The following is a 57671-nucleotide window of genomic DNA, read 5'->3' as shown; positions in this document are numbered from 1 at the left end:
GTCATGCGCGAGGCAGGCCAGACGAGAGAAACAGGGGCAACCGGCCAGTGGGCATAGCTCACCTGTTTGCCGTCAAAATTCATGTTCAGCTGCGTAATGGCCGGATCCAAATAAGGCACCGCAATGTCGAAGGTGAGGGAAAGTTTGCGCCCGCCTTCAGACTGGAAGAACGCGTCGCGAATCTCAGCGGCCTGCTCAAACACCTCCAGAGTGTCTTCGTTACCCTCGACGTCACCCTTAAAGCGCCACGGATGCGAAGAGGTATCCACCTTGTCCGCCAGGTTCTTTTTGAAGTACTCATCCACCAGGCCACCCGCGGCAAAGAAGCGTTCGAAATCAGACGGTTTTACGTCACGCTGGCTCCAGGCAAACGGGTAACGCCCCTGCAAAGTTGCGCGGCAAACGCGCCCCAGGTTTTCATCTATCCCTTCGCTGCTTTTGGCGATGGCTTCCTGGTTGGCCCGCGTCCATGCCCCGTCCAGCAGAGGGGCAATCACATTCGGTAACGGATCGGGCCAGGTTTGCGACTCTGCGCCAATTTTTCTGGCCGTGCCGGATAACGCCACGGCATTACCGTTCTTAAGCGCATCATCGTAAATAACGAACAGCGTGTACTGCTCGCTTAACGCGCCAAGCAGCTTGCTCAGCTCCGCCCCCGGCCCCGCGTTACGCTCTCCTTCAGCCGGTTCACGGCTGCCGGTCACAAACTCGCGTAGTGGAGAAAAGTGGTCATCCACCCGCTCCCGCAGCAGCTTTTTTTCCATCGCGGCATAGGCCAGGCTGACCTTAGCGGCGGCATTCAGGATCCGTCCTTTATTCGGGACGTTATCGAGCAGCGATTTATCCTCTTTCCCGACCAGCGTCGTTTCCCGCACCGCCCGGGTCACCAGGCTTGCCAGCGGAGAATCAGAGGCGCTCAGCGCCCGCAGCATATAAATATCTGCCGCCACTCCCGCGCTGCCGTAGCCCAGCGGCAGTACGTCCGTTTTGATACGAATATTGCTGAGAAAATCCTGCCAGTGCCGCGTGTACTCATCGAGATAGAGCGCCAGAACCTGCTGCTGTATGGGATTAACCAGCACGCCGTTGCCGGCCATTTTTACCTGCGGCTTTGCCTCCTGGCTGCCCTGATCTTCCCCATTCCCGGACACCCAGGCATCCTCACGCTCCAGCCACATCAGGCCTGGATCCATTTTTTTTTTAAACACGTCGTAGTAACCCGAACGGGTAAATAGACCGGGAATGGCGATTTCAGCGTGTTCATCAATCACGGAGAAAAGCTCACCGCTGCGTGACTTCGCCATGTCACTGAGCGTTAAATCAGCAGGCGCATCCTGAGCGGCGGCGTCTTTGAGACGCTCATACAGCCGACTGGCCAGGTCCTGACGCTGCAGTATGGCGCGCGCATATTTCACCAGCCCGTCGTCAGCGGGCTGGCCATAGCGGCGCCACTCTGGAGAAGAAAGCAGATTTCTCAGATGGGAAACAAAGATCTGGCGCTCCTCGTAAGGCTGAAGCTTGCCGCGAGCCTCCCACAGGTTAGTGATGCTCTCCGTCAGAGACTGACGATCGAATTTGCCCTGTCCAAAAACCTGCAGATACAGCTTCAGCTGGTCATAGATACGTTCAGGTTTTCCGCCATCAACCGCTTCCTGTAACGCCAGCGTGGCCTGCTGTTCAATCTGCGGCAGCAGCAGACGCTGCAGGAAATACTGGTACAGCGAACCCGAGGCCTCAACCACATCCGTGCCGGTGTACAAGCCATAGCGCCAGTCGAGGGTCGGGTTAAAGACGTCGAGAGAGCCATACTCCGGCAAAGACTGCGCCAGCATTAAGGTACGCGGCAGCAAATTATCGTTTGCCGAACTGACGAATCGATTGACCTCGCCGCCCAAAACGGCAACCCGGGTCTTCACCTCGGCGAGATATTCGCTGTTGTTCCCGTAGCTGTTGTAGAAGCCATTCAGCAGAATAAAGGCGATAACAACGCTAAGCGTGTGGCCCAGCAAACGCTGTAAACGGAACTTCGATTCATTCGCCAGGTTATGGCGCGCCAGGTCTTTGTCTTTGACGATCACGTCACTGAACAACTGCTTAAGGAAGTACTGACGCCCGTATGAAACGTCGCTTATCAGGAAGTCCCTGTCTTTTGGCTGCGCAATCAGGGTGGCCATCACCGGCGGCGTTTTATGCTCCACGTAGTTGAACCACTTGCGCATGATGCTTTGGTTATTCACCAGGCTAAAGTCGACCGGCTGATGGCTGCTACAGAAATAGATCCCGCGCAGCAGGGTATAGCTCTGCGACTCGTTATAGCGGGAGGCAAAGAAGATGTTATGCACCACATCCGCCACCAGGCCGGAGAGCAGATGGAAGTCCTGCGGCAGGGCATACATTTTTTTGCGATCGCGGTTGTCGTACTCTTCCTGCTGACGAACGATCATGTCACGCTCGATCCTCTCTTCCAGCAGGGCCAGTTCGTCTCTGATTTGCCCGCTCAGCTCGGATACAGGCTCGGTGCGCGCCTCGCCGTAAGGGAAAGTCACGCCCCAGACCTGCTCACGCTCCTGCTCGGTCAGGATCCTGAAATACTCGGCAAAACCGGGAAGCTGATCGAGTTTGGTGACGAGGACATAAACCGGGAAACGCACGCCCAGCGTCTGGCGCAGATCCTCAATTCGGGCACGCAGGCTCGCCGCCAGCTCAAAAAGTTCGGCGGTGCTTCGCCCCAGGAGATCGGCGGCGGAAAAAGTGACGACGGCGCCATTCAGCGCTTTGACCGGCCTGTGTTTTTTTAACGCTTTGAGTATGGCCCGCCACTCACTAAGGCTTTGCTCAGGGTCACTGACGTACTTGCCTGCGGTATCCACATAGATGGCGTCATTGGCGAACCAGCATTTGCAGTTACGCGTCTGCACGGCGGATTTGCCCACTTGATTAAGCTGCTCCGGCACCGGGAAGTTCTGTCCGGAAGCCAGAATCGCCGAAGTTTTCCCGGCATCATCAGTGCCGAGCACCATGTACCACGGCAGCAGATCGAGCGGCTTACGCGCTAAAATCACACGCTGGAAAAAAGAGAGCGTACTGCGATTTTTGTTCACATAGTCGACGGCGTTGCCAATGGCGGCAGCCGCTTCTGACGTATCATTTTCAACCGTAGACGTCTTGCCGCGGGTGAGTTTATCCAGCAGTTTTGGGTTGTCTTTCAGCGCCAGCAGCAGCAACCACAGGCCGTAAAGCAGCGCCAAAAACAGCATAACTGCAATGACCATCAGCCTGATGCTCACCGGCTCCAGCGGATGTTTTTCGCCCACCAGGAGGAACGGCCCCAGCACCCAGACCACCACGCAAAGTGCCGCAATCACCATGATGAAGACCGGCCAGCGTAGCCAGATCCCGGCGAGGCAAAATGCCGCCAGCAGGATAAAAATAATGCGTGACTCAACGCTAAGCAGCGGGCGCGACTCGCCAAACCCAAAGAACGGCCCCAGGAACCAGATAGCGGCAACCAATAGCCCGATACAGCACATAATCAGCAGCGTCTTCAAAAACCGCGCCGCGAAGACTCTATTCAAATAAGACATTGTCGCTCTCGTTAATACGTGACAAAAAACTCTACGCGGCGATTCTTCGCCCGTCCCTGAGCGGTAGCATCAGAGGCCACCGGCTGGCTGCTGCCCACCCCTTCGACTTTCACTTTGCTCTCCGGCACGCCCGCCTCAATAAAGTAGCGGGCCACTTCGGCGGCTCGTTTTTCTGAAAGTACTACGTTGTTGGGTAAGCCCGGCCGGCTGATCGGCGTGGCGTCGGTGTGGCCGACAATCACCAGATCGCCGTTAACGCGACGGACTTCACGGGCCACGCGTTCAATCACGTTGATCATCTCAGGCTGGACTTTGGTTGAGCCGGATAAGAACAGGGAATCGCCCTTCAACACGACTTTGCTTTGCTTTTGCGTTTCATCGACGCTAAGCAGCTGCCGTTGAATTTCATTGCGGAGCAAAACGCTCAGCCTGAGCCGCATTTTCACCGGCGGCGCGCTGACCTTAATATTCTTCATCGCATTGATATCACTGATGATTCTCGTGCTATTCACCAGCAACGAGTACTTACACCAGATAAAGGCCGAGGCCACCAGAATGCCCGCGCAAAGCGCGGTCAGCCGGACAGGTACAATCAGCCTTTCCCGCCGGGCCGGGCCATGAGGCTGAAGTCCGTGCGGTGACAATGCAGGCGGCGTGGTGTTGCGCGTGCTTTGTACCAGGGTCAACAGGCGCTGGCGGATCTTGGTGAGCTGGCGATCCCCGTCCTCAATGATGCTGTATCGGCCCTCGAAGCCGAGGCCAAGGATGCGCAGCAGGACCTCAAGGACGTCAGCAAACTCGGTCGGGTTCATCGACAGGCGACCGATGAGCAGGAAGAACTTGTTCCCGCCATCGTTATCCCCTTCAAAGTGGTTGAGCAGGTTGCTCTGAGACCAGCCCGCCTCGAGCCCCCACGGCGCGGTGTGTGCCGCTTCATCCAGCGCGGTGCACAGGCAATAGCGAACTATCGCCATTTTTTTCCACGGGATGTTCACTTCATCGCAGACGATGCCGAAGAGATTAATCTGGCTCTTAAGCGTATTTTTCAGGATCTCAACGTGCGTTAAATCGCCAATCTGCTCCGGCATATCGCTCAGCGCACGCAGCAGCGGCTGAGCGGCTTCAAGCAGCGGATTCTCAGCGGCGCTGACCTTGATCATGCGCTGCTGAACGCTTTCGCTTCTTAACGCCCGGTCATCGCCTGTCCTGGTCTCGCTATTTTCCCCGGCGCGGCCCTGAGCCGTCGGCGTGGCTTCCGGCTCCTGGATCCAGTCCCCCTGCTCATCAAGAAGAAAACGGCCCAGCGCCTGAGGAGAGGTATCGTCATCCTGCATGCCCCCCGGCGTTGGCGTAGCGTGCTGATTAATCTCGTCTTTCATCAGGTCCGGATTCCCCAAAGTTCCATTTTCAGGCCAGGGAACTCACCGGCAACGTGCAGCGCCAGCGCGCCGGTTGCCGAGATTTTTTCCCAGAAAGGTCCGTTTTTAAGCAACTCGAAATACACGTACCCGGTGCTGTAGGGAATCTGCCGCGGCGGTACCGGCAGCCCCTGCAGAACCAGCCCCGGCAGGTGGGAGCGCACCAGCTCGTGCAGCTGCTGTGGCGCGCTGATTTTGGCCTGGGCCTGGAACTGCTGATGCAGCACATCCATCGGCAGCTGCGCGTGAACGGCCAGCACCAGGTTAGAGAAGGAACGCAGCTCGTTCGGCAGCACGGAAGCCGCCCACACGCCGTTGCCTTTCGCCTGCAGGTCAATGAGCTGGCCCGCACGAACCAGAATCTGGTTCAGCAAATCGTGTACATCATCGACCAGAGGACGGATCGAAGGATAAAGCCGCGCATGATCGTATCCCGGCGCAGGTTTTGGCCGACGCTTTTTGGTTCGAACAAAGGTCGAAAGCTCCCCTGCCAGCTTGGCCAGCTCTTCGTAAAGCACAATGGGCGGTAGCTCGGGTATGTGGCGTAAATGGTCGAGAATCGGCTCGTACTTGTTGAAGATCTGCAGCAGCAGGTAATCAACAATTTCGGCGCTGGCGCTGGCTTTGCCGTCAGAGGAGGAGAGGCGATTAGCCAGCATGCCGGCACGCATTTTTACCAGACCATTAAGGTGCGTCAGCCATTCACCCAGCAAAGGATTCGCCGCATAGCCGGTCACCGGCGGGATGTAGTCATCCGTGTGAAGCAGCACGCTCCCGTCTGGCTGAATCGCTTTCACCCGCGTCAGCGGAAGACCAATCCAGGATTCGGTCATTTCAGTTTCAGAGACCAGCTTGAGCCTCAGTTGGGCAATCTGTACGGGTTTTGGCCCCTGGCGAATGGCGTTGGTATCGCAGAGCTCGGCTTCCTGAGCGCGGAAACGCGCCAGCGAGCTGGCGTCATGCTGGCTGAAGATCGTTTCATCGCTGTTATCCAGACGCAGCGGCACCGCCAGATAGATCATTTTGCCCAGATGTTCAGGCAGGATCGTCAGCGGCTCAGGCAAATCGGCATGATCGGGGACATCGAACGGCGTGCCGTCGGGCAGGACGCCGCGCGCGGCGCGCAGCACCAGTTTGCCGTATGACAATGCCTCACGATCGATTTCGTACTGCGAGAACCCCCAAAAGAAAGGGCTGAGCGTCGACGCTCTTTTGTGGGCAAAATATTCAAAGTAGCGTTCTTGCTGTTGAAAAAGCTGCGGGCGCAAAAACAGCCCTTCACTCCAGACGACTTTATTTGTTCTCATGGTTTAATCCATTTTTTTAATTGTAATTGCTGTTTTTTGGAAATGTGCCTGCAGGGTCAGCGAGTCGTCGCTGAACATGTTCCGCCACCACGATGTTTCCTTTTCCGGTCGCGTCCATGTCGCCAGCCAGATAGCATTATTTAGGTCACGATAAGCACCAATAAACCCCAGGGTTCTGCCGTCACCATCAGGCTTAATTGTGACGCTACGCGACTCACCCGGCTGAAGGATGGCCTCGTACTCTTTTGATATAGCGGTTTGCAGGGTTTTATTATTTCCTTCTACAATTTCAAAAAAATCGGCATTGGTGAAAACATCCCGCTCTTTGACGTTATAAATAAATATATTGAGCGGTGCCGGATGGCCGCCATCGTTAGGATTAATATCTTTGTCTGCAATCAGATTAATTTTTATTTCACTGCCAGCAGGCTGCTTATCGTTACTGCTGCTGCAGGAAAATAACAAAGTCCCCAGCCCAATAATCAGCAGACACTTCACAAGCGCTACCCGGCAATTCTTTCTTTCTGTTTTGCAAAACATATCCCTATCCACGCACTTTATTTCCTGAACGATGTGTATCGAATTAACGCGCGACCCGCGCAGGGAGCGAAATATCCCGCTCCCCCGCCTGGAGAAAGTTTTGCCGCCGAAGCGGCAAAACCTTTGATAACCCCGCAGTATTAGCTGCGCAGGTTAGCTTTAACGTCGTAGCTGGTAGAAATAACGCCGGATTTAGCGCCTTCTGCATTCTGCATCACGTAGTCCTGAGTGAGTTTGGTGAAGGCGAAGGTCACCTTCTCACGTGGACGCGTTTCGTCTTCGCTGGAGCCCGCAGTTTCAACGTGAGTAATAATCACATCGGTGAATTTCAGCGTCAGGTATTCCAGCGGATCGCCACCGGCTTTACGAATAACAAACTGAATGTCTTTGATGTGCTTACCGGACAGGCAGTAGCTCAGCAGGTTGGTGCTGGCCTTGTCGACATAGTGCTCGAAGCAGAAATCGTCCACCGTAGCTTTACCGGAACCGCCGCCGGAGCCGCTGTGCATATTTGAGTGCTGTGAGCTGGCCCAACGCCATGCGAGCACTTCAATTTCATTTTTATGGGTAGCATCCAGAGACTCGCCTTCGATGCCATCAATTTTAATAAACATATCCTGAGCCATAATATTTCCTTTTCAGCTCTCATTTAAGAGTGTCACACAGTGTGCAACGTTAAAATTAAGTCGTAGAAGCAATTTCATTATGATGAAAATTCTCTACAACATTTTCGGCGCGCAAGAATCCCCGGCGCGGCCGCACCTTTAAAGAATAATGAAGTGATTATTCTTTATTTAAATTGCCTGAATCAGACAACCATTTTTGAATTGCCTTATCAGGCAACGTCTTTCAGCGAAGGTAATTTGGCTACCATACGCAGTGACACCGTCAAACCTTCCAGCTGGAAGTGTGGACGGAGGAAGAACTTCGCCTGGTAATAACCCGGGTTGCCTTCAACATCCTCAACCACCACTTCGGCCGCGGCCAGAGGGCGGCGAGCTTTCGTTTCCTGAGAAGAGTTTGCCGGGTCACCGTCCACATAGTTCATTACCCAGTTGTTCAACCAGCGCTGCATATCTTCACGCTCTTTGAAGGAGCCGATCTTGTCGCGCACGATACACTTCAGGTAATGCGCAAAACGCGAGCAGGCGAACAGGTAAGGCAGACGTGCGGACAAATTGGCGTTCGCCGTTGCGTCCGGATCGTAATATTCGGAAGGTTTCTGCAGCGACTGGGCGCCAATAAAGGCCGCATAGTCAGTATTTTTACGATGCACCAGCGGAATAAAACCGTTTTTGGCCAGCTCGGCCTCACGGCGGTCAGAGATAGCAATTTCGGTTGGGCACTTCATGTCCACGCCGCCATCATCGGTCGGGAAGGTGTGGCACGGAAGATCCTCCACCACGCCGCCGCTTTCTACGCCGCGGATCATGGTGCACCAGCCGTAATGTTTGAATGAACGGTTGATGTTCACCGCCATCGCATAAGCGGCGTTAGACCACACATATTTGCCGTGATCGGCCCCGTCGGTGGTTTCTTCGAAGTTAAAATCATCCACCGGATTGGTATTGATGCCGTAAGGCAAACGCGCCAGGAAGCGCGGCATCGCCAGGCCAATGTAACGAGAATCTTCCGACTGGCGCAGCGAGTTCCAGGCCGCATATTCCAGGTTTTGGGTGAAGATTTTCGTCAGATCGCGCGGGTTAGCCAGTTCCTGCCAGGAATCCATCTGCATAACGGACGGCGCCGCGCCGGTAATAAATGGCATATGGGCGGAAGCCGCCACTTTACCGATGGACGAGAGCAGATCTACGTCCGGCGCGCTGTGGTCGAAATGGTAATCCGCCACCAGGCAGCCGTAGGGCTCGCCGCCAAGCTGGCCATACTCTTCTTCGTAAATTTGCTTGAACAGCGGGCTCTGATCCCAGGCAATCCCTTTGTAACGCTTCATGTTGCGGCGCAGATCGTTTTTAGAGATGTCCATAAAGCGCAGCTTCAGCTTTTCATCCGTCTCCGTGTTGTAGACGAGATAATGCAAACCGCGCCATGCGCTTTCGAGGCGCTGAAACTCTTCGTGATGCAGGATCAGGTTGATCTGCTCGGAGAGTTTCATGTCGATCTCGGCGATGATCGCGGCAATGTTTTTATAGGCGTCATCGGCCATGGTGATCGAGGTGCTTAGCGCCTGCTCTGCCAGGGTTTTTACGGCAATTTCGACCGCGGTTTTCGCCTGATCGGACTTTGGCTTAAATTCACGGGTCAGCAAAGCGTTAAAGTCGCTTTGGGTGGCGGCCTGCGGGGCTGCCTGTTTATTTGTTTCTGCTTGAGTAGCCATTATTATCTCTCTTCATCACTTTTGGGACGCGGCTTCATCAGCCTGTTTTGGCTTTGGCGACGAAGCCAGCGTGTTCAGCAGCGACTTATCGTTCAACACTTTCATGACCAGGCTTTCCGCCCCGGCTTTACCGTCCATATAGGTTTGCAGGTTGGCAAGCTGGGTTCTGGCTTCAAGCAGCTGGGATAACGAATCGACTTTGCGTGCAATGGCGTCGGGGGCAAAATCGTCCATGCTGTCAAAGGTCATATCAACCATCAGCTGCCCTTCGCCCGTCAGGGTATTCGGGACTGCAAACGCCACGCGAGGGCGCATAGCCTTCATACGCTCGTCAAAGTTATCGATGTCGATGCTGAGGAACTTTCTGTCGGCGACCGGGGGAAGCGGCTCAAGTGGCTTGCCGGACAAGTCCGCCAGAACGCCCATAACAAACGGCAGTTCAATCTTCTTTTCACTGCCATAAATTTCCACGTCGTACTCAATCTGTACGCGCGGAGCACGGTTTCGTGCGATGAATTTTTGCGAGTTGCTTTTGCTCATAGTAGTCAATACTCTTTAATAACCGTTTATGGATAAACCGTCGCTTGTCGGATGGTCAACGTTCAAATAATCAGCAAGCCTCCCTGTTATTTATAAACAAGCTCGACCCCCGCCACGGCGTGAACCTGGCCCGCGGTGACGGTCGAGTTCCCTTTTGCGTAATAGCTCGCTGTAAATCTGTGGCTCAATGGTTCGGCCGTGGCGGAAATAACGTAATCCTGCCCTGAATCAGCACTATCAATAATGACCTGCGAACTATTTTCTTTACGCAATCTAATTTGAACGCCGCGGCTTAAGTCCGTTCCGCTGCTATTCACTAAGTTTCCCGTTTCGGTATCAGCTGCAGAAATGGTGCTATTAAAAAATACCGTTATCGTTCTGCTGGCCGGGCAATCCTTGAGCGTAATATCGAACGGAACGCTGCCGGCCTCATTGCCGTCGCGGCTAAGCGAGGCCACGGCGACACGTGGGAGCGTCACAATTTCATTGCTGCTGGCGTTATTGATCGCCACACTGCAGGTTTCATCGGTGTAATTACCGGTAAAGAAAACATCTATCGAACAATTCGTTGAGCAGGCGTTCGCCGCGGCGAAAAACTGAGCGCCCACCAGGGCCGCATAGCACAGGCCACGGAAAGTGCCTCGCCCGCCGGCAAGAGTATTCATCAATGACATAAGACCTCTACCTGAGTAATAGAGCCACGCGCGCCCTTCATTTTATTTGCAATATTGCTATCGGAATAAATAGTGCAAAGTCGCTGACCGGAAGCACTTTTTAAATACAGATTATTTTTCTCAGCCTGCCAGCCACGAATAAAGGCCATGCCTCCCTGACCAATAATACCGAGGCTGGCGTCACGCTCATCGTAAACATCCATCCCGATTGGCAGCGGCTCACCCTTGCTATCTTTCACAATCAATACAACCGGCTCACCGACGAGCGTTTTCACATTCACTTTTACCGCTGCACCCATGCGCGGGATGACCGTGCTCTCGCTTTCCAGGACGTCTACCGTGTCCGGCAGGCCGCGGGTATTCACCGCCACAATATTTTCCCGGTAAGGCGTCAGCGAAGGCACAATGGCGAACCCATTGCCATCAATTTGCGACCCATAGCCATTCAGCATTCTCGCGCCTTTGGCGCCTTCCGCCTCAACGAGGGCAAACGGATAGTCGCCCAGGCGAGGCCCGGCAGTGATCCCGCCCTGGTGCGCCACCAGGCTGCCGTTGGCCGAGAACGAGAGCTGGTTCGATTTATTCCCGACGGAGGCCGTTGATCCGAACTGGCCAAACGGCGAGTTGTAGTTCACGTTGCCGTTGAACGCGCTGCGCGTCCCCGCGTTTCTCGCTTTGTTAACGGAAGTCCCGACGCCGTAGCTCAGTTCGTTTTGCTCGCCCTGGCTGCCAATGGCGTTCATCTGTACCGCACTGCCGCCCTGGTTATCGTGGCTGACCGAGGAATAAAGTGAGTTAAACAGCGGTTTGCTGGTCATGCTCGCTCGGCCCAGCGGCACGCTGACGGACAGCATCACGCTATCGATATTCTCCCCGTCGCTGTTATAGGCCCGGGACGCAGACACCGCCCAGGAGAAATAGCGCTCGGATTTGTTGTACGACAGCATGTACTGGCTGGTGGAAGACCTGTCGTCCCAGTAGCTATAGAAGTTGCCGGACAAATTCAGCCTGGCGCCATTCCACAGCGGCTGCCCGACGTTCACGGTAAAGCGCTCTTTGGTCCGGTAATCGACGATAAAATTATCGCTTTTGGCCCCATAGCGATCTAACGCCGCGTCCCTCAGGCTATAGAACCCTTTCGAAGAGTAGCGGTAAGCCGCAAGCGTAACGTCGGTAGACGTCGTATCCAGATATTTACTGAAGCCAACGTTATAGCTATTCCCGGTGGAGACTCTGCCATTACCAAGCTCACTGCGTGCGCGGGTAATATCCATTGAAACCCCGCCCAGCGGCGTGTTGAAGGCATGACCAATCCCCAGTGCGCTGTAGTTATCGGCCAACTGCCCGCCGCCGTATAACGTGTACATGTTGCCGATGCCGTACTGGTAAAATCCCTGCGCCAGCCCCGGCTCTTCTTTCAGCGAGTCATCCTTCAATTTGCCCACGGTGACGTCGAAGCGTGATACGCCATCGTGAAGCAGCATCGGCGGTGAGGAAAACGGTACGAGCTGGGTTCTCTGGCGCCCGTCAGCCTCGGTCACGGTAACCTGCAGATCGCCGCCATAGCCCATAGCCCCGATATCGCTCAGTTCAAACGCGCCAGGTGGCACGGTCGTTTCATACAGGACCTGCCCTCGCTGCCTGACCTGAACTTTGGCGTTGGTCTCCGCAAAGCCACGCACCAGCGGGGTGTAATAGCGAAGCCCATCCGGCAGCATACGATCGTCGGACTGGAGCTGGACGCCTCTCACCGTCATGCTGTCAAACAGATCGCCGCTGGTTGTGCTGTCGCCCAGCGTGAGCTGGCTTTTTAACACCGGGATATCGCGCTGAAGATACGTAAACAGGGACTGGCTGTGGGACGATTGATCGTTGCTCCAGCTGGTATTGAACCGTTTACGCAGCCGCCAGTCGAAAAAGTTAAGTCCCGCCAGCATGCCAAGATTACCGCTTACGGAATGCCCGTCTTTGCTGTCAAACCGATTGTTAGTCTGCTGCACATAGACGTTGGAGTTGTAATCCAACAATCCAATGGGTACGCCAGAATCCCACGTATTGGGGTCGGTATAGCCCCTTGGGTACTGAACCGTGGAGGCCTGAGGAACCGTCAAATCGAGATAGAAGTCGCCGGGCTGATAGCTGGCGCTGGCTCCGTCAACCCAGCGGTCAAGCGTGGCGCACTGTTTGTCTCCGTCATCTCCGGCGGTATGCGCCGCGCCGTCGAGCGGGTTATGTGACACTTTAATGCCCATTCGACCCAGCTGCTCCTGGCTAAAACAGGGCACAGCCCCGACGCTGCCGTTTACGTCCTTGAACAGAACCTTGTACTGGCCCCGCCCTTCTCCATTGACCGCAACCTGTACGCTGTATTCTCCGGCTGGAGCAGGGTTTCCTTCAAAATACCGAGAGACATCAACGCTCTGCCCATGGATAAAGGCGCTGTTAAATTTCACGCTTTCCGGGCGAGAACTCTGTTCATTTCTGGTCGGCAGGCTGGCGGTATTTCCCTGAGCCAGTACGGAAAAGCTAGCTCCTAAAGAAGCCATAAGGATATGGCGAACAGCAAACGCGACTTTCGATTCGCGCGTGACTCGTCGTGCATATTTCTTGCTTTCTTTTAGTCTCACGTCCCTGACTCCCTGACCACAAAGCGTGGCTATCCGGCCTTAAATAAAAAGCATTTCTGGCTCAGTTGAAAAACCGATGAAATTTATTGCAACTTTCTTTCTATTGTTAAGGTATTTCCCGAGGCGGGAATTAAGCGATATTCAATTACGCTGCCATAATCATTAATGACACGAACGACTGCACCGCTAATAGCACCCGATACAGAACCTTTATTTTCTGGTAAAAACACTTTGCTGCTAAAGGGCGCGATCATATCCACTGCCAATGGCTGCTTTACCGTCCCGGACATCAGCGATGCGCTATCAAAAGAGAAATGGTAAGGCGTAGGATTGTTCACTTTTATGCCTTTTCCTGCCCCCAGATTTTCCCAGGTCAGTTTACCAATCTCCTGAGAGCTGCTGCTCTTCAAGACCGACGGACGGTAAAATATTTTAATTCGGGTGCGGAAGGCCAGCTCCAGATGATCCGTTTCTTTGGCCCCCTCTTTCATTGGTGGGATCTCTAACATATTGAACCAAAATACAGATTCTCGATCCTGAGGCAGATTCATGCCATTGTATATCAGACGGATACTTTGCCCTTTGCCCGGATCAACACGATACACGGGCGGCGTAGTGGTAAAAGGAACTTTTATCTTATTAATGTCGTCATTTTTACCACCATCATCGACCCAAACCTGTACCAGCAAAGGCGACGGGCCTTTATTTGTCGTACGCACCGTCTGCTCTCTTTCACCGCCGGGAAATATAATCCGGGTACCGGATATCGTCATCCCAGAAAACGCCGACTGGGAGACGGCCAGCAGGAGAATAAATAAAGCTGTCAGTTTTGAGAATATTGCATATTGATATTTCATAGCACGGCCCTGCGCGTATAACATCTACCTGATAATGAAAGCAGGTTTTAAGAATGGGGCGATTGCTCGCCCCGCACTTCATTTAGAAGCAAACCTGTTATGGGTATGCCAGGGTGTAGCTAGCTTTCGCCTGAACCAAACCTGCGGTAGTGGCATCGGTCGCATAGTAACCACCGTAGTAACGCATAGTCGCTTTACCGCCAGTTACAGGGGCCGGAGCACCGGTTTCGCCCAGTTTCAGCTGCTGCTCGTCGGAGTTGTACAGACGAACTTCAACTTTGGTTGCGGCACCGGTGGTCGCGCTGTTGGTCAGGTTACCGGTCTGGCTGTTTACGCCGCTGCTGCCGACGGCTTCGAAGTGCGCAGCCACCTGAGTGATGCCGGTAGGGCAGTTTTCAACGTTCAGATCAAAACCTTTAGAACCCGCGGTTGTGCCGGAGGCATTCAGGGTCTGGATAGACACCTTTGGCAGCTGAACCTGGCGATCGACAGAATCGCTGGCGATGGTGCAAGTTTCGGCAATCAGTTGACCGTTGAAGGTGACGGTGCCCTGCGTTTCATCCGCCGCCAGGGCAGAAGTTGATACCGCAGCCAAAGCCATGGCGCACAGCGTCATTTTAAAATTGCGCATGATATAATTCCCTATATTTCAGTAAGTAAAAACTTTATAAACAGTAGATACATAATTCCTGGTGCAACTTTCTTAAATTACGTCGTCGGCAATTCCTCCGTTTGATGGATAAGTTCAATGCCTTTCTCATGTGAATAAGCCACACGCATGGCCACATTTTTATTTTGTGTAGCAGCTGCGCCAGTCGAATTTAAGATAGCTACGCCAACTTTCGGCAAAATGTTTTTCTCAATAAAGCGGATTAGCATCCTTGCCCCGGTTTCCGCCACCGGGCACTGCTCCACAACGTGCTGCACCAGTTCTTCGCTGAAGCTTAATTCAAGGTCATAATTCGCCTTAGCACGTTCGGCAATACGATTAAGATGAATATTAACAATGCGCTGGAGTGAAGACGTTGCCAGCGGTAAATAAGGTATTACGGTAACTCGACCTAAAAATGCTGCCGGGAAGACTTTCAGCAAAGCAGGCTGAATAACCTTCAGCAAACTTTCTTCGCCCGGCAGGGTTTCAGGATCCGCACAAGCACTGCTAATAATGTCGCTCCCCGTATTACTTGTTAGCAATATAATGGTATTACGGAAGTCGATTTGCCGCCCTTCACCGTCTTCCATCGATCCTTTATCAAAGACCTGGAAAAACAATTCGTGCACGTCTGAGTGCGCCTTTTCCACTTCATCCAGCAGAATGACGCTGTAGGGTTTACGCCTGACGGCCTCGGTTAATACGCCCCCCTCGCCGTAGCCCACGTAGCCCGGAGGTGAGCCCTTCAGGGAAGAGACGGTATGGGCTTCCTGGTATTCGCTCATGTTAATGGTGATAAGGTTTTGCTCACCGCCATACAGCTGGCTGGCAATGGCCAAAGCCGTTTCGGTTTTCCCCACCCCGGAAGGCCCCACCAGCATAAAGACGCCAAACGGTTTTTTCGGATCCGCCAGTCCTGCGCGAGCGGTCTGAATGCTCTGGCTCAGGCAGTCCAGCGCGTACTGCTGCCCGATAACGCGCTCGGCCAAACGCTGCGGCAGCTCCATCACCGCGCTGACGTCATCTTTAAGCACCTGCCCGACTGGGATCCCCGTCCAGTTCGCCACAATCGAAGCCACCACGTCGGCATTCACTTCGGCCTGCACCAGCGGCTGCTCGCCGCGAATTTCGCTCAGCGTGGTTTCAAGCTCTCCTAAACGCTGCTGCAGATAGGACACCTTTTCCGTTTCTGATACTTCGGTATCTTCAACCGTGGCCGCAAGAAGCTGCTGACGCGTGTCGATAATGCTGGAGACTAACTCGCATTCCTGGCTCCAGCGGCTGTCCAGAACCTTAGCGTTTTCGGCATGTTCAGAAATCGCGTTCTGGATAGGCTCTCTGCGCTTATCGTCCTCTTTGCCAAAGCCGATGGCTTTTTCCAGCAGCGACAGCTCGGCCTGGGCCGACTCGCTGTGGAACTTCAGCATCTGCAGCTCGGCCGGCGGCGCGTGCTGTGCCACGGCAACCCTGGCACAGGCGGTATCCAGCAGGCTAATCGCTTTATCTGGCAGCTGGCGGGCCGGAATATACCGATGTGAGAGCCTGACGGCGGCGCGAATAGCTTCATCCATGATCCACACGCCGTGATGCTTCTCCAGCACCGGCAGCAGGCCTCGCACCATCGCAATCGCCAGCGCTTCTGACGGTTCTTCAACCTGCAGAACCTGGAAGCGGCGCGTCAGCGCAGGATCTTTCTCAATATGACGCTTGAATTCGCTCCAGGTCGTCGCGCCAATAGTGCGCAGCTGACCACGGGCCAGCATCGGCTTCATCAGGTTCGCGGCGTCGCCGGTTCCGGCGTTACCGCCAGCCCCCACCAGCGTATGAACTTCGTCAATAAACAGGATGACGGGCTCAGCCGAATTGACCGCTTCTTCCAGCACCGCTTTCAGGCGAGCTTCAAACTCACCTTTCATGCTGGCGCCTGCGGAAAGGGCAACCACATCCAGCGTAAGCAGGCGAACTTTTTGCAGGGAAGGCGGCACATCCCCGGCCGCAATCGCCAGAGCAAGCCCCTCCACAACCGCCGTTTTACCTACCCCGGCCTCACCGGTGAGCAGCGGGTTATTCTGGCGACGGCGCAGCAGGATATCGACCATGGTGTTGATCTCTTTATCGCGCCCCAGCACAGGATCAATTTTTCCTTCCCGCGCCAGCGCCGTCAGATCGGTAGAATACTGCGCCAGCCCACCGCCCTGAGCGCTGGCCATTGCGTGGCTGGCTTCGCCAGGCACCCCGGCCCCGTCGGACACCGCTGCGCCACCGGCTAAATCATTTTGTTCCGCCGACTCACGGGTGATGTACCCGAGATCCTTACTTAAATGTTCGAGAGGGATTTTTTCAAACGCCGGAGAGATAGCGAACAGCGCGCGGCGCAGCTCCATCGTCGTCAGCAGGGCAATCAGCAAATGGCCGCTGCGGATGCAAGTGTTATGGCATTCCAGGCTGGCAAATACCCACGAGCGCTCAATGGCCAGCTCAATGTGATAGGAGAAATCAGAGATAGCGCTGGCCCCGGCAGGCAGGCGAGTCAGCGCCTGAGAAAAATCACGCTCCAGCATTTCCGCATCAAGCTCGAAGTGCCGAATGATGTGCCGAATATCGCTATCCTGCTGCTGATATATCTGATTTAACCAGTGCACCAGTTCAACATAAGGGTTACCGCGTAATTTACACAGCGTTGTGGCGCTCTCTACGCCTTTAAACAAGATGGTATTTAGCTTACCGAATAGGTTTTTTCTGGTTATCGCCACGATAAAACTCGCCCTGTTTTAATTCGATTATTCGATTGTTTTATTCATCCACTTATCCACGTGGATCAGAGAGCCGAAACAACGCATTAAGCGCATCACGGAACGTTACCTGGAGGGCATAGTAATTAACAAAAATTGAAATAAAAACCCTTGCTGGCCGACATCACGGGTTTTAAGAATTACGCCCGGAAGTCATTCTTAAATTCTCTAAAACGCATGATGCAGGCATACGAAAATTTAACGTTTACTTTTAGAATCGGGTTCATAAACAGAAGAACGCCTCCGACAAAAAAGATTTTTTCTGTCTTCAAATATTTATCTCCAGCATGGCAAAAACATATTTGCTGTAATAATTGACAGGGTGACAAGTGGAACACAACTTTCTGGATTACTACAACCGGGAGCTAACTTTCGTCAGAGAAATGGCGCAAGAGTTCGCCGAACGTCATCCCAAGATTGCCGGGCGCCTGGGGATGAACGGCATTGAGATTGCCGATCCTTACGTTGAGCGTTTAATCGAGGCGTTTTGCTTCTTATCCGCCAGAACGCAGATAAAGCTGGACGCTGAGTTTCCCAAATTTACCCAGCGCCTGCTGGACATTGTCTATCCGAACTATAACTCCCCAACCCCCTCGATGGGGGTGGTGCAGCTGGAGCCTAACCTCAGCGAAGGCGATCTCACCCAGGGCTACAGGATCCCAAAACAAAGCGCCTTTTATAGCCGCATTTTGCCCGGTGAGATGACCCGCTGCGAGTTCAGAAATAACCAGGATGTGACGCTTTGGCCGCTGGAAATTGCCGAGGTACGCCTGACCTCAATCCCCCCGGATATCCCTAACCTTGAACATTACCGCATTAAGCATCATCAATTAAAAGGTGCTTTGCGAATTAAACTAAAGCTGCAAGGAGAGCTGGTCTTTTCTGAACTGAAGGGGCTGAATGAACTGCCGATATATATCCAGGGCGATGAGCGTATCGTCTCTCATACGTTCGAACTGCTTCACGGCAGTCACGTTGCGATGGTGGTACGCAGCGGAGAACGGGAAAAAAACCGTTATCATGTCATCAATGAACAGCCGCTGAAATTTGAAGGCATGGCGCCAGATCAGAGCTTATTGCCGCTACAGTGGAATATGTTTCATGGCCATACGCTGATTCAGGAATATATTTCCTGCCGTGAAAGATTTTATTTTTTCTCACTCACGCAGCTGGCTGAATCCTTCGCGGATAATAACACCAATGAAGTAGAGATAATTATCCTGTTAAATAAGTTACCGCAGGATTTAGTCGCCCACCTGGACGCATCGCGCTTTCTGCTGTTCTGCACGCCCGTCATTAACCTTTTCCCTAAACGTGTGGACAGGATTGAGGTCAACCGGGCGCTCAATAACTTTCATATCGTGCCGGACCGCAGCCGTCCTCTCGACTATGAGGTGTTCTCGGTCAATAAAGTGTTTGGTCTGCAGGCCGAAACCAGCGAAGAGCTGACCTTTAACCCGCTCTATCAGACCCGCCATAGCGATACCGGCAACTTTGGCCGCTATTTTTCCGTCAACCGCACGGTGAGAACCAAAGAGTCCAGCAGCCGAAAATACGATACCCGCACGCCCTACAGCGGGACTGAAATCTTTATCTCGCTGGTTGATCAGCAAGAAGCACCTTACGGCGAGCATATTCGCTATCTGCTGGTCGATGCGATGGTCACCAATCGTGATTTGCCCCGCCTGCTGACCAGCAGCGGCAGCCTCGATCTGACAATGTCGGACTCGGTTCCCATTCACGGCGCGCGCTTTGTCAGTTCGCCCAGCGCGCCCCGCTCACCGTTTGCTCTCGGTGAAACGGCCTGGCGCCTGATTCGTCAGCTGAGCTTCAACTATCTGCCGCTGTCGGATATGGACCATGCTCAAGGGGGCGAGGCGCTGCGTAATATGCTGCGGCTGTTCACTACCGCCTCCGATCTGGAGTCCATGGCGCAAATTAACAGTCTCGTGGGCTGCCAGACCCGCCCGGTGGTTCGCCGCCTCTCGGATGAGGGCTTGCTGGTTTACGGGCGCGGCGTGAACTGTAGCCTGACGGTTGACGAAGAAGGGTTCTCCGGGGTCAGCCCTTATCTGTTTGGGCTGATTATGGAGAACTATTTGTCGCGGCATGCCGCCATCAATATTTTTACCGAAACTGAGCTGCACTCGATGCAGCGAGGCCTTGTCGCACGCTGGAAAGCGCGCCCGGGCAGGCGAGGCGCGCTATGACCCTCCCAAAGTTGCCACAGGCCTCGTCATTACCGCCAGGGCTGGAAAACTGGTTCGATCCCAGCGCCCCCTGGGATGCGGGATTTATCAGCATTATGCGGGCTATTGCCGCCCGCACGCCGTCCCTGCCGCCGCCGGGTAAGGCCGCTCTCCCCTCTCAGGAGCGATTCAGGCTCGGCCAGATCTCCAGCATGGCCTTCTCCCCTCGAGAGATAGCGGCCATCCATCAGCAGGACGACAAAATCAAACTGCAGCTTTTTGGGCTGGGGATCTGGGGCGCTCAGGGGGCAATGCCGCTGCACCTCTCTGAGCTGGCTTATTCCCGCTACGAACAGCACGACCCGACGCTGATTGATTTCGTGGATATCTTCCACCACCGGGCGCTGAGCCAGTTTTATCGGGCCTGGTTCTTATCGCAGGACACCGCCTCGCTCGATCGTAAAGAAGACGAGCGTTTTTCATTTTACGTGGGCAGCCTGGTGGGGCTGGATCCCTCCGAGCTCGATCCCGCCCCGCTGCCGATTCACGCCCGCCTGGCGTCATCCGCACACCTGATTCGAGAAGCACGTAACCCTGATGGCCTGCTAGGCGCCATGGAGTACTACTTCCAGGTTCCGGTGCAGATGGAAGAGTTTGAGCTGCAGTGGATTTTCCTTGAGGGAAAAGATCAAACCGCTTTGGGCGACGACCGCTACGCCGCGCTGCTGGGCGACGGGGCCATCCTCGGGAATACCGTCCTCGACCGGCAGCATAAATTCAAGCTGATGATGGGCCCGCTCACGCTGGCTCAGTACATGCTGTTCAGCCCCTGGGGCAGCGATATGGCGGTGCTGCGAGAGCTGGTTCGAAGTTTTATCGGCTTTGAGTATGCCTGGGATGTGCAGCTGGTGCTTGCCGCCGATCAGGTGCCCCGGGCCACGTTAGACGGCAGCCACCAGCTAGGTTATGCGAGCTGGCTGGAAAGAGAGGCCAGCGAAACCCCCGTTTTCGGGATGAGCTTTGAGCCCGAGATGTACCGCCGGTAGCCCTTCGCCTGGAAGAGAACGTAACCATGGATGAAAAGACACGCACATGAATCAATACGAAAGCCTGACCTGCTCGGACTATTACCAGTCATTGATGCAGCCCTTTCCGGGCGACTCGCCCTGCGGAGAAGCGCTCGATTACGATCCTGCTTTTATCATGCTGCAGTCGCGCCTGCAGCCAAAGCTTGGGGCCGAATACGGCGACTTCGTTGAAGCCGCTGAGCCGGTGAACTGGACGGAAACCGAACGCGACTGCCAGGCCCTGCTGCAAAAAAGCAAAGATGTTCGCCTGGTGGTTATTTTGATGCGCTGCCGCCTGCGTAAGCGCGGGCTGTCTGCGCTGGCCGAAGGCGCGGAGGCGCTGCTTGCCCTGCTGCAAAGCTGGCCGGATGACCTTCATCCACAGCTGCTTGACGAAGGGGAGTTCGAGCCAATGCTGCGGGCAAACGCCTTCGCCGAGCTGGAGGATATTGGTGGTCTGCTGACGGATCTGCGCAACCAACCGCTGCCCAAAGCTTCCGGGCTGCAAATTACCGTTAAAGAATTTGAAAAAGCCCATCAGCTGCCGAGAGAAGAAGGTGCGCTGTCGGACGAGGCCGTCGCCGCCATCATTCGCGAATGGCACACCAGCGCACGAGAAGAGATTCGCCCGCTCACGCAGGCCCATTACTTTGTGCAGCAGATAAAACAGATCCTGGCGGAGACGCTGGGACACGAGGCACCTGAGCTGCCGCTGTTGTCCGGCATTCTTGGCATGTTTAGCCGCGAGTTTGGCAGCGAAATGCCCGCCAGAGATCTCCCTTTGGAAAAAGCCCCCGAAAGCGTGCCGGAGCCTGTGCCCACGCAGCCCCCTGGTCAGGTAGCCGCCCCGGCTGACGAAGCGGCCTGGCAGCCTCCTGTCCCGGTGCCTCGTCCTGCGCGGCATGAACCGCAAAAAGGGGTTAATACGCGCGCGCAAGCGCTCCAGCGCCTGCAGGAAATCCGCAGTTGGTTTGCCGTGGCAGAGCCAAGCAGCCCGCTGGTGCCGGTGCTGAAATACGCGGAGGAAAGCATAGGCAAGAGCTTCGCCGAGCTGCAAAAAATGTATCCCCCAGAAGTTATCGCAATGCTGAACCAGGAAAAGGAATAAACAATGTTAAGGATGCTCACCCTTCTGATTTCCGGGCTGCTGATGTCGCCTGGCGCATGGGCCGTTTGTACGCTGGCGCGCGGGACCCCCACGCCGCTCACCATTGACGCTAAGACAATCATTATTTCCGCTGATGCGCCGGTGAGTACTTCTACGCCAATAGCCCAATATGACAGCCCGACGGTGGGCGGCGCTGGCGTAGGTTATGACGACTGTATTAAGGGAACAGAGTACGGCAAACGCGCCGTGTCGCTGTCCGGGCAGGATACATCCACAAAAATTTATGCGACCAACATTCCGGGCATTGGCATCAAAATGCTGGCGAGCAACGGCTCGGCGTTTGGTAATTTCCCGTCGACCAGTTATCTGACTTTCTCAAATGGCAGCTCGGTTGGTTCACTCGATATTCCACCGCAGTCTTTTTATCGAATTGAGTTTTATAAACTCAGCAATAACCTGCGCCTGGCCAATGCCGCGACGGGGGATACCATCCTGCCCGCCGGACAAATTGGCTACAACTATATCCTGTCAGATAACCCCGCGTCGTTCACCCATAGCCTCTCTATCGGGGAAATGAAAATTATCAGTACCCCGGCCTGCACTGCGGATAACGCTAAAACTATCGACTTTAACGACGTGACGCCCACGCTGCTAAAAGCCGGGGTTACCCGCAGCCTGGACTTCGCCATCGTCTGTAAGAGTGACTATGGATCCTACTCGGCCTCCGCGTCGATGATTACCGATACCCCTACGGCAGACGGCGGTTTTATTCGTATCAAAGACTCTGACGGCAATATGGATCGCTTGAAAATCCGCATCACCGACGGCGACAACAAAACCATGAAAGTCGATGGATCCACCTCTGAATCCTCACGGGTTATCACCAGCCAGGGTCCGGCTGAATTTGCCTGGAAAGCGACGCTGCTCCAGGGCAACGGTACGGCACCTGCCGGTGGCCTGTTCACGGCAAAAGCAGAAATTATTTTTAGTATTCAGTAAGCCAGGGAATAAGGAAATATGGGCAACCCCGCAACAATTTTTATCAGCATTGCCAGCTATCGGGATCCGCAGCTGATCCCGACGCTTCAGGATATGCTGCGCCACGCCAGCCAGCCTGAAAGGCTGCACATTGCCGTGTGCTGGCAGGACGATGAGGATCTCAGCCTCTTTACGCGACACGGCTTCGTCCCCATGGGCAGCCGGCATGTTGCCGGACACGAGGCGTTTATTTTCAGTTTCCAGCAGGCCCGAATCGAACTCATCAGCGTGCACTACTATGCCAGCCAGGGGGCCTGCTGGGCGCGGAGCCTCGCGGAATCGCTATTTGAGGCAGCAGACTATTTTCTGCAAATTGATTCCCACTGCCGGTTTATCCCCGGCTGGGATAACGAAATGATAACCACGCTGCGCCAGCTAGCGGCGACATCTCCCCGGCCAGTGCTCTCCTCCTACCCGCCTGCGTTTGTTCCCGGAGAAGACGAAGAAGCCAGTAAAAAAAGTTATGTGAGCCGCTTAATCTTCCGGGAGTTCAACCCGCAGGGGCTCCCGATGTTCAGCTCCACGCCTTTTGAATCTCCCGAGCCCGTCAGGGGCAGCTACCTGGCCGGAGGATTTATTTTTACCCGCGGGGACTTCGTAAAAGAGATCCCCAACGACCCACAGATTTTCTTCGCCGGTGAGGAAATAGCCATGGCCGTGCGCGCGTTTAGCCACGGCTACGATATCTACCATCCCCATAAGCCTCTGCTGTGGCACTACTATCAGCGCAAAGAGCACAGCAAAGTCTGGGGCGACCACACGAATCAGGCCAAAGAACAGGGCTCCGTTGAGAAGGCCTGGTGGGAGCGCGATGCCGCGTCGAAAAAGCGAGTCAGAACCGTGCTGGGTCTGGAGAGCGAGCCCGAAGGCGGCCTGGCCCCCTATGGGCTGGGAAAGATCAGAACGCTGGAACAGTTTGAATATCAGGCAGGTATTTGCCTGAAAAACGGCACAGTTTTACCGGAAGTCATGGCCGTGGATAAAGTGAATTTCTTCTCCGACCCGCCCGCCGACCATGCCGAATGGCTACGTCGGCAATATGCCTGGCATAAGAAGACCCTTACGCTGAGCAAGACTGATTATGAGGCAGACAACGGCGACGTAAGCGCACTGCATATCAGCGTCTATACCCAACAGAACGAGTTGTTCCACAGGCAAACGCTCACCCGCAGCGAACTGCATGAACTACGCCAAAAAACGTCCTCGGAAGAGATCTCGCTTCCGGTGGAATTTAAAACCACCAGCCTAAGTAAACCAGGCTCGATCAGGCTGTGCACTTGGTCAGACAGCCTGGGCTGGGGCACCGTCACGGAGAAGACATGGTGAAAAGTGAAGCCCTTTTTTGTCGATTAGTCAGCGTGGATACCCTGTTTTCTTTTGACGGCATTATTCCCTCTGCGCCGGACTTTCAGCTCAGGCTGATCTCGCTGATTGAGCAGTTCAACAAGGCGCTGCTGGTGGAAAACCAGGCGCCTGAAGAAAGCGAGGCGCTGTGCCGGGCGCTGTGTGATTATTTTGATAAGCGCTTGAGCAGCAATGCCCAAAACAACTCTCTGTCCTGGCAACGCTACTCGCTGGTGCAGTATTTCTATGGCTTTGTTGACAGCGAGGAAGCGCTCCCCCTTTCCGCCCGGCTGGATGCCCTGCTCAACGCCGACAGCGAGATCATTTTTCGCTACGCCTGGAAGTTGCTGACGCTGGTGATGCAAATTGAAGGCAGTACCGATGCCCTGGTCTCGCTGCGGGCGGCTAAACGCGCCCGCTATTTTTCACGCGCCCGGGCAGAGACGCCTCCTTCGGAACACGCAACGGCATCCTGGGTGAGCCCGCGGGCCGGGGCGGCAGGATCCCCGCGCTTGATGATCTTCGTCATCGGGCCCTTTGCTGGAAAATGGTTCAGCCAGTCAAACCTGTCATCCGGCAGCGAGCATGGGATCCTGTGGGTGATTGAGGAGAACGCCAACGGCCTGGCCAAACGGATGGCGTATTTAAAGAAAAATAACATCGCCCTTGCTACGATGGCTTATTTCCCGCTGCTTGCCGACGGCTTTGAAAGCAGTAGCATCATGATCGAGCAAATTACCGCCTGGCAATACGCCTTTTCATCCATCCGCCTTTCTGAGCCTTTACCCTGCATGCTGGGGCTCTACACCCGGCTCAGCCAGCAGCGCTCCGCCCACGATCCGGATCGGGCTATCTGGACCGGCGGGCTTGCCGAGCCGCCTTACGGCCACCTCAAGCTTGAGCATCAGTGGGCGAGCCTGCTGGCCGAGCTGGAAGCTAATGACGACGGGAAAGATCTCTACGCCATTCAGCGCCACGCGGTAGCCAGCACGCTGCTTTCCTGGCTGGCTGAAAGCCGTATCATGAACGTGTTACAAACCCTGTTTGACAGCACCCAGCTCGACTTTGCCGGCATTACTCTCGCCGATCACGGCCAGGGATTCACCCGGCATGGGGCCTGGTCCCTGTGGCTTTCAGAGCGATACGGTATTTTGCCAGGCCTGTCGGCTTCTATCGCCCTGCCTCCGCTGCCGGAGATTCCCCTGCCGCCGGTTGAAGAGCCGCCTCCTACCCCCTCTCCTGCGCCGATTCCAGTGCCGGTGGAGATCCCACGCCGCCGACGCTGGCCTAAAGCACTCGCCGCCCTGCTGCTGCTGTGCCTCGCGGGCGGCATTGGCTACGCCATACAGCAGGATGCGGTGGAAATTCGCGGCCAGATTAGCCAGATAAAGCCGATCCAAAGGCTACTGGGAATAAATGACAAACCCGATGCATCGGCATTCCTGCAGCTCGTGAACAACGCGCCTTTATTTGAGAACGGCAGCAGTAACCTGATGCCGGAAAGCCAGCACATTCTGACGCAGCTGGTGCCTGAGATGGCGCGCAATCCGCTGCAGATGTATCTGATCATCGGCCATTCTGACAACACCGGCTCTGCCACTGTCAACATGGCCCTGTCCACAGAGCGCGCTCGCGTTATCCGCGACTGGCTGGTGGAACACTCGGGCCTGGCCGCCAGCCAGTTTATCGTTGAAGGCGCGGGCAACTCTCGCCCGATAGCCAGTAACGCCACCCAGGAAGGACGCGCGCAAAACCGCCGTGTCGAAATCATTCCGTTATCTATGCAAGACTACAAGGATTGAGAGAGTCGCTTATGAGTAACAAACCTGTGACCTACCCCCTCAATGAGGGCAGTTTCGTGACGTTGAATCCGCAGGAGGATCAGTCGATCAATATCCTTCGCTACATGGATGAGGATCACAATCCCTATAACATCTTGATCAACCGCACCACTCTTGAAGAAGAGCAGACCGTTGATCAGTTCTGTGAAAAACAGTGGGATAAAATGAAACGCTTCGTCCCGGGATTCGAGGTCGAAGGGAAGAACCTCAGGCATGAGATCGGGCCTGCCAAACTGCCGGTCCTGCAAACCGCGAATAAGTTTCTCGAGGACGGCACCTGGATCCGCCAGGTCTCGTCTATCATTACGCTTCCGGGGCACCCGGTGCTGAACCCGAATAAACGTAAGCTGCTGGTGTTTACCCTGGCCGTAAATAATGATTTCACCGAAGCACAGCGTAAACATTATGTCCGGATTATTAACAGCTTTGTTCCTCTGGAAGCGCCCCTCGGCGAAAGCGAATAACCCTCCCGCTGAAGCATCCCTTCTTTTCGGGGGCTGATGCTTCAGCCCCTTCATTCTTCGCCAGGATTAAAATGAGCCGTAGCGTTTAATGTCTTCAATTGGCCGTTTAAAATACTCTCGTCTGTCCATGACCGTATTTTCTATATCACTGAGCCCGGGCCGCTGATGCCCGATGCAGGGATATACACCGTACCAGTTTCCCTGAGCCATCAGTTTTAACCAGTTGGTATCCAGTCCAGCTTTATTGCGCGCTTCGCCCTGCTCCATTCGATAAATGGCCCGAGAATAATTGTGCATCAGCGTTCGATAATAAGGCCTGTTCACCAGATAACTGTTTGCCAGAAAAGCGAACTCGACTTTATAAAAAGCGGAACTCACCTTTTTAATGATGTAATAGCTGGCCGAAAGAAACCCCACATCCCAGTCAGTGCGTGCTAACTCACCCAGAAAAATATTAGCTCTTTCAATAGATTGGGGATCCTCATCGAACACCATATCATCTTCAAGAATCAGGACGTTGTTCCAGCCATTTATTTGCGCCATGATCAGGACATTCAGGTGGGACTTTGCGCAGCCCAGCGCGCCCTCTTCTTCCTCAATGGCCTGAAAATGGATAATTTTTTCTTCCGGAGCCTGAACCTTCTTTAACTCCGCGATAATTTCAGCCTTTCTATCCTGACGTTTCGCCAGATTGATATAGACAATTTTATCAATAAAACCCCAGTTAATTACGCACATATTCAGCCATTCCAAATAATTGTCAGCTTGTATTTTATCGCAAACTCCATGCCCTTACGGGCAACAGGTCTATTTTAGGATTATGGCTTTATTTTTCTTTCAAGATACTGTCATTGAATCTTTCTTGCCGATAGCCCTGCCGGGGGAAGTTTTTATATTCAGTTCAAATTCTGCGCTCACTCAGGAGCGCGAGATTATTTTCATCAAGAGCGTACTGAGTCATCCGCTACTTTTAACGAAAGGCAGAGGAAATTCCCAAACGTGGCGGGATGTTGACAGAAAAATACCTGACGTAAGTCCATAAGCCTACGCGGCCTGGCCATACAACTTCCCCCGTCATCAAAGCGTAGCGGGAATTATTACAATACGTACTTCGTTGTACATACCGTTACACAGCAACGCTCATCATCGGTGAAAGGCTGGTATATAGTGCAGCGATGCACAGGGATGATTTGTTGTGTTGATAAAAAATAACAAATTTTAAACAAATGGTAGTCATGTAACCTCATATTAATAATGAAAATCAAGAATACTCTCTGCCTACATATCCTGATGGCGCTGCTTGCCGTTCTGGTCTTATGCGTTCCGGCCCTGGTGACGGGGTTGTTCACGCCGCTAACATTCCAGCCGCTGATTAAAAGCATGGACGGTACAGCGAAAGAGCAATCAGAGAAAATAGCGACAATTTCCCATGCATTACAAGGTAATGCATTATTTTTCCTCGGCGCTTCTGAGGTGTCGACATCGGAAGATGAACATTACGCTGTATATAATTACTTTAATAAGCAATTACATCAGCCGGTGGTGGCTTACGGGGATAGTTATGTCGATAACATCACACAATTCCTGCTGCTCTCACGTTTTAAAAACGATATAAATGCCAACAGTAAAATTGTTCTGCTGTTTGCCCCAGACAGTTTTTATTTTGACACTATTCCTCCGGCTATTTTTGCCGATCATTTCCCGGCCGCTATTTTTAACCCACTGATGGCGGATGAAAAAGCCCGTCCTTTCCTGGTCAATTACTTACACCATATTGATGAAGAGGACATCAGCCATTTAACCCTGGGCGAAATGAAAATATATGGCTGGCGGCCAAAAGTAATTTGGCAGTCTATTAATTATGAGTTTGCTAACTTCTGCACCCTGGTAAAAAACCATTGGCTGGCGTGGCTGCGCATTGCGCCTGAACCTCACCGCCCATGGCCCGCTCCCGCTGATAAGTACGCCGAGCCAGACTGGAACGAACAGCTGGCCCATGCCCGCGTATTGAATCAGGTTCGCCAGCAAAGTGCCGCCACGTTGTGGATGGACAAAAGCGTCTATGAAGACGGAAAAACGGCGGAAGAGTGGTATGAAACGCCGGTGGTAAACCGCCAGATGGAAGCCTTCAAGGCCACCATCGATCTGCTCAAATCTCGCCATGCCCAGTTCGTGGTGATCGTCGATCCGCTTAACCCGTGGGCGCTGAAAAACACGCAAAAATTCCAGCCCGTTGACCGCCAGGTCAGGGCGTATCTCGAGCAAAACCAGGTGCGCTATTTCGATATGTACGCCCAGCCTTATCAAAACGGCTGGAACTGGGATCGCCTGCATCCCACCGAGCTGGCGTGGGTTGCTATGGACCGCTTTATTGCCGAGAGCTTTACACGATGAAAACTGCCGTTCGCCTGTTTGTGCTTTACCTCTTGCTGGCCATCACGGTGATCGCATGGTCTTCCGTGGACGACAGCATGAGTATCAAAGTGCATTTTGAATATCAAAAATTCTGAAGGATGAATGATGTATAGCTCCGGGGCATTTTTTTTCTTTCTGTTTTCATCGGCGCTGCTATTTGCGCTGGTTAACCGCGTACTGCATTACCGGCTGACCTATTTAGCAGCATTCTCCGTGCTGGCGGCGCTGGCATGGGGATATATTTTCCAGGGCGATTACCTGGTTCCGGTGGCGGTATTCTTTGCGTTTTATCTTCTTGTCACCCTGAAAGAGAAAGGCTGGTTAAAAACCTGGCAGGCGGTCACTCTCACGCTGCTCCCGCTATTGCTGGTGAAGCTACACCTGAATAATCACTGGGGCATGATTGGCCTGTCGTTTATGACCTTCCGCGCCATTGACGTGCTGCTTTACCGCAGCAAAAAAGATGGCCAGAACTTTTTGCATTATTTCTGCTATCTGTTTATGCCGTTTATTATTCTCGCCGGCCCGATGTACCGCTGGAGAACCTGGGTCGGCGATATTAATAAGCCGGTATTCAGGCTGACCCGCGAACAGTTTTTACTGGCCGTGGAGCAAATCGTCACCGGCGTCGTGCAGAAATTTTTGTTTGCGATGCTTATCGACAATCTGGTGATTGAATCCTGGAGCCACCGGCCGTTCACGCTCACCGTCGGCGTGGTGATGTCGGTCGCCTACAGCGCCTATCTCTACTTTGATTTTGCGGGTTATAGCAACATGGCTATCGGCGCCGGGCGGCTGTTTGGCCTGAATATTCCGGCCAACTTCAATATGCCGATTCTGGCCAAAAACCCGCAGGACTTCTGGCGCCGGTTCCACATCAGCCTGTCTGAGTGGCTGCGCGACGTGGTCTTTATGCCGATTTACATGAATCTGATGAAGCTCGATTTCTTCCGTCAAAACAAAACCCTGGCACAGAACGTGGGCATCTTCTGCACGCTCTTTTGCATGGGGGCCTGGAACGGGCTTGAACGACACTACGTCATCAGCGGCGCGCTGTTCGGCGCCATTTCCGTTGCCCATAACATGCTGCTTTGGTCAGCCAAACGCAGCCCGGCCTTGAGTAACGGCTTACGCCATCCGGTTATCGCGTTTTTTGGACGAATTCTGACGCTGGCTAGCGCCGCGGTCTCCCTCTACATCTTTAGTGGAATGTCACCTCTATGAACCTTCATCCAGAGCTTCAGGAACTGCAGGATTTTCTGCGTGCGGCATTACTCGACCCCGCGCGCCCCAGCCAGTTAGCCATCAGCGGCAGCGATACCGCCCTGACCTGGCAACAGCTTTCCGTCGCCGCAACCGACTGGGCGCAGCGCTACGCGCAGTGCGAACAACCCGCCGGCACGCCGGTGGTTTTATACGGGCATCAGCAGGCCGAATTTGCCGTGGCAATTTACAGCTGCCTGCTGCACAACATCCCGTATATTCCGGTGGACTGCATCTACCCGCAGGAGCGGCTGAAAGAGATCTGCCAGCTAGCCAGCGCCCCTTATTACTACGACGTCGTGGCGAAGCAGTTTGTGGCGACCGGCGAAACCGGCAGCGTGCTGGCCGAGCCCGATCTGGCTTACATCATGTTTACCTCAGGCAGCACCGGGAAACCGAAAGGCGTGCAGATTGGCCGCGAGAGCCTATGGCACTTCATGAAGTGGGTGCGCAATGACTTTGCGCTGCCGGACGTGCCGGTATTAATGAACCACGCGGTGTTCAGCTTCGACCTGTCTCTTATTCCTTTGCTGGCGAATCTCGCCACCGGCGGGCACATCGTGCTGAACGCCAAGGAAGATATTGCCGCTGAAAACTGGCTCGATCGCCTGAAAACCAACGAAGTTTCGGCCTGGGTTTCCACGCCCTCTTTTGCCTACCAGAAGCTGCTTTCCCCGCAGTTCAGCGCCGAGTATTTGCCCGCGCTGAGCGTGTTTGTGTTTATTGGTGAAGTGCTGAACAAAGCGCTGGTCAGGCAACTGCGCCGCCGTTTCCCGCAGGCCAAAATCCTGAACTCCTATGGCCCAACGGAAGCCACCATCGCCACCACGGTGATTGAAATCACCGACGAGATCCTGCACAGCGAAAACGACGTGCTGCCGGTGGGCACCATGATGCCGGAATCCCACATGGAGATTACCTCCGAAGGTGAGCTGATTATCTGGGGGAAAAACGTCATGCGCGGTTATCTCGGCCTGCCGCAGGAAAACGCCGCTAAGTTGCTGCACCGCGAAAGCGAGCAATACCGCGGCTACCGCACCGGCGATCTCGGCTACGAAGACGGGCTGCTGTATTGCCAGGGCCGTAACGACAGCCAGATCAAGCTGAACGGCTACCGCATTGAAATCAACGAAATTGAAAACCGCCTGCTGGCGATGTCCGGTATTAGCGAAGCCGTGGTACTGCCGCTGATGAAGTCCGGCGGCGGCGTGCTGCGCATTGCAGCGTTCTGCGTCACTGGCCTTGCCCCGGAGGCGATCAAGACTTCGCTCGCGAAGGTGATCCCGCCTTATATGGTGCCTTCACAAATCATTATTAAAGACGCTTTGCCGCTGAACCCTAACGGCAAAATCGACCGCAAGCTGCTGGATACCCAGGCTCGCACGAATTAATGACCCAGGAAAATAAGATGGAACAAGAAATTCTCGCCCTGTTTGAAAAAGTGTTATCCCGTAAGGTCGGTTTTAACGATGAACTGATCGAGTCCGACATTCTCGACTCTATTCTGGCCGTTGATTTGGTGCTGGAAGTGCAGGATGTGTACGGCTGCATGATCCCGCCGACGGAAGTCGCCACCGTGCTGAAAACCCCGGCGGATCTGGCGCGTTATATTGAAGAGAATCGCTAGTCACGGTTATTAGCGGTCTCACTCAAACATACGGGAACAGTTCAACCCCTCACCCCGGCCCTCTCCCCCAGGGGAAGAGGGGGAAAGGCCTGGCAGGGAACGTGATTTATCTCCTCTCCCTTCCAGGGAGAGGGTAATAGCGCTGATTCAGGCTATAGGCTGCACCGTCTCTCTTTTTTTCAAAGCCGCGATCATTTGCCGCAGTTCAAACTTAAAAACGGGCTGAGAGATACTGAACCCCTGAAAGAGATGCACCCCGGATGCCAGCAGCAGCCTTAATTTCTCGCGGCTATCAATCCCCTCGGCAACGCAGTAACTTCCCGTTAATTCACAGTAGTACGCCAGGCTTTTGATCAGCGCCAGCGCGTGAGGTTCATACTGCGCGTCGGCCACGACTTTGCGATCCAGTTTGTAATCGTTGAACCGCACCGCCCGCACCGGGAAATAAACGCTGCTCTGCGAAAAGCAGTCATCAAGCATCACCCGGTATCCCTGGTGCTGAAGCTGGGTAATAAAGAATCGACTCTCCTGATGCTGATTCAAATTCAGATCTTCTGATATTTCCAGCACCAGCCTGTCCGTCCAGAATGGATTTATCAGTCGGGTACTCAGCTGTTTAATAATGCCGAACAGACTTTCACTGTTTGAAACCGCGGCCGGTATATTCACCGCGAAATAATACTCCCCCTGGTACTGATTAATGCCGCCCACCGCCTCTTGCAGCATAAAGGCCGTTAACAGGCGCCACGTATAGCTGGAGCGGATCTGCGGCAGAAACTCTGCGGGCTGTAGGGTTTGCCCATTTCGATGCCAGCGGGCCAGGATTTCCAGCCCTTTGAGCTGCAGCCCACCGTTCACAATAGGCTGGAATACCGGGTAAATCTGGCGGTTGTGAATGGCATAAACCAGCTCCCTTTCAAACGGTGAAAGGGCAGCCAGCATACCCGCTGAGTCTCCTTTTTTCTGCTGATTACTCGCCATCGGCGCCTTCTCATGCAGCAGCGGATGAACCATTTTTTTTAACCCGGATATTCGCTGCACATACAGCGTCTTATGGCTGACGCCGCGCTGTTTCGCCTGCTCCTGAATCGTCTGCCCGGCGAGAGAGTCCACCAGCACATCCAGCTCTTTTCGGGTCAAACCTTCGGGCCGGATCTGGCTCACCAGCTCCTCTTCAAGGGCGTGTTTTTTGAGGCTGACGCTGTTATCCCAGTCCCCGTGCAGCAGCGCGGCCAGGCTGGCGCAGGGCAGATCGGACGGCACCACCCGCACGCCGCCAAGATAACCGTCTTTTTTCACTAATTTCTGCAGCGAACGCCAGATCCATGAGGCTGAGCTTCGGCTCAAAATGAGCATGGGGAGCTGGCCATCATGGCGATCGAGCAGCTGCGCTACCTGCCGCAAGACGACAAGCAGCCAGTAAGGTTGATCGGGCAGATAGACCACAAACCGCGCCCCGCTCTCTTCCTGCAATCTTTCTTCCCCTGAGCCAGGGAAAAATACCGCCCGGGTTTGACCTGCGGCTAACAGATTCTCAAGCCCACACGCCATCATGTTGCAGGGCGAGAGAATGTAGGTCACACGCTCGCTTACTTTTCCAGGTGTGCCGCTACTGGTAAACAAACGTCACCCCAACGATCGACTGCACATTACCCGCCGTAACCTGCCCGGTCGTTCTCGCGTAGGTCGCAGTCAGCCCCAGACTTACGGGGGTCGTCCCTACCGTTCCCAGCGAAACGGTGTTAGCGCTGCCGGCCCCCAAAGCGGCACCATTTCGCAAAAGCTGAACGCCAATTCCCTGAGCAGGCGAGCTGGAAGACGTATTGGTGAAAATGGAGTTATCGCTGCCCAGCGTGTTGCCAGACAAAAAGTAACCGATTCTCTGATTCTGCGCGCAGCGCACGGTGACGGGCGCAGGCGCCGTTCCCGGGTAATCAGGCAGATTCACCGTCACGTTACGGGCGGACACGTCACAGCCACCGGTGGGCACCACAACATCGTTGTTGGCGTAGATATTCCAGTTGATGATCTGGCGATTCCCGTTAATGGAATCCTCTTTTTCCAGAATAAGCTGGGCAATCATGGTGTTGGCTTTAACCACTACGCCGCTGGCGGTGCTGATAGGCGTTAAATACAGCACCGCCTGCCAGCCACGATAATCCCCCCAGGTGTGGTTCACCCAGGCGGTTTCCGTTGTGGTCGGGAAAGGATATTGCACCCCGAAGTAACCTAATGATCCTCTGAAAGCAGAGAGCACGCCCTGATACGCCGAGCCGGACCGGATCCTTACCGGATCGGTATATTGGCTTGGGGCATCGTTTTTGCACTGAATCGACTGGGAAAGATCGACCACTAAGTTTTGCCCTGCCGAAATGGACGGCACAAGATTAACATTGACGTTCACGGTGCCGGAGCCGCTGATGGATGTCCCCAGCGACTGGCAGGTAAAGGCCTGGCCTGCGGTTGACCATCCCAGCCCGGCCAGAGTGGCCAATAACGCGATGATTTTTTTCATTCCATCCTCCTTGCGATCAGGCCCAGGTGTAAGTGACATTGATCACCGCCTGAATGGTTCCCTGGGTAGTCCCGCCGTTGACCGTTATCGCTCTGACCTGCAGAGGAAAACTCGTCGCCTGACTGCCGGCATCCACCTGAACAGTTTTATTGGCACCGTTATTCAGCGTTGCCCCGCCGTTGTCCCGCAGCTGGAGCTGGAGGTTGCGCGCCGTGCCCTGGTTGGCGTAATACCCCGTCGCATCCGCCGTGCCGCTGAACGTTGCGGTCACTTTAGAGGTCCCGACCGGGCAGTTGGTCAAGCTCAGGACAACATCATGCCAGGCGGATGAAGCACCGGCCTGCACCAGGCTAAAGGTATAGAGATCGCCCAGATCGACCGTGGCCGTTGGGGTCGAGATCGTGCAGGGCTTCGCCACTACTCTGCCGTTCACGGTAATGGTGACGTCATCCGCCTTTGCCGTGGCAGAGAGCACCAGCAGCACTCCGGCAAGCACCCTTCCGGGTAGAATCCATTTCATGTCCGCCTCCGGTTACTGAAATTCAAGTGTGAATATTGCGGTCGCATTTACGTGCCCGGCGGTGACCGGCAGCTGCGTTGCCATCAGGCGCGCATAAAAGCCCAACACGTTGGTCTGGCCGGGCACCAGCGTGGTCCATTGAATTGCCGACGATCCCGCGTTGATCGGCATCGGCGTCCGGGCGCTGTTCAGGATTTGTATCCCCATGCCTGCAGCTGCCGCCGCGCCGCTATCCAGCTTTAATAAACTGGTGTTGACGCTATCCGCCACGCCGGTAAAGCCCACTTTCACCGCGGTAGCCAGGCCGCCACACGGGGAAAGCACGATGCGAAAAGGCACCAGCGCGGTGGTGGCTCCCACCGCAGAAAACTGTTTGGCCGGGTTATTCATCAGGTCGACGGTGAAATCTTTCGACTCCGCCGCAACCGCGCAGGCGTTGTCCCGAACATTGCCACTAATCGTAATGGTGCTGTCTGCCGCATCCGCAGCGGCGGCGAACAGTGACAGGGCGATGCCGACGATATAAAGAGATTTAGTCATGCTTATTCCTTAGCGACACAGCGCCGAAAGCGAGCTCAGCATCTGCTTCTGGCTCTCTTCACCCAGACGGTAGTCCGCCACGCAGCTGGCACCCGGCCCGTCTCCCCATTTGGCCAGCACCTTGCCCACCAGCGGCATTCCGCTCAGGTACACCTGCCCGCTGTCGGCCACAATACTGCTCACCTGCAGGCCTTCGGCAGTCACTACCGCCCCGAAAGGCACAGGCTTGCCGTTGTGGGTCAGCGTCATGAGCATTTTCACCCCAACCTGTGGCTTGAATTCCGCGCGCACCACGGCGCCGTGGGTGGGCACCACGTTGGCGACCGCATCCTGAAGGTCTACGTTGTCAGCCAGCGTGTTGGTGTCCAGCGCGATCCTGTTTTCGCGGTAATCGCTGGCATACGGGAGCACGGCATAACCGCGCCAGTCAGTACGAACCCCGGTTTGGTTTTCGACTTTGACGTCCCCGGCTCCGGGGGCTTTCACCAGCACGACCGTGCTGTTCAGCGGCTGGCTGAAGGTCACACCATCCGCATGCGCCAGTACGCCACCGCTCGCGCCGTAGTAAACCTGTTTCATGCCGTCGCTGCGGCTGTAGCCCACGTTCGCGTTGCCGTATCCGCCGCGGTAGTTCAGTGCGGCATAACCTGTACTGCTGCTATTCCCGTGCCCGCCGCCCGCATAGCCGGTCTGCACGCTATAGCTCAGGTTATTGTCCTCCAGCAGCGTGCCGTACAGCCCGGCCAGGTTGGTCATCCGGCCATTAAGATCGTGTGAGGCGCTGTAGCTGGCGTTGGCATTACGCCAGACGGATTTGCTGTCGGAACGCAGCCAGTGGCTGAACGGGATATTGACGTTTACCGCCAGCATCTGGTCACGCCCTTCCTGCCAGGCGTTTTTCGTCAGGCTGTAGCTGACCGTCCAGTTGATGTCATCCACGGCGGTGTTTAACCCCACCTGCATCTGTTCGTCGGCGCTGCTGCTGTTCCAGTAAGTCTGGTGGCTGCCGCTGAGATAAAGCGTTGTTGTTCTGCCCAACTGTTGGGTCAGGCTCAGCTGCACCCTGCCGCGCTTGTTGTAGGCGAGGTTGTAGTAGTCGGTAAACTTAGGTTTAACCTGAATGACGCCGTCCTGCGTTTCCACGCGGTAACCGCTCATCCGGCTGTAGGCACTGTCGGCGAGGGTAAAATAGCCGCTGGTTGAATACCGGTAGCCCACCAGTTGGATGTTGGTGCCCAGTTCATTCAGCGATTTGTTATAGAGGAAGCGCAGCGATTGCCCCTGGTGTTCGCTGTCATCGGCGAGCCTGGCGTTGGCCTGAGTGACGTCCATCGACAGCGCCCCCAGCGCCCCCATGTTTTTCCCTACGCCCAGGTTGAAGCTGCGGTAACGGTCAGCCAGCTGGCTGCCGCCATAAAGCGTCCAGCCATCGGGCAAACCATGCAGCACCGTGCCCTGGAAGAACTTAGGCTCTTCCTGCTGGCGGTTGCCGCTGCGATATTCCCCGGCCGTCAGTGAAAAACGCGTGCGCCCTTCGCGCTGTAAAACAGGCACGGATGACCACGGCACGCTGAAGATCTGGCTGCTGCCGTCGGTTTCTTTGATAGTGACCTGCAGATCGCCGCCGCTAGTGGCAGCGTAGAGATCGTTAATCGTGAACGGGCCTGGCGGAACGGTGCCCTGATAGATTTCATAGCCATTTTGTTTGACGATGACGTGCGCCGTGCCCCGGGCAATACCGCGAATCACCGGCGCAAAGCCTTTCATGCTGTCGGGCAGCATATTATCGTCGGAGGCTAATTGAGCCCCCCGGAAATTGATCCCGTCAAAAATATCGCTGTCGGTATAGCTGTCGCCCAGCGTTAACCGGGAGCGCAGGGAAATAATATCGCGCTCAAGCCAGGTGTTGACGTGCTGCCATTTGTTTTCGTTCGCTGAGCTTCCGCCGCCGCTGTTGTAGCTCCAGGTGGTGTTGTCGCGCAGTCGCCATGCCCCGAGATTGATCCCGCTCTGAAGATTCAGCCAGGCATAATTGCTGTTACCACCGCGATCGTTTTGCACGCTATTGCCGGTAAAGTTGTAATTCAGCAGGCCGGCGTTAATGCCGTTATCCCAGCGTTCAGGCGGGATATAGCCTCTGGCCCGGTTGCCCATAAACGCCTGCGGTACCGTCAGGTTGAGCCTTTGGAGACCAACATCAAACCCGGCGGTCGCCTCAGGAATAAGTTCAGTCATCGGGACGCAGGCGTCCGACGCCAGGGCGTTCATGCCGGCAATGGCCGCCACATCGACGCCCATTCCGGCCCATTGCTCACGCGTCAGGCAGGGAGCCAGGCCGCTGCTGCTCTTTGCCGCATCAAATTTAACGTCCCGCGTGGCGACAAATCCCTCGTTGAGATAAATATCGACGCGATAGGTCCCCGGCGGCGCTTCCTGCCCACTTTCGAAGCTGGACAAATCAGCCACCGCGGAGGGATCGTCGGCTAAAAAGCGCGGGTTAAAATAGAGATCCGCATGGGCGGAACAGGCTTGCATAGCAATGAAAAGCGCCAGCGGCGTTTGTACCAGAGTAAAAAAAGAAGCTAATTTGCGCCGCGGACGACGGAAGCCGAAACGCGCTAATCCATATTTTAGATGTGACATTGTCCCTCCGGTCAGCATTCGCCCGGCAGTCAGTTCTTCGTTGTTATTTAACGCAGGACGGCCTGTCCTGAATTACTGCATAACGCCCTGCATCCGTGGCGTTAGCGCCCCGTAGTCGTTAATGGTCTGGTAAGTGATGTTGGTCCCGGCATCGGCCGGTAGCTTCACGGAGGTTTTTCCCATCGGTGGGACAAGCGCATTGTCCAGCACGCGGGTGCCGGCATTTATATCCGTCACCGTCAGGTAATACGGGGTGGGATTGTTTACTGTCAGCTGGCCGTTGCTGCGGCTAAAGGTCAGCTTTTCTGCCGCTTTCTCCGGGGCCAGCGCCAGGTTATCCGGGCGGTAATAAAGTTTAATTCGGCTGATGATCGCCAGCTGGAGCGTGTTCTCATTCAGCTTTGATTTTTCCATGGATGGAATGGCTTTCACGTTCAGCCAGAACAGGCTCTCCCGATCCTTCGGCAGCTGGTTATTGGTCGCATCTAAAATGCGTAACGTGGTTTCTTTTTTCCCTTTGATGGCAAACAGCGGCGGGGTAATCACGAACCGGCTGTCTTTATCGCCATTAGCGTTTTCTACCCACGACTGAATAAGGTAAGTACTTTTTTCATCGTTGCTGGTTACCGCCAGCTGAACCTGCTTTTGCCCTTCAGGATAAATAACGCGAGTCGCGCCTAACGCAACCCCCGCCTCTGCAGGAGCCATAAAGCCGATTGCCGCAGCTATCATCATCGCCGCCAGTAAACCGCGACCTCTTAGTAAGCTTTTTGTCACGCTCGCACCTTTGTCCTTGTCGTTGTTGTTTGTGTCCACTACGCCCGCATTCAGGCTACAGGTAGGTCAAAGAAAACCAGGCCTGGGCATTAGCCAGCCCGCCGGTAACCTGATGCCCGGTGGCGCGATATTTGGCGATAAAATGGAGAGTGTTTGGCCCGGCGTATATCCGGGTCCGGGCCTTTGCAGGGGCATTCAATGGGATTTGGCGCTCCTCGGCATCAAAAAGGGCAACGCCCACGCCTTCAGCTATGCCCGGTCCCTCGCCCACCGAAAGTACCGCCGGATTTTTACCGTCGGCCACGCCCATAAACGCCACGCCAACGTGCCGGCTAACATTGGTATTACAGTCCTGAAGGTGGAGCGCGAAAGGCACCGGGTCGCTGTCTTCGCCTGGCGCGTGGAAGCGATTGCTGCTGATCCTGCCCATTTCGACCGTCATTTGGCGGTCGCCCGCTTCCACGCGGCAGGATTCGGCAACGATCGTGCCCTGGAAGCGCATATTGCCGCCCGGCAGCATCACATGCGTTCGGTTACCGGCCAGCGCCAGGGATGGCAGGAGAACGCTCAATAGAATCAGCTTGATTCCTCTCATCATTATCACCTTCAAATCCGTAGTAGATGACGGGCCGTCCCTGGCCCCGAGTGATTTCCCTGTATGACTGACTGATTACTCGTACTGAACTTTAAAGGTCGCGTCCGCGTTAGCGGTACCGGCCGTAGCCGCACCCAGCGCGATGTAACGGGCCTGCAGAGGAATAATATTGGTGCCATCGTTCAGCGTGGTTTTGGCGCTGAAGGTTGCCCCATCCAGTGCCAGCGGTGTGCTGGTGTTGTCGAGAATTTGAATCCCCACATTAGTCGCACTGCCCGCCGCAGGGCCCTGAATTGCCAGCGTGTCGGTCTTGCCGGTGACGGCAACGCCAGAGAACGCAACGGAGGCTTTGGTGGAAACAGTGGTATCGCAATCGTTCAGTTGGATGTTGAAACCTACTGCAGAACTGGTGCTACCTGCCGCAGCCAGTCGGGCAGAACGAACCTGGCCCAGCTGAACAGTCTGGTCCACCGATCCCGCATCAACGGCACAGGCTGCGTTAACAATTTCACCTTTGAAATGAACGGTGCCACCGTTAACCGTCACGGCATAAGCCGCGCCCGAGCTCAAAGAGAGGGCTGACAGTGCAACGAGAGCCAGATTTTTGATTTTCATAATTTATTCCTTTAAACAATTTCACTAAAACGAATCAGAACCGGCAGTCGCTATGCCTTCCATAAGACCTATGTTTCAGCTTCACGAAACGATCGCCTATTCACATAAGCTCGCCCCTAAGAGAGCTACCCTCTCAATATTGGTGGGAGCCGGGGTGAAATATTAATAAAGTATCCTGAATCGTCTTTGAAATTATATTTAACAAAACATCAATATCATCACATTGCATTGATTTTAAATGTTTTTTATATTTAATCCTATTAGGATTTTTCCCTAAATTTATTCTCAATAGCGCTTTTGAAATTAATTTCTATTGACATTCCACACGTTGTAAAGAAACTAGAGAAGAAACAGGAATGTTGACTAAAAATTCAAAAAAAAGACTACACATAAAAAACAACAGGGATAATTTCGCTTAAAATAATTATAAAACATTCATTGCATTGAATTTATCATTAATATTACAGACGAATAATCATCCAGAATTTATTAAAAGGAACTTAATATGCAGCGTTAATCTGGCATCAGCCGCAAATCTTAGTTTGCACATTTAAAAAGTAATACCTGACGCAAACATCTTTCATGCTGCGTCGGCCGGGCTTTCACATATCAAAAAAACCTCTGGCGAGGATATACCACGCAATAAAACCTATTGCATCGGGTATAGAAAATAATGACTAATGGACAATTGATATGAATATAACCTCACCGTTATTGCCTGTGCCACCTCAACATTCCCACGTTGAGTTTGTTTATCATATACTTTCTGCCTGTCATTTTTCCGCAACGGGTCTTTCTGAGTTGCTTCATGAAAAGGGAATGAATACAAAACTGATTAGCCCCGAGAAAAGCAGCCGACTTATTTCTAAAAATAATGAAAGCGATGAATTTAACCATCTGATAGTTTTTATTCCTGAAGATCCCTTTCAGATGCTGATGACGCTGAAGAGCCTGATATCGCTATTACAAATGCATAACCATAAGATAAATATCCTGATCATAAGTGGGCTATCGTCGTCCTGGCTGTTTAGCTATTTTAAAAATGTGATGCCGCGAAAATCGAATCTCAGTACCATCAGAGTAGTCAGCATTTTTACCAGCGTGGTTAAACTCAGAAATACGCTGCATAAAGACCTTAAAAACATTCCCACGCTTGTCTCGCTTGCCAGACAGGAAGAACGCAACGGCGGTTTGCGCCATGAAGGCCTCACTATCCATGAGGTCAATACGCTGCTGGAGCTTTTTAGCCCGTCCGGCCATGAAGATACCGCGGCAACAAAAAGCTTCAGTACTAAAACGCTCTATAACCTGCGTTCAAGTGGGTTAAAAAAGCTGGCGGCCATTCACCCGATGATGTCCAGACTGCTGCCGGGCCGGCATCGCAAAGCACAGCGCCAGTCGAAGCCCAGGGGATTAACGACCAGAATGCTCAGCAGCGAGGAGAGGAAAATTACCCATGCCCTGCAGCATGGCCTGATCTTCCCCGTTTTCCAGCCCATTGTAGACGGCGAGATGCAGATAGCGGGTTTTGAGATATTTTGCCGCTGGTACACTAACGGCAACGTATTGTTGCCGAAAGACTTTTTCCATGAGATCAGGACGCGAGAAACGTGGATCATGCTCACGGCCTACATCATCAGAGAAGCCGTGGTGAATATAAATAACTATGCGGGGAAATTGGAATTTTCGGTCAATATTCCACGGATTCTCACCGAGAGTGCTGCCCTGTTTAAAATAGTTGAGACGGCCAAAGCTCAGCTGCTTGACCCGACCTGGATAAGCCGCCTGGTGCTGGATATTAACGAAAATGTGGATTTAAGCTACGAGTCTAAAACGGTAACGGTATTAAATCAGCTTGCCGGGCTGGGCATAAAGCTTGCGCTGGATGATTGCTTCGCTAAAAATAGCGTCACGTTTCCAGTCAGGCAGCTAAAATTTAATAGCTATAAGCTGGACCGCTATATCGTAGAAAACTTTACGAGTAATCTCGATGATAAACATCTCATTGATGGCTTAATCTATTATGCGAGCGTGACAGGCAGCCAGTGCGTGGCGGAAGGTGTCGATAACCTGCAAAAATTCATTATGCTAAAGCAAATGGGCGTCAGTTTATTTCAAGGGTATTATATTTCGAAGCCGGTGCTCCGCGAGGAGTTAGATGCGTTAGTTTTCCGCGGCATTCAATAACCGCTATATTTAACAATGTCATTCAGCTTGTAAAAACACCTCCATAATTCGCATTTTTTGGCGGACAGAAATAAGTTCCTCTGACTTAGTTACTTCGTTTATTGTCAGGCTGATGATTAATATACCGTGCGACATATGCACATATCATGAATAAATAAGCAAGCTGCTGTATTTATTGATTGCCACAGAGTCTTTCAGGTTAATACCGCCCACTACCTGAGCGGCCTCGCCAGGGGCGGGTTATGGCAGCCTTGCAGTGAAGCGCTGCTTCCTGGGAACAATGGATGATAATAAAGACAAGATGTACGGCTATGCCGCCAGCAAGGCAGCGGAAACACAAGCCACTATGCGTATAAACTGGCGCTTACCCTAAGAACCACGTTTAGATTTGCAAGAGCAATGGGTTTGGATACCAGAGCTTAAAGTGCGATTAAAGCCCGTTTTAGCGGGCTTTATGATACTGAAGGGCCTACTTTTTGAGGTACAGTGCTGAGTCAAACTGCGGTTTCTGCTCCTCCAGGAAGGCATCCACCGATTCAATAGATTTTGCATACAGATGAGTGTCAACCGGTAAATCAACCATTTTCGTGCCCAGCACCAGGGTGAATACCGACTGGTTCTCGCGGCGGTACCTTACTGTAGTGGTAATTTTTAATTAGGCCGCCGCCGTCAGAGACTGGCTCTCTGCCGTCGTATTATCTTCTTTTTTGCTGCCCTTATTAACTAAATATGCCAGCTCGGTGAACTGGTCTTTAAAGGCGACTTTATAATCATCCGCATTAGCCTGCGCCAAAAACTCCTGATTCGGGACGTTGTCACCAAAAATCAGTTCGCAGAGACGACTTTGTGCTCATCGTAGATGTTACCGAGTTTCACTGCATCGCCGGTGACGGAAATAATATTTTCACTCTTAAATAAAACCGGACCGGAATTAATTAAGGATGAAACGTTAAGCGCAGCCCAACGATGGCGCTGCCAGCAAGAATTGACCTCATTATAAATTCCCTGAGGTATTTTTAGTGCCGGGATTATAGAGCACCGGGATTGTTATTTGATAGCAATATAATCTTGTTGCTTAAGTCAACGGCACTCACTAAATTAACGGCATTCATGTTAGTTCCCCCTTTTACTACGAATATGGACTGTCGGTAATGAAACGCAAATACCTCGCCTTTGCTCTATTCCTTAGCCTGCCTGCCATAGCGGCTAAGCCTTCGCTCATTGTCTGCGAGCCACAAGATAAGAGCTCAACGACTTCCTCTGAGATTTGGCCCGCGCCTTATCTGGATAACGGCCAGCTGTGTTTCAATATACAGGCAGATCAAGGCAGCACTTGCGTGGGTAACGGCCAGACAACCCAGTGGATGACCGAAGCGGTGATCGTGGACATCGGCGGTGAATCCCAGGGCCGCGACGATACCTGGTTCCGGGTAATGCAACCGGTCGTCAATGACAAAGAGATCGCCTATAAAATCGAAGGTTCACGGGACCAAAAAACCTGGGGCCTGGTTTCCAATGTGGAAATCAACCGCCTTACAGGCGGCGCGGTTGACTGGTTTGTGGCCGAACACGGCGGCACCGCGTACCAATGCCACCTGGAAGGCCCGAAGATTTAATGTCTAGCTGAGGTATAGCGGTCGAATTAAACGCTATGCCTCTGGTTGTCTTATAGGCTGTGCGAACGCATTAATTTCTGTCGTTCGATAAGGTTGCCCATTTTGTCGTAATAGCGGCTAAGCCAGATCTCCGATGGCACCCTACCTGACACCTCGGCAATAATATGCTCGCCTTTAATCCCACAGTCAGACACAGCGCACACAAAGCCTTAAACAAGCACTGGCTGATATTTATGCATTTTCCAACGCTGTCTTACAGCCGTAAGACAGCGTGTATTCAGGGTAAGATGCTATGGATTCACCTTAGGCAACGAGATAGTCAGCTCAGCCTGCTTCGCCCTGGAAACACAGGGTGTCATACAGCTTTTTCGCTCACTTTGGCTTAACACCGAATCCCGGTGATCGACTTCACCGTCATAATCTACCCTGCACTTGCCGCAGACGCCGGTTTCACAGGCAGATTCCAGCTGAATGCCGTGATTTCTGAGCGCATGGAGCATAGTTTCCTGCGGCTCCACCTGAATTTTTTGCCCCGTTTCTCTGACGGTGACGACAAAAGCGCTCTCCCCGCTTTGCTCTTCGGCGGCGAAGTTTTCAAAATGGACATAGTCAGCATGCCAGTGGCTGGCACTCTCTCTCACTCGCTGCACAAAAGCGGGGCTTCCGCAGGTATAAACGTGCGTCCCTCTCGCGTGAGTGTCCAGCAGCTGGTTGATGTCCAGCGGGTTATCGAGCGAGTAAATCAGAACATGTTCTACATATTTTTCCAGCTGCGGCCTGAAGGCAAAACTGCCCACATCACTCACACAATAGTGAAGCTCAAAGGTTTCTTCCCGGGCCAGGGCTTCCTCTATCATCGGAATAAATGGCGTGATACCTATCCCGGCGGCAATAAAAATATGATGTTTATCCCGGGCCATGCTGAAACAGTTCGCGGGCTCAGAGACCGTTAAAATATCCCCTGGCCTGGCGGTTTGATGTAAATACTGAGAGCCGCCGCGGCTATTCGGGGCGTGATTGACCGCAATATGGTATTCGTTTTCAGCCCATGATTCACACAGGGAATAGGCTCTCGACAGGCCGTTAGGGAGCTGGAGAATAATATGCGCCCCCGCCGAATATTCAGGTAAAGCCCCATCGTCAACGCGGCTCAGAATAAAACGCTTAATCCCTTTAAACTCATCCACAATGTTGATGATGCGCATTTCAAGCCCGCCGCTGCGGCCCGACAGCCTTCCCCCCCAATCCTCAACGTCATTATTTTCAAGGCGGCGCTGAAAGACGCTTTTGACTTCGTTTCCCAGCGGCTCCAGCTTCGCCAGCTGCCCGGTTACCGCCAGGTTGTCAGTTTCGGTATAGAGGTAGTGCAGTATTTGCGCGATGCTCCACTGCGGCCAGGCACGCACGATCACCTCGATGGGATCGCCAGCATGAATCGTCCCTTCTTTCAGGACGCGGTAAAACCAGCCTGTTTTGCCGTTATCCTGCACAAATCGGGAGAGCGTAGGTTGTTTAAAGCGGTGATTAAGTTTAAAGCAGGGCTGCCTTGGCTGAGTGACCTGGAGGATTGCCGTCCCGGCTCGAACAATATCCCCGACGCACATATTGCTTTCATTCATTCCGCTGGTGACCAGATTTTCACCAAATCCGCCCGGAACAAACAACGAGCCGGAACCCGGGAATCGGCTGGCCAGAGAAGCATAATGCGCAGAGTCATAGTGCAGAATTGCCCGCTCTTCCCCACCATGGAAGGTTTCGGCCTGTTGGTCGCCGCTAAAACCGGTCAGGGTGACCTGAACACTGTTCGTCGGGTGCTTATCAATCCCGGTCTTGACCGAGAATAACTCTTTGACTTCACCTTGCCGTAATTCATCAATGATTGTGCCAGGGTACACGGACATGCCTTTAATGTTGCCGAATTAATTCCCCCAGTGTACTGACTCAGGCGCCGTAAAAATTTAGAACAACTGACTAAAAATTGCTAAAAACGGTCAAATGAAATCAGAGGGCGGTCGTCAAGCCTGGCCGATATAGCGCTTCGGAGACTTTCCCAGCGCCTTTTTGAACATGGTGATAAACGCGCTCACGGATTCATAGCCCAGCTGCTCTGAGACGGACTGCACGCTGCCCCCCGCCAGCAAACGCTGAAGCGACACAACGATATGCAGCTGCCGCCGCCACAGGCCAAATGTCAGCCCGGTTTCTTTCACCACCAGCCGGGTGAACGTTCTTTCACTCAGGGCAAGAAAAGCGGCCCATTCCCTGGCGGTTCTTCTGTCCGCGGGGTCGGCCAGCAGCATGCTCGCCACTTGCCTGAGTCTGGCGTCTTTGGACAGCGGAAAGTTCAGCCGCTCGGCTGGCATTTGCGCCATCATGGAAAACAGCAGATTAATCAGCTGAAGCGTCTGCTCCTGCCCCGCCTCTGCCGGTGATATCCTGGCTAAATGAAGGATCATTTCCCGTATCAGGGGACTGACCGCGAGCGTGCAGCTTTTTTCCGGCATGGCGGCCCGCGACGTTTCAATAAACACAAAGCAGAACGTGGCTGAAGCAGCCGGGGTATTCCTGTGCGGCAGACCGGCGGGGATCCACATGGCTGACTCGCTGGGCACCATCCATATTTCATCCTCGACTTCACAGGTCATTGACCCGGTCACCGGCATAACCAGCTGGCCGCGCCGATGAGAGTGCAGCGGCACGTCGAATGCTAAATCTGGTGCGGTGAGAAACAGGACATCGATCGGCGCCCCGGACGAGTCAGGGTCAAAATAATCCATATCATTCATATTTCAGGCGCCCATTAACTGCAGAAAAGAAAATATTGCCCTTCCGGTTCGCAGAGATTTTACCCGTTGTTACCGGCCCACCTGGTACTCTGGTTATCAATTTTTTTATCAATAAACTCGATGACGTGCCCTGTCCCCACCTTGAGCAACAGGGCCACACACACCGCAAACACCAAAGTAACGGGCTAAAGCCGTTGTAGACGGCTTTACGTTTATTTCGTGAGGTCAGGAAAGAGGTCGAGAGAGTGCGGGAATATTACAGGGAAAAACCGCCGTCACCCACTTGCGCTACGGCATACCATTTCATCAGCTCAGCCGCTCCCGGCTCATTTTCGGCGGGTGCCCATGGGGCCATATCTTGTTCAGCTACGGGCTGGTACGCCCCCTGTTTTACCTCAAAAATAACCCCACCTTTATCCAGCGATAACACCGCATGCCAGGTCCCGGCATCCGTCTCCAGCACCTTGCAGTCTTCACCTAACACAGCGCGCTGGGTCACGTTGCCATTCTCATCAAAATGCAATACCAAAAAGCGCCCGCTAAGGGGTGTCAGCAGCTCAAACGTGTGCGGATGGCGGTGAGGGCGAACATAGGTCCCCGGCTCCATAGCAATAGCCAGGCGCTGAACAGGATCGCTCAATTCAGGATGGAGATTACGATTGGCACGTAAGCGAGGGGAGTTTGCAGCCTGCTCGCTTTGTTTTTGTAGATCGCTGAACGTAATTTGTTTCATATTAACCTTTGTGAATGTAGGTCGCTCGCGGCACCGGGAGCCCGGATGCCGCAAGGTTGTATGCTATCTCAACGGACGATTAGCCACGGCATTCGCGGCACAAATCTCTGCCCGGATTATAGACGCTGGGGCTAAAGTCCCATAGCCCCGGAACGGGTCTATTTACAATGCCGCCGGCGTTCCGGCCGAAGTTTGCTTCCGCATGGCGCTGGCTGTCAGTAAAACGCTTTTCATGGGCCATGATAATGAGGCAGGACCTTAACACTTCCTGCCTTATACCTTTTATCAACGAAACCATTTAATTATTAAATTGTTAATTATTGCCACCCAATAAATCAGGTTAATATTACGATTTTCCCTTTTCTACCACCGGACTCCATAATAGTATGGGCCTTAATAATTTCATCAATATGCATGACTTTCTCAACAACAGGAATAATTAATTTTTTTTCAACTGCACTTGCAATTTCTTTTAATCTTTCTGCCGACTGAGTATTGAAGACAAAGTGAACCTCTCCATTTACAGCCCAACCTCCTAATAAATTCTGAGGAATAGATTGATCAACAATAGAGACGACTCTTCCTTTATTCGAAAGCAACCCTAAGCTATTTTGAATTGTATTCCCGCCTACCGTGTCGAGTATAATATCGAATCCATCAAGATGATCTTCAGCTATTTTACAATACAAGTCACAATCTTTGTAATTGTAGCAACTCTGTGCTCCCAGGGAACGGACAAACTCGAAATTACCAGGAGAACAAGTTGTCACAACATGAGCTCCAAAAAGTTTCGCGATTTGAAGGGCATAGACGCCAACACCTCCAGAACCTCCATGAATCAACACCTTATTTCCTTTTACTAATCGTCCTCGTTCCACCAAACATTCCCAGGCAGTTCCTGCGGCTAACGGCAGTGCAGCGGCATCCTGGTGAGATAAGTTTTTAGGTTTAAGTGCAACAATAGATGATTTTTCAACATGGTGTGTAGCGTAGCTTCCCTCGTTGGCAAGAAGCCTTGGTACATAATAAACTTCATCACCAATTTTAAAATTGGTCACATCTGAACCGACCTTCTCTACGACACCAGATATATCCACACCTAAACAAGCTGGAAGGTTAATATCAGCAGAATAATCACCGCGCCTTGTTTGAATATCTACAGGATTAACGGACGTAGCGACTACTTTTATCAGAAGTTCGTCAGCACTAACTTCTGGTGTCGGTAGTGTTACATACTCCATATTTTTTGCCGGGCCAAATTCTCTAATGATAATTGCTTGCATCTTTTCCCCTTTTTTATTAACGCGAAAAGGTGCATCATACATAACAGATTTTAAGTTTGTAAGAACGCAGTTTTATGATACCAAGTATTATAAAGTATACCTTGAGGAATAAATAGTGGACTACAATGCACCGTATGGATGTTCAGTGACAACGACTTTGAAAGTTATCGGCGGCCGTTGGAAGCCCGTGATCCTGTTCCATTTAATGGAAAACGGGGTATGTCGTTTTAATGAACTGAGAAGAATGATTGATGGTATCACACAGAGAATGTTAACCTCACAGTTGAAGGAACTTGTCGAAGATGGAATTATTATCAGAGTTGTTATAGAAAGTTCACCACCTCACGTTGAGTATTCATTAACAAAATATGGCAGTACTTTGGAGAATATTTTAAAAGAAATGCGTGACTGGGGTGCGCAACATGCTGAAATAATTAATAATAATCATTCATCTGGTCTTTAAAATGAAAACACATTCATAAGAATGTGTTTAATTACAGCATCAATCTTCGCAGTGAGTTTTGATATTATAAAAATTACTGTCTGGCCATTTAAATTTACATCGCAGCAGAATATCTATCTTACAGCCCCAGAAATTATATTTAGTCCTGAACTATTTCCACTTATTATATCAATGCAATGACTTTTCGAAAAATAGCTGAGCTGCATCATTTTTACATGATAAATCGTAATACGCTCAGATTATCGTTTTTATTTCATCAATGATATTTAAAAGCTTGTATAGCGGTCAGTGAAAATGGTTTGCTGCCCCTTACACAGGAAGAGTACCGGCTCAAAACCCGAAAGTTTCAAAAATGTGTGGTGCAAAAAGGGGGAGTACTTACATATAGGCTTGAGAAGAATTTGAAATGGTGCCGATAATAGGAGTCGAACCTACGACCTTCGCATTACGAATTAGTAGAACCACGCATAACTAACTGTTTTTAAAAGCCATAGCCGCATTCACACTAATGAAGTTGATGGCACATGATTGAAGATGACCTAAGTAGCAAAACTGTGCGTGACACAAAAATGGCACAGAGCATTAGCGCAAGACGAATCGACACCATTACCGGTTTTGAGTTGTTTTGCGCTAATTTTTTGCCCCATGCATGCCCCATTGGTAAAGATGATAAAAAACCCGCAGAAGCGGGTTTGGTGTGGTGATTTTATCGCAGGCAGCTTTGTACCCGGTCAATCTTGTGGCGAATCATCTCAAGGTTGTGTTGAAGCGCCTGAAGCTGAAAGAGTGCCGCATCAACTTCATAACCCATCTGCCTCATCTCGCCCAGCATTCGGCCAAGTGGATTAGGGTTGTCACCATTTGGCGTCAGCATTTTAGCCGGGTAGCGCCATGGTGCGCTAAGAGAGTGATCGTCAATGCCATCCATCCAACGATAGCGGTCGAAATAAGACATTGAGTATGAGATCGGCAGGCCCATCTGTTTGTTAGCGTTGCCAAGATACTCGCCTTCGATAGCATTCAGGTATTCCACCGCTTCAAAAATCTGCTCCGGGCGAAGCTGGTGAATGTGCTCAATTTCAAATTTCTGATGCACGAGCTTCCAAATGTCCGGGTAAATTTTGCCAATCCCGGTTGTGATCAGGCGTTCAGCAGTCTGGCGCAATGGCGTTAGCTGCGTTGCCGTGCTCAGTTTAGATTTAGAAGCTTTCTTTTCAGCCCTAGGGGTAACCTGTCCAGTTGTCCAATATTCATAAAGAACATCATCACACTCGTTCTGGTACTGAATCACACGCTCACGGATTTCAGGTTTAACCTTGTTAGGGCTGATGGTTTGGAGCCATCCATTAAGCTTACGCAGGGCAAGGCAAAGCATTGTTTGCTCGCCACCTTTTGTAGGGATCATGATTTCCCTTACCCCTTTTGAAAAGCGCGATTTCAGCTTTTCCACCTGACCCTGATAAGTCATCCCCATACCATCAATAATGGGGCGCATCGGAGTAAAAACTTCTCCGCCCACACTGACAACATATAAATCAGCGCCATGAAAAGGAACATTGATTGAACGATCTGCAATTGCTAAACTTGTCATGTCAGTTTTCTCGAAGTTAACTGGTAAATTAGAGACCTCGAAGGTTGCCGCCTTCGGGGTTTCGTCGTTTTTACTGCCCATCAACACGATCCTCACGCAAGCTCTTGGCTAAGCGCTGCACAATCGCAGAGTTAATCGAGATGCCATCCATCTCAGCCATGCGACGAATTTCCTCATTCATTCGTTCTGGCAAACGCAATTGAAAGCTGTAACTCTTCCTGCCGGTATAAATCATATCTTTCATAAAACACCCCCACTCATTATGACACCAACTTGGTGCTACAACCAATTTAGCACCATTTAAGATGATGTCAAGTAGGTGCTATCATGATTTAAATTTGTATCAATGGGCTTATCACCATGAGTAAATTCCCCAGCCAAGAGATGGACAGGTTTAACATTAGACTGCCAGCAGGTATGCGAGAAGCCATAGCTGAAAGGGCTAAGGAGAACGGTAGGTCAATGAACACGGAGCTAATATTCATCATTGATGAGGCATTAAAAAGCCCGATACCTGCGGAAGTAGACAACTCCAGGATAATGAAGACCTACCGAGACCTGGCGGAAAGGCGACCGAAAAACATGGATGAGTTTGAGCAATGGGAAAAAGAGATGACACAAGTGACATTCTTCCTAATGGAGAAAATGCACTCGCATACCCAGATGTATCAGGCGCTTAAATCCCTACATGACAATGCTCTAAAGGATATAAAAGCCAACAAAAAGCCCACCTAGTGGCCCAGAAAGCAAAAACCCACCGGGTGGTGGGTTTAGTCTTCTGATTTAGGCAATCGTCTTCCCAGCACAAATACAGAAACCAAGCCAATAAGATCGATTGCGATAAGAGTTCCGGCAAAAGTTGTGCTGCCTCTCCATGCAAACACAGAAGCAATGGCCAGAATGATTATTGCTATAGAGAATCCCATACACTGGCCGCGCTTATCTTTATTTATTGCGCCATTAACGGCGGTTGAATCCATTGTGTGCCGATGAGACTGCTCTTTCTCTGCCATTGCAAAGATACGCTCAGCCCCACCAGGTACAACCTTGTCATAGCCGCTAATAATGTCCGGTGGGGGTAATGGTCCAGAAAAGGAAGTTTCATGGCTTACCATTGCCTGGAACTTTCCGCTCCCAAGAAGAGCACTCACAAGCTCTGGATTGGCAGCCAGTTCTTTTTCGATTCTGTCGGCTTTGGCGACAACTGTCTGATTATTCTGCGGCTTGTGCTTTTGTTGCATTAGCTACTGCGATGGCACGACCAAAATCACTGGCAATACGGCGAAAGTCACCACTCATTGGCTGAGTTTCGCGTTGATACCGGGTAATCTTGGTGTAGTCGGTTGACGGAGCAATATCAAAAACGCTTCCGGCTGCGCGTAAGTAGCGGCGTACTGTGGCTTTCATGCTTCCTCCGATAACTGTGGTTATATGGAGTGAGTCTAATACCAATGGTGATATCAGGTCAACATCATGCTGACATCACATGAAACCGCATGAAACGACATGAGACAACAAAAAGCCCACCTGAGTGGGCTTGCTCTGCTGTCGGGAGGTAGGAATCCTGACTATAAACGGTAGGTCGATCCTCTCGTCGACAAATGCTAAACTCTTTTACTTTCAGAATTGACTGATTTGTATAATGTTAAAGCTATTCGCTAAGTACACATCTATCGGGGTCATTAACACTGCCATTCACTGGATCGTGTTTTCCGCTTTTATTTATGGATTCCACACAGGACAGGCTATGGGTAACCTTGCCGGATTTGTCGTGGCAGTATCATTCAGCTTTTTTGCTAATGCTCGTTTCACGTTTAAGTCTTCTGCCACATCCATGCGATACATGCTTTATGTTGGCTTTATGGGCTTTCTTAGCGCTGTAGTGGGTTGGTTGGCAGATAAGGCAGGCACGCCCCCGGTAATCACCATGATTTTGTTCTCTGCTATAAGCCTAGTGTGCGGTTTCACCTATTCTAAATTCATTGTTTTTAGGAATGCGAAATGAAGATTTCTCTTGTCGTTCCGGTCTTCAACGAAGAAGACGCGATACCTATTTTTTATAAAAAAGTTAGAGGCTCCTCTGGGCTACATGGCTATGGCGTTGAGATTGTTTTTATAAATGATGGCAGCAAGGATTCCACTGAGGAAATTATAAACTCATTGGCTTTATCCGATGACATGGTAAAGTCTATTTCGTTTACTCGTAACTTTGGTAAGGAGCCTGCGCTATTTGCTGGCCTTGATAATGCTACAGGTGAAGCGATAATTCCAATCGATGTCGACCTACAAGACCCTATTGAAGTCATACCTGCTCTAATTGAGAAATGGCAAGCAGGGGCAGATGTTGTTTTGGCAAAGCGAGCCGATCGCTCTACTGATGGAAGACTAAAGCGTAAAACCGCTGAGTGGTTTTACAAGCTTCACAATAAAATAAGTAACCCTAAGATTGAGGAAAACGTAGGGGACTTTAGATTGATGTCAAGGGATGTCGTTGAGAGCATAAAACTTCTTCCTGAGAGAAATCTATTTATGAAAGGAGTGCTTAGCTGGGTTGGTGGGCGCATCGATGTAGTTGAGTATGCCAGGGCTGAAAGAGTTGCCGGAGACTCTAAGTTTAATGGTTGGAAATTATGGAACCTTGCCCTAGAGGGAATCACAAGTTTTTCTACTTTCCCTTTACGCGTATGGACTTACATTGGTTCATTTGTAGCGCTTCTGTCATTCATTTACGGTGCCTGGATGATATTTGATACGATCGTATTTGGAAATCCAGTGAAAGGATATCCCTCTCTATTTGTTTCTATCCTATTCCTTGGCGGCGTTCAATTAATAGGAATAGGCGTGCTTGGTGAGTATATAGGGAGAATATACATAGAAACCAAGCAAAGACCGAAGTACATAGTCAAGGGAAAAAACAATGCTAAATAAAATTAACAAAACCCATATATACATGCTGTGGGCGATTAGTTTTCTCTACATCTTGCCGCTATTGATTACTAATAGTTCATACTACGATGATATTGGGCGATCTATTTACGGTTATTTCTCATGGGGTATAGATGGAAGGCCTCTATCTGACGAAGTTTTCAGCGCATTAGATCTCGGCTATCCCGCAACCGACATCGCTCCTTTTCCACAGATAATCTCGGTACTTCTACTTTCCACCCTATGCTATTTTATCCATCTTTACCTTAACCCAAGCCATAAATTTGGATGGCTGATTTTTACTCCAATATTTATTAACCCTTTCTTCATACAAAACCTGTCATTCAGATTCGACTCAGTGACAATGTCTCTGTCGGTGGTTTCAGCAGCAATTCCACTATTTTTCATGAGAGCAAAAAAAACACACCTTCTCTTCGCTTCAGGTATATCGGTACTTGCATCACTGTGCCTTTATCAGGCATCGCTCAGTGTTTTTGCTTCAACAGTTTGTTTATATGTTATTTTCTCAATAAAGGATGGTTGCAATTCATGCGATATGATAAAAACATCCATCATGGCATTTTTAGGCATGCTCATAGGCTACGCAGTTTATTCAAAAGTAATAGTGCCAATATTTGTAGTAAGTGATTATGCCGCCACATACAATCAGATGATTAGTAGTGCGGACGAATTCAACAGAAACATTTCATTGACGCTAGATATTCTTGGTTCTTTTTTTTCTGGATACGTAGCATACATATCTTTAGTCGTTTCAGCCTTTTCTCTTTTAGGTCTTGCCAATGTAATAAAAAAAACATTCCTAAACGGTAAAGCCGTAATAGATATATCATTGAGAATATTAATAATATCATCCATATTAATGTTAATTTTTTTATGTATTCCTGGTCCTGGTCTAGCCCTTAAACAGATGCCTATCGGGCCACGCGTCTTTGTCGGTTTTGGATTCTCAGTCTCACTAATCCTTTCGCTCGCGTCATTTATTTCAGAGAAGCACCAATCAAAATTAAACATTATTCCATGCATCATAATTGCCATATCATTTTCATACATGGCGACATATTCAAATGCGTTAAAATCTCAGGACAGGTTAACGGAAAGGGTTATAAATGGAGTGATAATGGATATTGAAAAAATTGGATATGAAGATGTTAAAACAATAACAATTGATGGAAAGTTACCGTATTCACCTGCAGCTTACAAAGCAACAAATAAACTACCGCTGCTTAAAAGCATTGTTCCATCATACTTTGACGGCTCTCTTGCTTGGGGTGTTGTAAAAATGATTGATCTGCATGTAGATAAAGAGAGAGCAACGCCAGGCCGTATATCTGAAATAACATCAAATATATGTAGAATGAGATTGATAACTGATTCTGGAATATACAAAACATATTACAAAGAAGGTGATTTCGTACTATCATTTTCATCAAATAATTGTAAATAAAGATGGCCCCTTTCGGGGCCTTACTTTTATGCTAATCTGGTGAAAGTTCCGCCTGAAAGTTGCTGCCAATCCTCCCCAGTCGAGTTGATAATCACAACCTTTGTATTGGCTCCGGATACAACAGGTCTGCCATTGTTAATTGCGCGCGTATCCCTTGAGAGGTCGCCACCAATAAAGGTGACACCTAGTGAGCCTGGAAGCCCCCCACCATCCACATAAAACATAGGCGTAGGTGTAGGACCACTCTGCTGACCGATAGGGAGATACCCGCTAATAACCAGGCTACGTGCAAAGCTAGGGTCCAGGGAACTCCTTACACTAATCTGTCCGCCCTCCACTTCTTCTGTAGCGCAAGTGTTCATCACGATGCTGTACGGGTCTATAAAGTTGAAAGCGTAGCAAGTCCCTTCACCTGGTAAAGCCTTCATCACCTCACAGGTGCAGTTGGTCATGGTAGTGTACTGAAGGCGGGCAATATCGAAGCCGTATTGATAACCGCTAGTCTGCACTAACCTCATGTCATTGGATGTACCTGACATGTAGTAGATGCCGTTGCGATAGTCTTGCGCCTGAATGCCTGCATAGCCATACCCTGCTATTGTTTTTGTGTACACTGCCTCCATAATAGTCGAGAAGGCGTTGAACCACTTCATGCCGATGTAACCACCCTCGACAGTCAGACCCCTCAACACGCATGCCCCTGCCTTGTTTAGGAAAAGGCCAACCTCCGGGCGGATTTTACCTACGTTGTTCACGTTAAGGTCCTGCCGACGGAACATGCAATTCTCTAAGCGCCCATGCTGAACAAACGAGGTCATGTTGAAGGATGCCCGGTCAAATTCAGGGGCAACAAAACCCACTAGAGCATCCAGTGTATAAACTGTAACCCCACCTTTTTTAAATTCAAAGGCGTTGTTAGTTGTCTTGTAAAAGACTGTAGCTTCCGACTTTCCACGACCACAAATACCCATATAGTCGTAGATAGGAACCATTTCGCTGGTGTTTATTGAGCCTTCTGGTGCCATGAGGATAATTCGATTATCACGGGCGTAGTTCGTTGCTTTTGTAATGGCAGCAGCATTATCGGTTACACCGTCAGCCTTAACTCCCCAAAACTGCATGTCGTACTGCGTGAAGTTAATTCGCTTCCAGACAATTGTTCCCGTTGCTGGCTTGATGACTACCCCGCCGTCATCCGGCCATGCCTGGGTATTATCTACGGACTCGAAATATCCACCGCCTACATGCGATTCTGCGTGCGTTGTGCTGGCCGCAGAAGAAACGTAGACAATAATCCCCGCGCTAGCTGGAGCAGCAGATCGCAGCTCAGACAGGTTAAGGAAGCGGCCCACAGCGTTGAAGCCTGCTTTATCTTCCAGTGCGTCAAGAGCCTCTTCAACAGTAGAGTCTTTATATTTAACGAGAGATGCCCCGCCGCCGTTAGCCAGATCGCTTCTTAATGCGCTGTCACCAACATTAATCCATTTTCCAGGACCAACTCCACCTGATGACTCAGGGGTTGAGTTTGGCGGGACTACTTTAGCTCCAGATGCAAACGATCCTGTCCATTTGTAGTAGGAATTATCCGCGGTGTTAAATAACACTTCGTTTGGATTTGATACAGTAGCACCGGTAGTGAAGGTCACACCATTTAATGCCACGTAACCAAAAGCGCTCATTACTTGTTGTGCAAGATGGTTGATACCTTCAATAGTGTAATGCTTGACCCCGAAGCGGTCGGAATAAGTCCACCCCTGAGAAGTAACAAACTCATCGATTTTCCCGGCATTAAACTTCAGGTCACGAGGTGATTCACTTGGCACTGCGTTATTAGTTGGTTGGGTAGCCATAATTTTTCCAATAAAAAACCCGGCACATGGCCGGGTTGTGTTGTTAACAAATCGAGAGTTATGGGTAAATCAAATCGCTATATTCTGCGACGCTCAGAGAGACGGTGTTATCAGTGTTTGGTTTGATGCTGTTGACAGTCCATAGCTGACTGTCCAGCTCTTCCACGGTAGCAATCAGATAGCGCGACGGGAGCTGAACAGTTTCTCCGTTCCAGATATTTAGCTGTATGCTGGGGATTGCCGCAGTGAAGCCGTATTTAGTGTCATTGCGGGGTGTCGCCGGATATCGAAGTGTGGGATTGCCAAGATTGTCTGTCACCAGGACATACATCGAGCTGGTAAATGTGATCGGCTCGCTTGTATCAAAGTTATTCCCAGTACGGCCCGTGATGTAACCCTGCTGCTGGTTACTGTCATAGATATCAGCAATCTGAACGACGCTACCGACTTGCATAATTCCGTCTTCAAACACTTTGGCGTTCATCTTCACCCGTGAGTAGATCAGACGCTTTGTTTCGCGTAGCGCGCGCTCCCTAGCCTGGTACTCATTACGGAACCCGACTATCTCCAGTTTGTTCGGGTTCTCCGACTCCTGCTCGACGATAACGCCATTCAGCACACGGTAGTTGATGTACGTCTTGTTATTGGTTGCCGGATGGACATATGACACCTGCACTCCGTCGTAACCGCCCGGCATAGTGGCCTCGTACGTCATTTTGTACTCGTCCGTCTTCATATTTGCGCGGTTGAAAACGGCTGCCGGGTGAACAACTTTTTGATCACGGGTAAACGTCAGTACACCATCATCCCAATACGCTATGACAGATGCCGCATTGCAGATTGCCTGTACCCTATCACCGAGCGAGTCGTTTTCATCGTCAAAGG

The 57671-nt window shown here is 51.9% G+C and carries 52 protein-coding genes (1 of these 52 running past the window's edge); 19 read left to right on the top strand and 33 right to left on the bottom strand.

Going from position 1 to position 57671, the window contains the following annotated elements; translation table 11 throughout:
- The 12 genes from tssM to tssH form a co-directional block, all read right to left on the bottom strand.
- Window positions 1–3584, bottom strand: the 5' portion of a protein-coding gene (tssM, locus tag WFK85_RS16025) for a type VI secretion system membrane subunit TssM (RefSeq protein ID WP_166994313.1). It extends 250 nt beyond the left edge of the window; the window shows 3584 of its 3834 coding nt (coding positions 1–3584); its start codon is at window positions 3582–3584; the stop codon falls past the left edge of the window.
- An 11-nt stretch (window positions 3585–3595) separates the two neighbouring features.
- Window positions 3596–4963, bottom strand: coding sequence for a type VI secretion system protein TssL, long form (gene tssL, locus WFK85_RS16020; protein ID WP_166994311.1), 1368 nt, complete (start codon window positions 4961–4963; stop codon window positions 3596–3598).
- On the bottom strand, window positions 4963–6309 hold the full coding sequence (tssK, locus tag WFK85_RS16015; RefSeq protein ID WP_336708909.1) for a type VI secretion system baseplate subunit TssK: 1347 nt from the start codon (window positions 6307–6309) through the stop codon (window positions 4963–4965). Before tssK ends, tssL begins: the two co-directional genes overlap by 1 nt.
- A gap of 3 nt (window positions 6310–6312) precedes the next feature.
- The gene (gene tssJ / locus WFK85_RS16010) at window positions 6313–6849 is read right to left on the bottom strand and encodes a type VI secretion system lipoprotein TssJ (protein WP_166994309.1); all 537 of its coding nucleotides are present in this window, start codon (window positions 6847–6849) and stop codon (window positions 6313–6315) included.
- Between the two features lie 140 nt (window positions 6850–6989).
- Window positions 6990–7475, bottom strand: a complete 486-nt coding sequence (locus tag WFK85_RS16005) for an Hcp family type VI secretion system effector (protein WP_008454370.1) — start codon at window positions 7473–7475, stop codon at window positions 6990–6992.
- A gap of 209 nt (window positions 7476–7684) precedes the next feature.
- The gene (tssC, locus tag WFK85_RS16000; RefSeq protein ID WP_008454369.1) at window positions 7685–9184 is read right to left on the bottom strand and encodes a type VI secretion system contractile sheath large subunit; all 1500 of its coding nucleotides are present in this window, start codon (window positions 9182–9184) and stop codon (window positions 7685–7687) included.
- Between the two features lie 15 nt (window positions 9185–9199).
- Window positions 9200–9724 (bottom strand): type VI secretion system contractile sheath small subunit, encoded by a 525-nt coding sequence (gene tssB / locus WFK85_RS15995; protein WP_008454368.1) that lies wholly within the window; start codon window positions 9722–9724, stop codon window positions 9200–9202.
- Window positions 9725–9810: 86 nt separating this feature from the next.
- Window positions 9811–10398 carry a fimbrial protein gene (locus WFK85_RS15990; RefSeq protein WP_008454366.1) on the bottom strand — a complete coding sequence of 196 codons (588 nt, stop codon included), beginning with the start codon at window positions 10396–10398 and terminating at the stop codon, window positions 9811–9813.
- Window positions 10389–13025, bottom strand: coding sequence for a fimbria/pilus outer membrane usher protein (locus WFK85_RS15985; protein ID WP_008454364.1), 2637 nt, complete (start codon window positions 13023–13025; stop codon window positions 10389–10391). The genes WFK85_RS15990 and WFK85_RS15985 overlap by 10 nt, the downstream gene beginning before the upstream one ends.
- A gap of 83 nt (window positions 13026–13108) precedes the next feature.
- Window positions 13109–13882, bottom strand: coding sequence for a fimbria/pilus periplasmic chaperone (locus WFK85_RS15980; protein ID WP_034807630.1), 774 nt, complete (start codon window positions 13880–13882; stop codon window positions 13109–13111).
- Between the two features lie 97 nt (window positions 13883–13979).
- Complete coding sequence (locus WFK85_RS15975; protein ID WP_008454360.1) at window positions 13980–14513, bottom strand: fimbrial protein; 534 nt, start codon at window positions 14511–14513, stop codon at window positions 13980–13982.
- 77 nt (window positions 14514–14590) lie between these two features.
- Window positions 14591–17287, bottom strand: coding sequence for a type VI secretion system ATPase TssH (tssH, locus tag WFK85_RS15970; protein WP_336708908.1), 2697 nt, complete (start codon window positions 17285–17287; stop codon window positions 14591–14593).
- A gap of 368 nt (window positions 17288–17655) precedes the next feature.
- On the opposite strand from tssH, the gene tssF reads away from it, so the two are divergent.
- Genes tssF through WFK85_RS15935 form a run of 7 tightly spaced genes read left to right on the top strand, consistent with a single transcriptional unit; the run spans window position 17656 to window position 26377 of the window.
- Complete coding sequence (gene tssF, locus WFK85_RS15965) at window positions 17656–19536, top strand: type VI secretion system baseplate subunit TssF (protein ID WP_008454358.1); 1881 nt, start codon at window positions 17656–17658, stop codon at window positions 19534–19536.
- Window positions 19533–20561 carry a type VI secretion system baseplate subunit TssG gene (tssG, locus tag WFK85_RS15960; RefSeq protein ID WP_008454357.1) on the top strand — a complete coding sequence of 343 codons (1029 nt, stop codon included), beginning with the start codon at window positions 19533–19535 and terminating at the stop codon, window positions 20559–20561. Before tssF ends, tssG begins: the two co-directional genes overlap by 4 nt.
- A gap of 46 nt (window positions 20562–20607) precedes the next feature.
- Window positions 20608–21690, top strand: a complete 1083-nt coding sequence (locus tag WFK85_RS15955; RefSeq protein ID WP_336708907.1) for a type VI secretion system protein TssA — start codon at window positions 20608–20610, stop codon at window positions 21688–21690.
- Window positions 21691–21693: 3 nt separating this feature from the next.
- Window positions 21694–22689: a fimbrial protein gene (locus WFK85_RS15950; RefSeq protein WP_166994301.1), complete on the top strand. Its 996-nt coding sequence runs from the start codon at window positions 21694–21696 to the stop codon at window positions 22687–22689.
- Between the two features lie 18 nt (window positions 22690–22707).
- The gene (locus WFK85_RS15945) at window positions 22708–24054 is read left to right on the top strand and encodes a GlcNAc-transferase family protein (RefSeq protein WP_336708906.1); all 1347 of its coding nucleotides are present in this window, start codon (window positions 22708–22710) and stop codon (window positions 24052–24054) included.
- The gene (locus WFK85_RS15940; RefSeq protein WP_166994297.1) at window positions 24048–25874 is read left to right on the top strand and encodes an OmpA family protein; all 1827 of its coding nucleotides are present in this window, start codon (window positions 24048–24050) and stop codon (window positions 25872–25874) included. Before WFK85_RS15945 ends, WFK85_RS15940 begins: the two co-directional genes overlap by 7 nt.
- An 11-nt stretch (window positions 25875–25885) precedes the next feature.
- The gene (locus WFK85_RS15935; RefSeq protein ID WP_008454347.1) at window positions 25886–26377 is read left to right on the top strand and encodes a DcrB-related protein; all 492 of its coding nucleotides are present in this window, start codon (window positions 25886–25888) and stop codon (window positions 26375–26377) included.
- 66 nt (window positions 26378–26443) lie between these two features.
- Here WFK85_RS15935 and WFK85_RS15930 read toward each other — a convergent pair whose 3' ends face one another.
- The gene (locus tag WFK85_RS15930; protein WP_286180276.1) at window positions 26444–27130 is read right to left on the bottom strand and encodes a glycosyl hydrolase family 25; all 687 of its coding nucleotides are present in this window, start codon (window positions 27128–27130) and stop codon (window positions 26444–26446) included.
- Between the two features lie 501 nt (window positions 27131–27631).
- Between WFK85_RS15930 and WFK85_RS15925 the strand changes: the two genes are divergently transcribed.
- From WFK85_RS15925 to WFK85_RS15910, 4 genes are all read left to right on the top strand, one after another.
- Window positions 27632–28771: a D-alanyl-lipoteichoic acid biosynthesis protein DltD gene (locus tag WFK85_RS15925; protein WP_336708905.1), complete on the top strand. Its 1140-nt coding sequence runs from the start codon at window positions 27632–27634 to the stop codon at window positions 28769–28771.
- A gap of 126 nt (window positions 28772–28897) precedes the next feature.
- Window positions 28898–30016 (top strand): membrane-bound O-acyltransferase, encoded by a 1119-nt coding sequence (locus tag WFK85_RS15920; protein WP_166876646.1) that lies wholly within the window; start codon window positions 28898–28900, stop codon window positions 30014–30016.
- Complete coding sequence (locus tag WFK85_RS15915; RefSeq protein ID WP_166994295.1) at window positions 30013–31446, top strand: AMP-binding protein; 1434 nt, start codon at window positions 30013–30015, stop codon at window positions 31444–31446. The genes WFK85_RS15920 and WFK85_RS15915 overlap by 4 nt, the downstream gene beginning before the upstream one ends.
- Before the next feature lie 17 nt (window positions 31447–31463).
- Window positions 31464–31682 (top strand): acyl carrier protein, encoded by a 219-nt coding sequence (locus WFK85_RS15910; protein WP_008454337.1) that lies wholly within the window; start codon window positions 31464–31466, stop codon window positions 31680–31682.
- 147 nt (window positions 31683–31829) lie between these two features.
- Here the strand turns inward: WFK85_RS15910 and WFK85_RS15905 are convergent, their stop codons facing one another.
- The 8 genes from WFK85_RS15905 to fimA form a co-directional block, all read right to left on the bottom strand.
- Window positions 31830–33305, bottom strand: coding sequence for an EAL domain-containing protein (locus tag WFK85_RS15905; RefSeq protein WP_286180275.1), 1476 nt, complete (start codon window positions 33303–33305; stop codon window positions 31830–31832).
- Window positions 33292–34197 carry a fimbrial protein gene (locus tag WFK85_RS15900; RefSeq protein WP_008454332.1) on the bottom strand — a complete coding sequence of 302 codons (906 nt, stop codon included), beginning with the start codon at window positions 34195–34197 and terminating at the stop codon, window positions 33292–33294. The genes WFK85_RS15905 and WFK85_RS15900 overlap by 14 nt, the downstream gene beginning before the upstream one ends.
- A gap of 16 nt (window positions 34198–34213) precedes the next feature.
- Complete coding sequence (locus WFK85_RS15895) at window positions 34214–34717, bottom strand: fimbrial protein (protein ID WP_336708904.1); 504 nt, start codon at window positions 34715–34717, stop codon at window positions 34214–34216.
- A gap of 12 nt (window positions 34718–34729) precedes the next feature.
- On the bottom strand, window positions 34730–35257 hold the full coding sequence (locus WFK85_RS15890; protein WP_166866583.1) for a fimbrial protein: 528 nt from the start codon (window positions 35255–35257) through the stop codon (window positions 34730–34732).
- A gap of 9 nt (window positions 35258–35266) precedes the next feature.
- Entirely contained in the window at window positions 35267–37900 is a 2634-nt protein-coding gene (locus tag WFK85_RS15885; protein WP_166994292.1) for a fimbrial biogenesis usher protein, read from the bottom strand.
- A gap of 72 nt (window positions 37901–37972) precedes the next feature.
- On the bottom strand, window positions 37973–38677 hold the full coding sequence (locus tag WFK85_RS15880; RefSeq protein WP_442892313.1) for a fimbria/pilus periplasmic chaperone: 705 nt from the start codon (window positions 38675–38677) through the stop codon (window positions 37973–37975).
- A 55-nt stretch (window positions 38678–38732) separates the two neighbouring features.
- The gene (locus tag WFK85_RS15875) at window positions 38733–39272 is read right to left on the bottom strand and encodes a fimbrial protein (protein ID WP_166994572.1); all 540 of its coding nucleotides are present in this window, start codon (window positions 39270–39272) and stop codon (window positions 38733–38735) included.
- Between the two features lie 75 nt (window positions 39273–39347).
- Window positions 39348–39887, bottom strand: coding sequence for a type 1 fimbrial major subunit FimA (gene fimA, locus WFK85_RS15870; RefSeq protein WP_008454320.1), 540 nt, complete (start codon window positions 39885–39887; stop codon window positions 39348–39350).
- A gap of 693 nt (window positions 39888–40580) precedes the next feature.
- Between fimA and WFK85_RS15865 the strand changes: the two genes are divergently transcribed.
- Complete coding sequence (locus WFK85_RS15865; RefSeq protein WP_336708903.1) at window positions 40581–42074, top strand: EAL domain-containing protein; 1494 nt, start codon at window positions 40581–40583, stop codon at window positions 42072–42074.
- Between the two features lie 655 nt (window positions 42075–42729).
- On the opposite strand, the gene WFK85_RS15860 is transcribed toward WFK85_RS15865, so the two are convergent.
- The gene (locus WFK85_RS15860; RefSeq protein WP_166994288.1) at window positions 42730–42867 is read right to left on the bottom strand and encodes a hypothetical protein; all 138 of its coding nucleotides are present in this window, start codon (window positions 42865–42867) and stop codon (window positions 42730–42732) included.
- 358 nt (window positions 42868–43225) lie between these two features.
- Here WFK85_RS15860 and WFK85_RS15855 point away from each other — a divergent pair, with 358 nt between their 5' ends.
- Window positions 43226–43690, top strand: a complete 465-nt coding sequence (locus WFK85_RS15855; protein WP_336708902.1) for a hypothetical protein — start codon at window positions 43226–43228, stop codon at window positions 43688–43690.
- Between the two features lie 50 nt (window positions 43691–43740).
- Here WFK85_RS15855 and WFK85_RS15850 read toward each other — a convergent pair whose 3' ends face one another.
- From WFK85_RS15850 to WFK85_RS15830, 5 genes are all read right to left on the bottom strand, one after another.
- Window positions 43741–43884, bottom strand: coding sequence for a helix-turn-helix domain-containing protein (locus WFK85_RS15850; RefSeq protein WP_336708901.1), 144 nt, complete (start codon window positions 43882–43884; stop codon window positions 43741–43743).
- A gap of 96 nt (window positions 43885–43980) precedes the next feature.
- A complete protein-coding gene (locus tag WFK85_RS15845; RefSeq protein WP_008454315.1) occupies window positions 43981–45591 on the bottom strand; it encodes an MOSC domain-containing protein in 1611 nt (536 codons plus the stop codon).
- Between the two features lie 114 nt (window positions 45592–45705).
- The gene (locus WFK85_RS15840; RefSeq protein ID WP_336708900.1) at window positions 45706–46467 is read right to left on the bottom strand and encodes an AraC family transcriptional regulator; all 762 of its coding nucleotides are present in this window, start codon (window positions 46465–46467) and stop codon (window positions 45706–45708) included.
- A 265-nt stretch (window positions 46468–46732) separates the two neighbouring features.
- Window positions 46733–47209, bottom strand: coding sequence for a WbuC family cupin fold metalloprotein (locus WFK85_RS15835; RefSeq protein ID WP_008454311.1), 477 nt, complete (start codon window positions 47207–47209; stop codon window positions 46733–46735).
- A gap of 335 nt (window positions 47210–47544) precedes the next feature.
- Window positions 47545–48492, bottom strand: coding sequence for an NADP-dependent oxidoreductase (locus WFK85_RS15830; protein WP_336708899.1), 948 nt, complete (start codon window positions 48490–48492; stop codon window positions 47545–47547).
- Between the two features lie 115 nt (window positions 48493–48607).
- Here WFK85_RS15830 and WFK85_RS15825 point away from each other — a divergent pair, with 115 nt between their 5' ends.
- Window positions 48608–48955, top strand: a complete 348-nt coding sequence (locus WFK85_RS15825; protein ID WP_336708898.1) for a winged helix-turn-helix transcriptional regulator — start codon at window positions 48608–48610, stop codon at window positions 48953–48955.
- 524 nt (window positions 48956–49479) lie between these two features.
- Complete coding sequence (locus tag WFK85_RS15820) at window positions 49480–49659, top strand: hypothetical protein (protein WP_336708897.1); 180 nt, start codon at window positions 49480–49482, stop codon at window positions 49657–49659.
- 2 nt (window positions 49660–49661) lie between these two features.
- On the opposite strand, the gene WFK85_RS15815 is transcribed toward WFK85_RS15820, so the two are convergent.
- Window positions 49662–50627: a phage antirepressor N-terminal domain-containing protein gene (locus tag WFK85_RS15815; protein ID WP_336708896.1), complete on the bottom strand. Its 966-nt coding sequence runs from the start codon at window positions 50625–50627 to the stop codon at window positions 49662–49664.
- Complete coding sequence (locus tag WFK85_RS15810) at window positions 50617–50790, bottom strand: Arc family DNA-binding protein (RefSeq protein ID WP_336708895.1); 174 nt, start codon at window positions 50788–50790, stop codon at window positions 50617–50619. Before WFK85_RS15810 ends, WFK85_RS15815 begins: the two co-directional genes overlap by 11 nt.
- Window positions 50791–50906: 116 nt before the next feature.
- On the opposite strand from WFK85_RS15810, the gene WFK85_RS15805 reads away from it, so the two are divergent.
- Window positions 50907–51281 carry an Arc family DNA-binding protein gene (locus WFK85_RS15805; protein ID WP_336708894.1) on the top strand — a complete coding sequence of 125 codons (375 nt, stop codon included), beginning with the start codon at window positions 50907–50909 and terminating at the stop codon, window positions 51279–51281.
- Window positions 51282–51316: 35 nt separating this feature from the next.
- Here the strand turns inward: WFK85_RS15805 and WFK85_RS15800 are convergent, their stop codons facing one another.
- Together WFK85_RS15800 and WFK85_RS15795 are read right to left on the bottom strand one after the other, a co-directional pair.
- A complete protein-coding gene (locus WFK85_RS15800) occupies window positions 51317–51787 on the bottom strand; it encodes a DUF2335 domain-containing protein (RefSeq protein ID WP_336708893.1) in 471 nt (156 codons plus the stop codon).
- Window positions 51759–51953 carry a hypothetical protein gene (locus WFK85_RS15795; RefSeq protein ID WP_336708891.1) on the bottom strand — a complete coding sequence of 65 codons (195 nt, stop codon included), beginning with the start codon at window positions 51951–51953 and terminating at the stop codon, window positions 51759–51761. Before WFK85_RS15795 ends, WFK85_RS15800 begins: the two co-directional genes overlap by 29 nt.
- Window positions 51954–52188: 235 nt before the next feature.
- Between WFK85_RS15795 and WFK85_RS15790 the strand changes: the two genes are divergently transcribed.
- The 3 genes from WFK85_RS15790 to WFK85_RS15780 are packed head-to-tail and all read left to right on the top strand — an operon-like array spanning window position 52189 to window position 54936.
- Window positions 52189–52551 (top strand): GtrA family protein, encoded by a 363-nt coding sequence (locus WFK85_RS15790; protein WP_336708889.1) that lies wholly within the window; start codon window positions 52189–52191, stop codon window positions 52549–52551.
- Window positions 52548–53474 (top strand): glycosyltransferase family 2 protein, encoded by a 927-nt coding sequence (locus WFK85_RS15785; RefSeq protein WP_336708887.1) that lies wholly within the window; start codon window positions 52548–52550, stop codon window positions 53472–53474. Before WFK85_RS15790 ends, WFK85_RS15785 begins: the two co-directional genes overlap by 4 nt.
- Window positions 53464–54936 (top strand): glucosyltransferase domain-containing protein, encoded by a 1473-nt coding sequence (locus WFK85_RS15780; protein ID WP_336708885.1) that lies wholly within the window; start codon window positions 53464–53466, stop codon window positions 54934–54936. The genes WFK85_RS15785 and WFK85_RS15780 overlap by 11 nt, the downstream gene beginning before the upstream one ends.
- Window positions 54937–54962: 26 nt before the next feature.
- Here the strand turns inward: WFK85_RS15780 and WFK85_RS15775 are convergent, their stop codons facing one another.
- Window positions 54963–56786 (bottom strand): phage tail protein, encoded by a 1824-nt coding sequence (locus WFK85_RS15775; protein ID WP_336708883.1) that lies wholly within the window; start codon window positions 56784–56786, stop codon window positions 54963–54965.
- A 58-nt stretch (window positions 56787–56844) separates the two neighbouring features.
- Window positions 56845–57671, bottom strand: an 827-nt coding sequence (locus WFK85_RS15770) for a host specificity factor TipJ family phage tail protein (RefSeq protein ID WP_336710374.1), incomplete at its 5' end; no start/stop codon positions are given.

Source organism: Cedecea sp. VD22 (genome assembly GCF_037150195.1).
Lineage (GTDB): Bacteria > Pseudomonadota > Gammaproteobacteria > Enterobacterales > Enterobacteriaceae > Cedecea.
Note: the sequence above shows the minus strand (reverse complement) of the source record. Positions and strands in the feature narration are given on the sequence as shown.

Excerpts from the sequence above, each read along its gene's own strand:
- tssL (WP_166994311.1), bottom strand. The coding sequence starts at position 4,963 with ATGAAAGACGAGATTAATCAGCACGCTACGCCAACGCCGGGGGGCATG.
- tssK (WP_336708909.1), bottom strand. The coding sequence starts at position 6,309 with ATGAGAACAAATAAAGTCGTCTGGAGTGAAGGGCTGTTTTTGCGCCCG.
- tssJ (WP_166994309.1), bottom strand. The coding sequence starts at position 6,849 with ATGTTTTGCAAAACAGAAAGAAAGAATTGCCGGGTAGCGCTTGTGAAG.
- WFK85_RS16005 (WP_008454370.1), bottom strand. The coding sequence starts at position 7,475 with ATGGCTCAGGATATGTTTATTAAAATTGATGGCATCGAAGGCGAGTCT.
- tssC (WP_008454369.1), bottom strand. The coding sequence starts at position 9,184 with ATGGCTACTCAAGCAGAAACAAATAAACAGGCAGCCCCGCAGGCCGCC.
- tssB (WP_008454368.1), bottom strand. The coding sequence starts at position 9,724 with ATGAGCAAAAGCAACTCGCAAAAATTCATCGCACGAAACCGTGCTCCG.
- WFK85_RS15990 (WP_008454366.1), bottom strand. The coding sequence starts at position 10,398 with ATGTCATTGATGAATACTCTTGCCGGCGGGCGAGGCACTTTCCGTGGC.
- WFK85_RS15980 (WP_034807630.1), bottom strand. The coding sequence starts at position 13,882 with ATGAAATATCAATATGCAATATTCTCAAAACTGACAGCTTTATTTATT.
- WFK85_RS15975 (WP_008454360.1), bottom strand. The coding sequence starts at position 14,513 with ATGCGCAATTTTAAAATGACGCTGTGCGCCATGGCTTTGGCTGCGGTA.
- tssG (WP_008454357.1), top strand. The coding sequence starts at position 19,533 with ATGACCCTCCCAAAGTTGCCACAGGCCTCGTCATTACCGCCAGGGCTG.
- WFK85_RS15955 (WP_336708907.1), top strand. The coding sequence starts at position 20,608 with ATGAATCAATACGAAAGCCTGACCTGCTCGGACTATTACCAGTCATTG.
- WFK85_RS15950 (WP_166994301.1), top strand. The coding sequence starts at position 21,694 with ATGTTAAGGATGCTCACCCTTCTGATTTCCGGGCTGCTGATGTCGCCT.
- WFK85_RS15945 (WP_336708906.1), top strand. The coding sequence starts at position 22,708 with ATGGGCAACCCCGCAACAATTTTTATCAGCATTGCCAGCTATCGGGAT.
- WFK85_RS15940 (WP_166994297.1), top strand. The coding sequence starts at position 24,048 with ATGGTGAAAAGTGAAGCCCTTTTTTGTCGATTAGTCAGCGTGGATACC.
- WFK85_RS15935 (WP_008454347.1), top strand. The coding sequence starts at position 25,886 with ATGAGTAACAAACCTGTGACCTACCCCCTCAATGAGGGCAGTTTCGTG.
- WFK85_RS15925 (WP_336708905.1), top strand. The coding sequence starts at position 27,632 with ATGAAAATCAAGAATACTCTCTGCCTACATATCCTGATGGCGCTGCTT.
- WFK85_RS15920 (WP_166876646.1), top strand. The coding sequence starts at position 28,898 with ATGTATAGCTCCGGGGCATTTTTTTTCTTTCTGTTTTCATCGGCGCTG.
- WFK85_RS15915 (WP_166994295.1), top strand. The coding sequence starts at position 30,013 with ATGAACCTTCATCCAGAGCTTCAGGAACTGCAGGATTTTCTGCGTGCG.
- WFK85_RS15910 (WP_008454337.1), top strand. The coding sequence starts at position 31,464 with ATGGAACAAGAAATTCTCGCCCTGTTTGAAAAAGTGTTATCCCGTAAG.
- WFK85_RS15900 (WP_008454332.1), bottom strand. The coding sequence starts at position 34,197 with ATGAAAAAAATCATCGCGTTATTGGCCACTCTGGCCGGGCTGGGATGG.
- WFK85_RS15895 (WP_336708904.1), bottom strand. The coding sequence starts at position 34,717 with ATGAAATGGATTCTACCCGGAAGGGTGCTTGCCGGAGTGCTGCTGGTG.
- WFK85_RS15890 (WP_166866583.1), bottom strand. The coding sequence starts at position 35,257 with ATGACTAAATCTCTTTATATCGTCGGCATCGCCCTGTCACTGTTCGCC.
- WFK85_RS15885 (WP_166994292.1), bottom strand. The coding sequence starts at position 37,900 with ATGTCACATCTAAAATATGGATTAGCGCGTTTCGGCTTCCGTCGTCCG.
- WFK85_RS15875 (WP_166994572.1), bottom strand. The coding sequence starts at position 39,272 with ATGAGAGGAATCAAGCTGATTCTATTGAGCGTTCTCCTGCCATCCCTG.
- fimA (WP_008454320.1), bottom strand. The coding sequence starts at position 39,887 with ATGAAAATCAAAAATCTGGCTCTCGTTGCACTGTCAGCCCTCTCTTTG.
- WFK85_RS15865 (WP_336708903.1), top strand. The coding sequence starts at position 40,581 with ATGAATATAACCTCACCGTTATTGCCTGTGCCACCTCAACATTCCCAC.
- WFK85_RS15855 (WP_336708902.1), top strand. The coding sequence starts at position 43,226 with ATGAAACGCAAATACCTCGCCTTTGCTCTATTCCTTAGCCTGCCTGCC.
- WFK85_RS15845 (WP_008454315.1), bottom strand. The coding sequence starts at position 45,591 with ATGTCCGTGTACCCTGGCACAATCATTGATGAATTACGGCAAGGTGAA.
- WFK85_RS15840 (WP_336708900.1), bottom strand. The coding sequence starts at position 46,467 with ATGGATTATTTTGACCCTGACTCGTCCGGGGCGCCGATCGATGTCCTG.
- WFK85_RS15835 (WP_008454311.1), bottom strand. The coding sequence starts at position 47,209 with ATGAAACAAATTACGTTCAGCGATCTACAAAAACAAAGCGAGCAGGCT.
- WFK85_RS15830 (WP_336708899.1), bottom strand. The coding sequence starts at position 48,492 with ATGCAAGCAATTATCATTAGAGAATTTGGCCCGGCAAAAAATATGGAG.
- WFK85_RS15820 (WP_336708897.1), top strand. The coding sequence starts at position 49,480 with ATGATTGAAGATGACCTAAGTAGCAAAACTGTGCGTGACACAAAAATG.
- WFK85_RS15815 (WP_336708896.1), bottom strand. The coding sequence starts at position 50,627 with ATGGGCAGTAAAAACGACGAAACCCCGAAGGCGGCAACCTTCGAGGTC.
- WFK85_RS15810 (WP_336708895.1), bottom strand. The coding sequence starts at position 50,790 with ATGAAAGATATGATTTATACCGGCAGGAAGAGTTACAGCTTTCAATTG.
- WFK85_RS15805 (WP_336708894.1), top strand. The coding sequence starts at position 50,907 with ATGAGTAAATTCCCCAGCCAAGAGATGGACAGGTTTAACATTAGACTG.
- WFK85_RS15800 (WP_336708893.1), bottom strand. The coding sequence starts at position 51,787 with ATGCAACAAAAGCACAAGCCGCAGAATAATCAGACAGTTGTCGCCAAA.
- WFK85_RS15795 (WP_336708891.1), bottom strand. The coding sequence starts at position 51,953 with ATGAAAGCCACAGTACGCCGCTACTTACGCGCAGCCGGAAGCGTTTTT.
- WFK85_RS15790 (WP_336708889.1), top strand. The coding sequence starts at position 52,189 with ATGTTAAAGCTATTCGCTAAGTACACATCTATCGGGGTCATTAACACT.
- WFK85_RS15785 (WP_336708887.1), top strand. The coding sequence starts at position 52,548 with ATGAAGATTTCTCTTGTCGTTCCGGTCTTCAACGAAGAAGACGCGATA.
- WFK85_RS15780 (WP_336708885.1), top strand. The coding sequence starts at position 53,464 with ATGCTAAATAAAATTAACAAAACCCATATATACATGCTGTGGGCGATT.
- WFK85_RS15775 (WP_336708883.1), bottom strand. The coding sequence starts at position 56,786 with ATGGCTACCCAACCAACTAATAACGCAGTGCCAAGTGAATCACCTCGT.